The organism is Asaia spathodeae NBRC 105894 (assembly GCF_025994195.1).
GTDB classification, from domain to species: domain Bacteria; phylum Pseudomonadota; class Alphaproteobacteria; order Acetobacterales; family Acetobacteraceae; genus Asaia; species Asaia siamensis.
In genome coordinates this window covers 1-44,015 of sequence record NZ_BAPY01000040.1, presented here as the reverse complement: position 1 = coordinate 44,015, position 44,015 = coordinate 1, and the positions used below count along the sequence as shown (strand labels likewise).

The window sequence follows — 44,015 nt, the reverse complement described above, 5'->3', positions numbered from 1 at the left end:
TCGGCTTTTGCCGTCCCTGCCGTTACGGCCAGATCGAACCAGTAATTGCCGGTGATTTTCGACAAAGCCGCCCTGTCAACCGCAAGGTTGATTTCTGCCGTATCGGCCCGACTATAGCGTGTTCGCGAAAGTGCGAACTGCTCCAGCCGGGTCTCAGGCACGGCGCGACCATTCACCAGGATCTGCGCCCTGATCTTTCGCACAACTCGCCGCCCAGCCGTGACGGTGATGCTCTCAACGACATCGCTCATGAGGTAAGACCCGGTACACCGCTATTCAGCGTCGGATCGACGCTCGGGATCTGCAGGGGAACGGGAGAGGGCAGCCATGTGAGATCGGGGTCCGTCACGCCGTTAAGCTGGGCAATGCGCCACCACTGGCTTGCGTCGTTCAGGCGCGTTGCCGCAACGTGATAGAGCGACACATCAGCCGCCGTGACCTGTATCGTCTGCATGAGAGGGTCCAATCAGCCATGGACGGCAGGTGAGGGCACAGCCGCGTTGGTCGCCGTTGCCGCATTGATGGCAGCCCGGTTTACGGCGGCGCCCGCATCGACCCCGGTGCTGGCAAGCTGGGCATTCTGGGAGAGCGCCGTCAGCGACGACGAGTTATTCAGGGTGATGCCCTCGAGGTTTTGGCCCGTGTTGTCGATCAGCGTCATCAGGCCGCTACCGGCTGATTGTAAACTTCCAATCACCGAAGAGGCGGCGCTCGGCAGGGCCGACAGATTGGTGCCCGCCGTCGCAGCCCCTTGCACAATCTGGAGCTTGTCCGAGACGCTTGCGAGCGCGCTCCCTGCGCCTACAAGGTTTGCTATCGGCGCCACCTGGCCGACAATCGTTTGAGCCTGACCGACAAAATTCGACAGATCCTGCGAGATGTTGCCCACCGCTCCGGTGATCGATGTGAGCGCACTCGTCGCATCGTCTCCAATCAATCCAGCCAGTGCTGAAGTGGAGGTGCTTGACGCATTGAGCGCCTCGCCTGGCAGCTCCAGCACCATGAAATAGCGGCAGATCGCGCCTTTCGCCTCGTATGTGTAGCGATAGGCCTGGACGTAGACGCGAAGGGACAAGCCTGCGACTTCCAACGGCACGATCTGCCCTGCGCGCCGGATCTGATCCAGGGCCTTGGCCCTGGCCTGTGCAGACGGGCCAAGGAAGATGCCTTGCATCTCGATCCGATTTGGATCATTGCCGCCGAGATCGATCACCCTGCCGCCACCAGGTAGGCGATGAATGACGATCTGCTGCTGACCGCCGAAAGTGACGCCGCTGGGCACTTCCATGCCAGTGAGCGTTACAGAACCGATCCTGACCGGGGCAGTCGCCCCAAGGCGCGACAAGGAGCCGAGCATCGTCTCGATGTTCAGGAGCGTGTTCGCCATGGGAAAGCCCAATAAAAAAGCCGCTCGGAAGCGGCTCAATGTGTCACTGAACTATCTGCCAGCGTCTCCCGACAGGCGGTGCGGCGGAACGGTTCGGAATATAAGGGTAGCCGGGTATATTGAGCGCCGGATCTTCAATCATGCGCTGCAACTCCGGGTCGGACCGCAGATCGAGCGGACGATATCGAGCGCCTACGATACCATCCTCTGGGCCGGTTGGCTGAATGCAGTGGCCCGCCGCCATATCGAAGGGCAGAGGGCCGTTATACGAATTGCCATGCGCCATCTGCTGGCGAACGCACTGAACGTCGCTCGTGCCGGGCATACGCCCCAGACTGGCGCAAGCGGAAAGAGAGATCATCACAGCCAGCGCCGGAACGCTTCGCATCAGGAAGCCCCTGATCTTTGCGTTGTTGCAAGAAGAGCGGAACGAAGGCGGAAATCTGTGAAGAACCATATGAATCTATCTCACTTGGCCAAGCGGTACAAGAAAATGCTGCAACACCTCGTCAGAACGCGCTGCGTCCGGCTTCCACGTCCATCAGATGATTATCCCACTCTTCCTCGCTCTTCGGCCTGAAACCGCCCGGCTCGACGCCATAGCGTCCATCCAGATAGGTCGATATCTGCTCATGCGTAGGAACGACCACTGGCCAGTTCTGTGACCGCGCTACCTTGGTGGCATAGCCGTTTTGCCAGACATCAAGCATCCGCTGCCCGCTCGCCGTCACCGGGCCAGACGCGCATTTTGCAGCGACCTCAGAAAAGGGCGTCGATCCGAGCATACGCCCGACGCACGCAGCGTCGCTCTCGCCTGGGCTTTTGCTGTGGAAGTAGCAGCCGCCAAGGAGAGGGAACGTTGACAGGACAATCAGGGCACGAAAAGACTTCATGGCGCGATTCTGGCGGCGAAGCGGCAAGGCTGTCAACGATGCTCGGGTCGATCATATGATAAAGGCCACACAAAATGAAATCTCCTAACGCGATGCTGAGTTTCCTGGCGTCTCCCCTCGCCACCCTTATCGTTGATGGAGTAAAAGCTTCCGTTAAAACCGTTGATGCGGCCGCGCAAAAAGGGATGACCGAGCTGCAAGAAGAGGTTGCAAAGCAGGATCTCAGGCTGAAATTCGACCTCCAGCAAGCCAAAATCGCCCAGGAGTTGGCGATAGCGCAACGGATCGCCGACGCTGAAACAGTTACAATCGAAGAATTTTACGACATCTCCGGCAAGGGAGCTGTTGGCGCATCAAAACTCGGCGGAGATCTGAATCTTGGCGTTACCGCCGAAGGCAGTCGTGTTAGCAAAAGAGTGTATACCTTTTCCGGGCGCAATATCATCGTGCAGAGTGATAATGGAGGTGAGTGAATCGTCCTCGAGCCAAGCGAAGCCATGAACAACACGATGACCATCGGCGGCCATCAGGCCGTCATTCAGTTTGACCCCGAGATCGGCATGTTTCGGGGCGAATTCCTAGGGCTCAATGGCGGGGCTGACTTTTGTTCCGACAGCGTTTCAGGGCTTGCGGTTGAGGGAGAAACGTCTCTTCGCGTGTTTCTTGAAATGTGTGCGGAGAAAGGAATTGAGCCGGCGCGGCACTTCTCTGGCAAGTTTCAAGTGCGCATACGTAATGGGGGCCATGCGTAGGCTGTCAGTGCGGCGGCGGCTCGGTGACATGACGCTGTACTGGCGGACGCTTGATGGTGCCTGCGATCCAAGCCAGGCAGACAGAATGCCAAAAAATTCTTCCCCCCGCCTATAGACCTTCGCCGGGATCATTTTTCTGGTCATAGTCCATTGGTAGCATGGGAGTCATGTCGTGGCGGGGGTAGTGCTCGTTGAGCGTATTGATAAATTGAGGCCAGTCTTTGCTGATCTTCATCAATGCAGTTACCGCCCCGAGATGTTCCTTGAGTTTAGGATAGCCGAGGTTCGTCGTTAGGCTTTGAAAATATTTTGCGGTCGGGCGGCCACCTTCGGTTCGGGGAGTAACGCGCTTCAACTCATCGAGAACGCCCGGCGCCAATCTTTTGTAGACAATATCGTTGGTTAGAAGACCGAAATATTGGGGCCGCTTCACATTGCCGGAGGAGAACTTTAGCCCACGAAGTCTAAACATCTGCTCGTAAAAATCTGCCGAGAAAGTAGTCACCCAAGCAGATAGTTCTTTTGCGATAAACCTTTCCAAAATATCAGCAAGAGCGGTTTTCTCACGGTCACGTTGATAACCGGTAGCCTCGTCTACGAGGGCAATGATGCCTACGCGGGCAAAGCCCCGGACGAGGATTTCGCACTGAAAGGCAATGTCCAGCTGTTGCGTCTGCAAGACTCCGGCTGCACGAGCAGAGAGAACGGCTTCGCAAAGATCATGGAGCGCCTCAGCTTCGAAGCCTAAAGCTTTGTATCCACTTGGCGTTATGAACTCGATTGGATTGGAGAATCTCTCTGCCAAGGCACTGTTAATATAGGGATTTATCTTCTTTCTGGAGACAAAAAGCTCAAGTCGATTCATGCCTGCTACCATCGATCCACCGCGGGCTAATCCGAGCGCATCGGTGAAGCCGCCTTGGGTCAAGACACGGCGTCCGTCCTCGAGAACGAAGCAAGGAATCTGTATGTCGCCAATGACGAGCGGGTGCTCAGTGGATCCGTGCGTCGCCTTTACAAGGCGATTTTTTTCCCATCGCGCCTTGGCTGCTGCGGCAGCTATTTCCTTTCGACGCTCAGCAGGGAGGGCTTGAGAACGGGCTTCTGCGCCCGCAGCGCGGGGGGAGCGAATTTTTTGCATTACTCATGATATGCTCTCTTTTCCCAAATTTGCAAGCATTTCATCTATTGTGCTTGCAATGTCGCTTTTTTGGACGAGCAGCACTTCACCCGGTTTGCATCTTCCCTCAATACCCCACACTCATCCCCGGCACCTGGGCATTTGCCAGCCCGTCGAACGCGCCCGACTGAGCTCGGTTGGCGCGCCGGGCGTCGTCCAGGTTGATCTGCAGCATCGCTCGGCCGAGTTCGCGTTTGTCTAGGGTGAGGGGCACTGTGAGGTGCAGCGTTTGGCTCTGGGTGCGCTGCTCCGTTCCATATCCTAAAGGCGATGCGCCGTTCGATGCCCGATCGCTGCGGCGCGTTGACCCGGCGTTCTCAGGAAAGACCCGCGCCGCATTGAGGCGATCAATGATGGGGACGTTCTCGTTCGAGACTATGCGTGGGCCTGGCTTTGTTGGTGTGTAGCCGCCTATCCCTAGCTGACGGGTGAGTTCATCTCTACCAAATTGAGCGTGATACTCGGGGTCGGCTTCGCGCCATAGCGGCCTTCGCGCGCGGTGGTGCTGCATCCATTTGAATGGATTAAAATCGGAAAGCTCATAAGGGGCGTCGAAATACTTCGGCGTCTGCATCTCCGGATGCGCCTTTAGCTGCGCAGCGTGGTCGGCTTTGAGCTGGTCCTGATTTTTCCAAAGCATGGCTATGCCGACAAGGCCGACTAATGCGGTAGAGACGGCGGTGATACCCGCTGCCGCCGCAATCAAGGTGCCGCCAGCAGCTACGGCCCCTAGCGCCCCCAGCCCGCTCGCAACCATTCCCAAGGATGCGATGCCAACAGCAATAGTGCCCCCGACGACTGCCACGGCTCCTATACCCGCAGCGAGCCTTATGATCATCCGTGTTGCCTCAGGCGATTTTGCTGCCGCTTGAGTGAGCGTATCTAGCCCGTGACTGATGCTTTGCAGGATATGCGCGCCATCTTGCGCTGCGGGCAATCCCAGCGTCTCCATAAGGGATGCCCATGAGTGGCGCATGTTCTCTAGCTGCTGCGTGTAGTTCTGTTGTGCGAGATCGTAGGCACCAAGCCCTGAAGCCTGCTGCCTCAGGGTCGCATCGCGTTCGACGCTTGTAATCTGCTGGACCATCAGCGCTGAGAACCTTCGCGCCGTCTCTGTTGGCAGCGCCTGTAGAATTTCCCGTCTTACGAAAGCATCGTACGTCTCAGCATTGCCCGGGCGAGTGGCAACATTAGTGTCGTAGTCGTGGCGTATGCTAGGCGCGAGAACGTCCCTGATCCACGGGAAAAATCCGCGGCTCGGGTCATTCAACTCGTCTGCGCCTTTGACGCCGTCACGCCGGACAGTGACGACCCCTCCACGGCCTACATGGTAGCCATGCGCTTTGAGGTCGGCCCGCTGTTCCGGGGTCAAATGACCCATTTTCTTGATCGAGCCACCGCTTAAGATACCGAGCCGTTCCAACTCCCGGGCATTGTGATCAGGCATGATGCCGCCATAAAAAACACGCGACATCGCGGTTACGGCTGTGCCTGCTCGATAGCCGCGCATTTCCATTGCGGGCGTCATCATCATATTCCAGAAGGCGTCAGGCGTCATACCACGCGCCGTAACTGCTCCCATCTGCATGACATTTAGCAGGTCTTGCGGCTTGAGGTTTCCGCCCGACGCCTGGAGGGTACGCAACGAAGCGTCGAGATATTGCGCAAAGCGCGCCTCGTCGAAGTTTCCTTTATCATCGTAGCGCGCGCCGCCCTGCATCTCGATCGTACGGAATATCTCTTGCGATCCATGCTCACCATAGAGACTGCGAACGCGCAGGTAGTTTGGAAGGACGGCGTTGACCTCGCGGTAATCGTTGCCGTTTGGACCTGTGCCCACGATGCCACGCAGTTCGCGAATGGCATTCACGCGGTCAACGATGTCCGGGCCACGCACCTGGTTCATCGAATTATAGGCGACCGCCGTTTCCTGTGCGATCTGCTTCTGGGTCATGCCCGCCTGAAGCATGGCAGTCTGGGCGCGCTGTAGCTTGGCTCCTGCCTCGGCCATTGAATTGACGCCGTGCAAAATTGCCGAGCCGCCAAGAACTCCCACTAGCCCAACTGCGGCAAGCTTCGCGCGGTTCAGCCCGCGCTCGAGATCCTTCGCCGCCATGTTGAGGCCAAGCACTTTTGATGCCAGCGTCTGCAGTACTTGCGTGGCATTGTCGGTCATGCCGATCGCGACACCGATGCGATAGACGTCAGTCATGTGCTATACTCCTGTCATGCGCCCATCCCGTGACGAAACAGACGACGAATTCGATGATGGTGGAACGCCTATGTGGCGTCAGATGCAGGCCGACATGGCCGCCGAAATGCCGCAGCTCCCGACCCGCAAGCGGAAGGTGGCGTCTGTCCGAAAGCCAACAGGCCAGGTGAGGCAGGTCATTATTGCTGCGCCGAAGAAGAGGCACATTCCGAGAGGCAGAGACCCGAACGAAGCATTCGCAGGAATATTGCTGCTTATCCTGTTCGGACCGTTTATTTTCCTGTTTATCGCTACGCTCGCGGTGATCGCCTACATCATGATCAACGATGCGATAACCTCGTGGCTCGGGTTCTAGGAGCCTTCAGGGCTCCAAAACGAAAAAAGCCCTACTCACAGCAGTTTCTCCGTGTGACAGATTGACAGTCTATCATCTGTCATCTATAGTTTACACATGGAAGTCAGAACAACCCTTCAGTTTCGCACTTGGCTCGCTGCCCTGAACGACAGCCGCGCTGTGGCAAAGATCAAGGCGCGTCTGGTTCTGATCGAAAGCGGGTCGTTCGGTGACGTAAAGCCATGCGGTGAAGGGGTGTCTGAAAGCCGCATTCATTATGGCCCCGGCTACCGCCTCTATTTCGTCCAGCGAGGCGCAATCGTCGTAGTGATGCTCGCAGGCGGCTCCAAGCGGACGCAGAGCAAAGATATCAAGGCGGCAAAGAAGCTGGCCGGTGAACTGGAGGACTGATCATGAAAGTCTCTGAACTCGAAACCTTCGATAGCGCACGGGCGGCGCTAGACCCCGCCGTTCAGGATGAGCTGCTGAATATGGCGTGGGAGGATGGCAACATCTCCGCCCTGACACATGCGCTATCCGTGATTGCCAAGGCCCGTGGCATGACAGAAACGGCAAGCAAGGCTGGCATCACGCGACCTGCGCTCTACAAGGCTCTCTCTGAAAAGGGTAATCCCAGCCTGTCGAGCCTGCTGGGCATCATGAAGGCGCTGGATATCAAGGCTTCCTTCCAGACTGGGGCGTAAAGCCTGTGACAGCCTGCGCCCCATTATAGAGGCGCAGGCCCCCGGTTACGCGACGGCGGGGCGCTTATCCTGCCGGACAGAGCGCTCAGCCTGCTTCGTTGCCAGCGGAATAAATCGCCCAAGCACTTTCACACACAGGTTTTCCCTCGTCCCGTGAGGGTAGCAACCCGACACATAGGGAATGATCGCGCCCCGGTTCATGCCTTTGCGCCGCATTTCGTCAGGGTGGTCCTTGCCGATCGTAGCAACGTGGATGCGCCCAAGCGCGCCGATCACCACCGCCTGAGCGCCGGGCTCAAGCATGTAGTCCGTTGCGTCGAAGCAGAGCATCTGACCTTCCGACATGACAGCGCCCGTGATGCGAGGGTTCTCGCGCTGGGTCAGCGCGCTCATGACGCTGCCTCCTTCAGGCGGGAGAAAGGGACGGGGGTCTCTTCTTCTTTGATCGATACCGTATAGTCCGGGTCGATCTTTGCCCCAGGCACAACCTTAGCGAGCCACGTTAGCCCCTTCGGAGTAACGCGAATGGTGTTTCCCGCTTGCGGCTCCCCATTTTTGTCTGTGTAGTAAGTCGCCCGGTTCCGAAAATACCCAGCGTCAATCTTGTCCTGATAAGCAAGTTTCACCGCCCCACGCGAATACCGGCAACGATGTGCGTCCAGCCAATCCATGAAGACCTTTGGCTTGACCTGGATGATTTTGGCAGTTTCTTGCAGGCCATACTCCCCTATAGCAACAGAGAAGCGATCATGGGCGGCCGCCTTCGGTGCGAGTTCAGCATTGACGCTCTCGAGCGCGATAACCTTCTCAGTGTAGCCAAGGAGAGCCGCTCGCATCGCTGCCGGGTCATTGAGGAAAGCCATTGGGTCAGCTGGCTTCGCACCCGCTTCCTTGCGAAAATAGCTGTTCACGAGCTGTCGTTGGACCTGCCATGCCAGATCGTCCGAGAAGGACTTTACGAGCATGGGATAGCCTGACTCAGCAATCAGGACCAATCCTTTAGGTGCGGTAAACCCCAGCTCTCGGGCTTCGGACGAATTTCGTACGAAGTAGTCTTCGCCTTCGATCAAGCGACCCTTATTGGCATTGAAGTTGCGGCGGGCCGTCCCTTCAGGGCGTTGATGCACTTCGTCAATCATCGAGAGCGTGACGACACGCTGGCCCTTATGTTCAAGGATGCTCACATCGCGATTGTTGATCGTGACGCTGGAAATCGCAGGCGTGCTTATGATATCAACGGTCATAGCCATTGTTTCCTTATTCGGTGGTTGAGGCGACGGGATTTGCTGCCAGGCGTGTTCCCGTCGCCTTTTCTTTTTCCATTTCCTGCCGAAGCAGAAAGACGATGTATCCGTTCATCGTTCGCTCTTGGCGTTTCGCCGACGCTTTAACGTGGCGGTGAACCTCAAGCGGGAGGCGGATTTTCATTTGGGGGTCTGTATGTTTCATATCTCCGTTTCCCCTTGGTCCTAATGGACCACAAGAATGAACCATATATGGTTTATTGATGCAACTTAGAATGTGGTCCATGGTCCATTTTATGGCTGCCAGCGACCCACAGATGAAAATACGACTCCCCCCTTTTCTCAAGGAGCAGGTTAGTCGGCATGCTCAGACGATGGGAACGTCGATGAATCAAGCGATCATTGACCTTCTAGAAGATGCGCTCGCTCAGCTTCCAACGGGATACAAGCCGTCGCCATTTAATCATGACGAAAGCAAGACAAATCTAGAAAAAGAAATCAATTTTTTATGGCATAGAATAACTTCTTTAAATGATGATATATCGAATTTTTCGAGAGATATTGCCAACTGTGAAGGAAACGAAGATAGAGATACCTATAATTACAGAAAGTTCCTAATAAAAAGAATTCAGGAAACTGACGCAGAAGCAGAAGATTTGCACAAAAAGGTTAAGATTCTAGAGGATAGACTGCGATCATTCAAAGAGTAAGGAACGCTTGCTTGCAACATCCTTCCTCCCCGCCCATTGACTCGAAACCCATCCCGCTGCTGACCTAAACGCATGTCACAGGCTACAGATATCATACAAGCGGTCGGCGCTATGTTGAGTGCTTCGGTGTCCGTAATTACCGCACCATTGGCTTGTATGCAGCTGAGGGATCGGCGCGCGTCCTGGCTGCCGGAAATAGAGGCTTCAATCGAATACGATCTTCAGAAAAATCATACTGGCGCAAAAATAGGACGAATGACCACTGGCTCACTCAAGGTTCGCATATATAACCCCACAACCCGGACCATCGTATTAAGGTCCGTTCGGATAAAACGTCCTGCTAATTTATTCTTCGTCGAAAGAGGTCAAATACAAGATAAAAGAGTAAAAAATATTACCCTTTACAAAGCTCTCGCCGCCGGAGAGACTTTTTGGTCAAACTGGCTTGACCTCCATACCGCCTTAACCGGCTCCGAGAGTACGATTATTTTTACCATATCGCTCCAATCGCAGAAGAGTCGGGAAAAGCGGATTACCATCAATAGTACTATCGATTGACAGGGTCAGGTCCGCTCGAAATCCTTAGTATTCCAGCGATTGAATGAATATCGACAACATATTTTTTTAATTTTCTATAATCAGTGCCGCAATTGAGAAGTTAGATTCTGAAAATTCAGTCCTCTGTCGCCCGCGCATTAGGCATCGGTCTGCCCTCGAGCGCGCGAATGGCCAATTCGCGGACTGCGCCCGCAGCCCTCTCCACGTCGCGTTGGCAAGCCTTGCCCAGCCGCGCGACGGCCTTCTAGGAAGGTCTTAGATGCTGAACTGCCTTGCGGCTAGAGAGCAGCGCACGCCAGAATTTCTCTAATCGCGAACGCCTAGTCAACGGAAAACCGTGCAGCGACGTACATGCCCGCTCCGGTGGCCAGAGTTAGCAATTAAGAAACGCCTAACCACTAAGGTCTTTCACAAACCGTGAGAGGCCTTTCGCATGATTCGCTCATTATTCCTGACAGCTGTTTGTATTTCAGCAATTGGCCTGTCCGCTCCAGCCAACGCATTCGATAAAACAGGCCAACACCAGCCTGCCGCTCAGACCAGCAGGCCAGAGCCCTCTGAGGCGCAGCTGCAAGAGCATGAGCACTATACGAACTCGGATGGAAAGCGGGTCCATTCACCTGCGCATGTGGTGGGGGGAGGCATTCCAGCCGGAGCGTCGGCCAAGTGCGGCGACGGCTCGTATTCTTTTAGCCTCCACCACAGGGGCACATGCTCGCATCATGGTGGTGTCGCGCAGTGGCTGAGTGGGGGATGATCTGCGGCAGGGCGCGCCGCCCAGTTTACGCCGCACGATCAATAGCGGTATATGAACTTACAGGATGTTGCTGTAGCGTTTTGATCAACGGATCATTGAACTATGCTAAGCACCTTCCCACCGGGCATCCCTGCAACTTGTCCTGATGTTATCGATAGGTAGTGCAGCGCGCCCGTAACCGGACTGCCCCCGATGATCTCTTTGCGATCATCACGACTCAACCCCGATATATCAATAACAAGATAGTTGTTTAGTTGCTCCACATCGTAAAGGTAACAGAGGCTTCCGCCCACGCAGGCGAAGCGGCCCGGTCCTACGATGACCTTGGTCCCTTTCTTCAAGTCTTGAAAATCGACAAGATAATCTTGGACTGACTTGGCACCGCTCGGAGCTTCCGCACCGTAGGCGTGCATTCCGGTGAAAGATGGCAGCAATGCAATAGCTGCCAGCACAAGATGTTTTCCAATCGTCATGGCGCTCTCCTCTGATGAGAGAGTGGCACGTCACGGGGGATAAGGGGAAGACGGACGCAACGCCGGATATTGCAGTAAGGGATTTACTATTTCTATTCCCCATCCAGCGGCAAAGCCCCATTCGCCACTCCATCACCAGTCAGGCTGGCAACAAAGCGCCGTCCAAGAGTCTCTACCACCTCGTCGGTCTTCCTGATGAGAGCCCCGGCCAGAACCGTGCGAGGAGGCTGCTTGTCAGTCCCAAGCTCAAAATAGACGAGGTTTTGATCGTCTGAGCCGATATGGGCTTCGGAGCCCTCAACCCGGTGGTTGATACTGTCACGCATCGTGCCGGAGCGCAGGCCAGGGTCATTCTCGGAGTAGCCTTGGCGAACACGATCATCCTTGGTCCCATCCGCCAGTTCGGCCCATGGAACGAATGGGCCTGCCTGTTCCTGGTAATGGCCGATCTCGGCCTTGGCTTCACGCTCGACAATGCGGGCGGCTTCCTCGAGCGCGCTCCGGGTGCGATGTTCTACCGCAAGCGCGGCCTCACCCAGAAAGGCGGCAAAGGCCTCGGGGGTGAAATCACGCATCGTCGCGCCTCTCGAATTGCATCTGGTCCCAATCGAAGCGATTGCCCTCCATTTCAGAGAAGGCAATCGCGTGGGCCATGACCTCGGCGTCGGTCAGTTCTTCAGTTGCCGTGAGGTAAGGCACCCCATTCTTTACGAGCCAGAGCCGGTCTCGGAAGCCTGGGGCGCCGAAGAGTTTTTTGCCTCTTCAACAGCCTTTTCCTGACGGGCCTGCATCCACTCGATCGCAGCCGAAGCCGCCTCCGCATCCACGCTGTCCCACAGGCCGTCGATGTCGTTGAGCGACGAAATGCGCGGCGGCAGGGGAACACCATCAATCGAGACGACGCTCGCTCGGGCAATCGTGGCCGTGGTCCAGAGATTGGCGCCGAATGCCTCGCCACTGAGGCGTGCCAGGCGGGACATGGCGCTCCCGACAACTTCACGCACCTCGATTTCACGCCCCTTGGCGTCTTTGATGGTATCGGTCACGAGATTTTCGTCCTTGTGCTGGCGTTGAATTCGAGGCGCTGGGAGGTCTTATTTTCAGATTGCCAGCGACCGGCATCCGAGAGCCTGACCGTGCAACCCGCGTACTCCCATGTCGTCGTGGAGCCATCCTTTTCGGTGATGTACTGATAGATGGTCCCTTGACCGATCGTGCCAGCGTTCCAGAACGCGGCCTCTTTCGCAGCGATAAGGCTGTCCAGATCGGCAGAACTGCGGTCCACGTCGAACTGACCGCGCCAGCCGTTCTCGATATCCGTGAAGATGGGAGGCGAGTTGAGCGGCGTGCTGTTGACCTGATGGGTCTGTTGCTGGCTCTGGAAGCCAGTAACAATCGGCATATTGATCCTGGTGCCGTTCCAGAGCAGGACGACCTGGCAATCCCGCCCGACATTGAACATGTTGGCCATCAGACGCTCCCGCTAGCCGAGGCGATCTGCACCGAGGCGCCGCCCTGAAGGTTGAGAATGAATTTCTCGTTGATCCCCTGGTACTGCACGGCGATATCGGCCTGAACGTAGCCGAGTGCAGCGCGGGTGACAGGGTTGTTCGTGCGATCACAGATCACGGTGTAGGGCAGGGCGCCATTCACCGTCGCCAACTGACCCTGACCCAACATGCCGGACAAGAGCCCGAGAATGGTCGCGCGGATCTCGGCAAACAGTGTGTCGTTGACGACAGCGCCCACATAAACGCCCATGCCGCCTGCCAGCGTCGTGGCAAGGCAGTTGGTCATGCGCGTGTAGCTGTCGGACTGCACGGTGGCCGTCAGGCTGGTGTTGTGGCCCGATCGGCACGCCCAATAGGCACCGCCCGGCGCGGGGTTGGCAATCACGTCCAGACCGGCACCGATCAGGGCGGAAAGCTCTGCCGTCGAGTAGGTCGTCGTACCGCCCGCGCTGGTCTGCCCCGCCTTCTGACTTCCGGCAATGCCTGCAAGCTGCTTGTTCAGGCTGGCATTCTGCGGACCCAGATTGGCGATCACGCCAGCCGCAAAAGCCTGCGGGGGCGCAAGCATCAGCCCGTTCGTGTCATCGTTCCACCACAGCCAGTCGCCGTGCATGACCTTGAGCGCGTAGGAGGCGCCACCTGAGGCGGCCATAGCCGAGACCGCAGCGGAAACGCTCATGCCGGCTGACATGCTGCCGACCATGTAAACGCCTTCACCGAGGCCGAACGCCGCCTGCGTCGAGAAGGTGCTCGTGTCGGTCAGGCCATGCAGCACGCCCAAGGCGCAGCCCTGACCGCGCAGGGCGTACATGCCCGTCCCGGCGCCGGACACAGACCCATCCGAGCCGACGAAAGCGGTCGTGCCCGGTGCACTGCCATTGGTGCCGCCCGTAAGAGTGGCGGTCGCCGGATAGGTCGGCTCTGCACCGGGCGATGCTACAGCGGAGAGGATGGCCAGCTTGCTCGCTGCATTCACCGCACTGACAATCGACTGCATCGAGGCCAAAACACTGCTCTGGATGGCGACCGAATAGACCTCGGCGGTCTGGGCAAACAGCGCGCTGAGCGTGACCTGATACTGCGTGGCAGTCTTCTGCACCGTCATCGACAGGGCGTTGCCCGATGTGCCGGTGTATCGCGCCGTGAGGTTCAGCAAGCCCGTCAGAGATCCCGTGGCGGCTGTATCCGTTCCATCGGTCACACGCACACAGCGGAAGTCAGAGGCGCCTTGCAGCGACGCGATATTGACCGCCAACCCCAGATCGGTTGCGGCGGCCTGCTTGGGGCCAAATGCTGCGAGATAGTCGCCCATACCGCCGATAATGACAGGCGTGTTGACCGGGCCCCACGAGGCGGTGCCGACAATGCCCACGCGTCCCGATGTCACGCCATTGAGCAGCGTTTGCGGCTGCACGATCGAGACATAGAGATCGGGCACGGTAAGTGCGGTCGTGTTCAACTGACCGCTTTGATAGATCCTCGACATTTATCAGCCTCCAAGGGATGCGGCACTGACCCGCGTGCAGTGATTGACCTGCCCGGTCGCCTCGATTTCAGCGATCGTCGCAGCGTCGGTGATCGGCGCAAAAGCCGGGCAATCCTTGCCGAGCACGGTCAGGGGCTCGCGGGGGATATAGGCGTAGTCAGGCGCCCGACTGACGGCCGCTGCCTTGGTGGCAGTCGCGCCAGAAAGGGTCGGAGTGGTCGCCTGATCGGCAGACGCAGCCCCGCTGCCCCCGCTCGATAGCGTGGTTGTGCCGCTCATGAATTATCCTCGAAGGGTGAGTGAGAAAGAGGCGAGGGGCGTCAGTGCCGTCCCTCAGGAGGCATCATTGCAGGCTGTCAGGGACGACAGACCCGAATGTCTGGATCACAGGGCCAGCAGGCGTCTGGACATGCACCACACCCGCGCCAAAGAGCATCTGCGCTGCGGCCTGGGTCTGCGTGGTGTCGTAAATCACGTTGAAGCGCATATCACGCCGGTAGAGGCTCTGGGCCTGCATCGTGTCGATGTCAGCGGACCCGGCGAATTTGAGCTGGCACTGCGCCCCGTCCGAGGCAGCAAACCACGTAACGCTCGATAGCGCCCCATCGAGGGCCGAGCCGAGCGCATCGCGTCCATCAGGCGAACCCGACCAGAGCGTGACCAGGAAGAGTTGCTGCTGACGGCGGGTGATCCGCGTCGTCGTGCCGGTCCCGCCCGTCGCCGGTGTCAGTCCAATCGCGTGCGGGATGGTGAGTGTCGGCCCTTGCGTCGTTGCGTCTGGGAAGAAGGCGGCCAGAGCAGATGCAATCGTTTCGGGCGTGTCTGGTGGCTGCACCGCGTGGACAGCAGCAAGGCGGTCGGGGAATGGCGCGTTCGCATCGGTGCGAACCTGAACTCCGACATTGCCGCTCGGCACCGAACCCGCAGCGATCGAGACCGTTGCGGTGTTACCCTCGACGATCAGCGACACGGTAGGTGCCGTAATCGGTCCTGTCTCCCACGGCCAGCCCAGAGGCTCTGGAATGGTTCGGTATGCGCCCTGCACCGGCATGACGAGCACATAATCGGTCCCGGTATGCGGCCCGCAAATGCTCGACATGACGGCCTCGGTCAGCCACCCGCGCTGAATGATCGTCCGGCGACCCGATAGGGAGATCGCATTCGTGCCGTTCGGGTAAAGCAGGCTTGAACAAAGTTGAGCCAGCCCAGACGCGACGCTTGAGATATCGGGCATGTCAGACCTGCTGCGTGACCATCAGGCATTCATGCCCATATTGTGAAGAAGCAACGCCGGTGATTGTGTAGGACTGCCCTGCCTGGGTCGCGACCGTCATATAGGCGGTCGGGGAGAAGTCGGGCATGACCGGTAGCCGCATGAGAAGTGCAGAGGCTGGAAGCGCGCCCGGTGTTCCGGTCTGAGGCACGTAGCCGCGCCCAGGCTCGCCGATCCACGCTGGCCAGCCGGTGGCCAACCTCACATTCCCCGCCGTCGCTCCGCCGTATCCCGGCTGATACCCAGCCAGCGGGCAGGAGGTGCCTCCTGAGGATGGCCCTGACCCTGCACCCGGTGCGCCCGATAGAGTGACCGTCGCATTGCTCAGAATGGCCTGTGCTGGCCGGAAAGGCTCGAACCGTGTGATGAAGAACGTGCCCTCGTTCGGCAGCAAGAACACATCGCCCGGCGCGACATCGGTCGTATCGAAAAGGCCATACGCGACCGGCTTGCCCCACTGGACGGGACGCCGGAACGCAAATTCCGGGTCATCGTTGAACGTCGCCATCACGAGCGCATAAGGATCGGGCTCGCAGGGCATCGTCAGACAGGATGGCCGGTATTGCTGCGCCACTGACCCAAGGCGCTTTGCGGCCTGCCCGTATCCGCGCGCTACGTGGCGTTGGATAGCAGACAGGCAGACACCTTGGTTGAGTGGGGGCATGGCGCTTACTCTTCAGGCTTGTCAGGCGGCGGCAGTTCTGTAGGCAGTTGTCCCGGCTCTGCACTGGGTGCCGCCGCTGCAACCGGCTCGGGCCAAGTGTCGTGATAGGCCGCCATGTCGTCACCAAGGGCCGCATCGCGACCGCCAGAGGCCGACACATTGCCGTTGCGATCGACCAGATGGCCGACCATCGCACCCGTCCCTGTCACCTTGAGGGCGCATCGCCCAGTGAGAGGCACCTGACCAGCCATAGCAACCGGCGCACCCTCGAAAGGCCCGGCGTGGTCGTCATAGGTATGAACGACTGCGCGTATTACGCCGTCCTCGACCAGCGCCCAGCCAATGCGAGGCAGGGCGAAGCCATTGGCATTCGTGATGATGGGATCGTCTTTATAGTCCATTCTCGACCTCAAACGATGATGCGCCCCGCCTGCCCGTAAACACCGGGGCCGATAGGGGCACCGAAGAACGCGCAAAGCTGCTGACGCCAGTAATTGTAAAGGGCTATCCGGTCGGAGACCTCGGAACGATTGCGCGTCCAGACGGCGGCCTGATCGGTATCGAGGTTATCCCCGGCGCCGTAGATCGCCTGCTCGAGACTTTCGCAATTGGTCAGATACGATCGGACCTGTGCCAGTTCGGCGGGTGACATGTTCTGGAAGCGCCACTCGTTGAACCCGTAGGCTGCGAAAAAGCGCCACGACTGCTCACCCGAACTGATGCCGCCAAGCGCCGGATAACCCATGAAGCGGCGGCACATGACCAGTTCATCAATGGTGAGCGGCCCGGTCGCAAAAGTCGGCGCCGGAATGGGGGTCAGAGATCCTGACATTCCACAATCTCCCAGGACGCACCGCGCTCGATCAGGAGCGCAACCGTGGCGGGATTGGTGACAACCTCGCCAGCAGGCCAGTGAAAGACGCCCTTGTTATGGACGCTCTCGATAAAGCCGTGTGGCGCGGTCAGGCGAATGGCCTGAGGCTGAGGAAGCACCGTTTCCGACGCCTCCCCATGCTCTGACAGATTGCGCGGACGCCGTGCCATCAGGCAGTCAGGCCATCCGTGCCAAGGCTCTCGATCACCACGCCGCGCTTCAGATAGCTGTTCGTGGCGGTCGGAATGATCGAGGCATTGGCCGTCATGTCGGTCGGCAGGGCGAAGCCGCCGATCCAGTACCACGACTGCGCGATGATCTGGCGCAGACGGTCCAGCGGCTCACGAGTGACCATAGCCACGCCGTCGATCATCTCGAGCAGGGCCGTATCGACGCCGGGGATGTCAGAGTAGCCGGTGCCTGCGAAGTTGCCCTCGACCAGCGCACCCTGGCCCAGCACGATCGCACGGTGAATCGGACCTGCCGCAGCGTTGATTGCCGCCTGCTGGGGAGCCTCTGTCGTCGGAATGAAGCGCACGCCGAGCAGTTCGATCACCTGACCCGACCGATACTCTTCCGATCCATATGCGCCACGATAGAGGTATTTGAAGTCGGCATCGCGGAAGAGGCCGAGCAACTGAAGATCGTCCAGATAGCAGTTGTATGCGCCATTGATGGCCGGGACGTTATTGCGGCGCAGGGCTGCGACAGCGGCCAGTACGTTCTGGATGCCCAACGTATCGCCAGCAGCGAGAGCTGCGGTCGTGGGGCGCCCATTCGGGCGGATTACGTTCGGGGCGACGGACGAGACAACAGCATTGCCTGCCGTGCCATCAGCAACGGCGATGTTGTTGCCAGATACGGTCAGAGTGCCAGAAATGCCGCCCGGAGCGGTCGAGGTATTGGTTGCGTCGGCGGAGACGCTCACGAGCGTGTAAGCATTGGCGCCGATCGTGATCGTCATGCCGGAGCCGCTGCCGATCGGTGTCACCTGACCATTGTAGATGATGCGCTGGAATCCACGGATGTCGTCCACGCTGATCGTGGTTCCGGCAGCGCCGAGTGTCGTGGAAACGCGGGTGTTACCACCCAGGTATCCGCCGACACCGTTCATCGCACCACCGAACAGGGCATTGCGAGCGAGACGATCAAGCGACTGCATCGCCTGAATGCCGTTGGTGTGGGCGTTGGCGAGGAACTGGCTTGCGATACCGGCAAGCGACGTGACCATGTTCAGATCGGTCGTGTCGCCGTACTGGTTCAGCGTGAGCGTGTACTGCTCGACACCCCATCCGGTCGCTGTCAGGCCGTTATCGAAATTCGTGTTCGAGGCCGGGTTCAGCGGTTCCGTAACCGGCGTCTTCAGGCTCTTGCGCGTCTTGGTGATCGTTTCACCGATGCCAGCCGAGACGTTTTCGCGGTCTGCGATCTGACGAAAGCCGAGCTTGGAAGTCAGGCCGTCCTGGAATTCGCGGGCAAGGTAGCCCTGCTGGATGGCTGCCTGAAGCTGCAGCGGAAAATTCGTGATGCTCATTGCACTCTCATGATGCTGGGGAGGGGAATTGCGCCATCAGGCACGGTCGCGCCCAGCATCAGCCAGGCGGGGAAAGGGATTGTCAGGACGCGAGGAACTGGCGCTTATTCGCCTCGTAATCCTGCGTCGCCATTGTGCGGGCGTTGACCGGCTCAGGCTTGCCCGGCTGCGGCGCAGGAGCGGTACGGGTCGTGCCTTGCTCGGCGCCGGTCTTGGGCGGCTCACCGAACAGATAGGCCTTGCTCTCCTTGGCGGCTTCGAGGGCGTCGGACAGCCCTTCGAACGTGCCGTCCTCGCCGCGCTTGACGGCAGAGAGATCGAGCAGGCGCACCACATCAGCCGGATCATGCGCACCCAGACGGGTCGCGATTGCCTCGGCCTTCGCGTGCATCAGGGCCTTGTCGCCTGCCGAGCGCAGTTCGGTCATCGCCGTTTCGTTTTCGGCGCGGAGAGCGTCATTTGCAGAGGTTGCTTCCGCCAGCTTGGCGTCATGCTCTGCGCGCTGCTTCTCCATCTGGCCCTTGAAGCCATCACGCTCCTTGCGGGCGCGGTCGGCGTCTTCCTGCACGCCCTTGAGTTCGGCACGCAGCGTCTTGAGATCAGCACGTGCGCGCTCAAGCTCCCGAACGGTGTTCGGGTCGATTTCGGTCGGTTCAGACATCTGTCTCTCTTTCGGGGTGCGGCATCAGCCGCGTTTACGCCTCGACCTGATGCGAGAGCGTCTTGCCTGTGGTGGCATCCTTGCGAACCGTGTCGGCGGGCTTGGCCACGCGCTCACCATTCGCAATTTCTTCCTTAATTTTCGCCCATTCCTCGGATGCGTCGGCGACGCCAATCCGGGCAGCGTAGATCATGCAAGCGGTCTGGTTTGCGATCAGCCCGCCATCCACTGCCGTCACGAGCCCTTGGGCCAGCGCCAGCAATTCAGGTTCGGTCGGATCGAACCAGGGCGGCCAATGCAGGCAGAGACCAGCAGGATCGAGATCCTTGAATCGCTCGCCATTGATCAACACGCCATCAGCCAGAGCGGCGGAAAACTGACAGACCATACGAAGCAGACAAAGCAGCCCGCCCTCACCGTAGGACTGCCTGAGCCGATCTGTCAGCCAGATGAGCGGCAGACACATCATCTCCATGGCTCGTCCGGACTGCGCTGCGGATATCTTGTCCGCATGCGCTCGGTTGCCGTGCAGCTGCTCGAGCACAAGCGCCCGCAACTCCCGGTAATGGGTCAGGACCGCATCAGCCGCCGCACCGTTGATCTCGAGCAGCTTGGCGTCGCCGTCAGGCGGCAGGGTTAAAGCCGAGGCAGCACCACCCTGTCGCGCCGGGGCTCCTGAGTGGTCAGAGCCCGCCTTGAGCACGAGCGTCGGATCGGACGCGTATCGCAGGCCGCGACCACCCTGAGAGAGCAGGTAATCGGCCTCGATGACGGTATCGATTGCACGCTCGAATGTGCAGGCGCCGTCTATGTCGCCAGACGCGCCGCCAAGATTCTTGATCCAGACGATCGGCACGAAGCCGAGTCCGTGCCTGCTTGATCGCTTCTCATCGACGGCAGGCGCCTTGGTATCAGCGACCGGATGAGGTTGCATGATCTCGCAATCCTGCGTCGTCCATGACCGTTGCCACCAATATTGCGTACCCTGCATGTCATCCGGGATCGCATACCCCGACGCAGCAAGATCCTTGCCCGAGACAATGTACCGCTCCCGAACCGAGACAAGGCGCCCCAGAGCGTCCCATTGCGGCGTGAGATAGGCCGCCTCGAGCAGCGTCGGCGCCAACTGACCTTCAACCGCTTCGATCAGGATAGCGGCCGATCCGACCGAACCGCGTGTTGCAGCCTCGACCATCAGCGGGCGAAGACTGACGCAGCGCGCGAAAGCGTTGAGCGCCTCGCTCGTCTTCTGGGCTGTGACCTTGAAACTCGGCCAGTGAGTATCGCCGAAAAGCAGAGACACGCTGTCGTCAACTACCGTCCGGCAGAGGTTGGTACGCACCGAGGGGCGGCGGCGGGAAAGGGGGATATATTCCCCGGCCCCCGAATACTCTTCGCAAAAATCATGTGGCAGCACGTCATAGAGTGTACCGTCCAGAACGCGGCCAAAGCCCAGCAGGCGAGCCGCTCGCGCAGGCAAGCCCAGCTGCGTATCATAGCGCGCCCTGAGAGACTGCCAGTCCATGCGATTGCCTTATCGTCCAAAGATAGGTGGAGCAGGCGCCCATGCAGCCGGGGCGCTTTGTTTTTCGAGCATCAGTTCCGTCAGTGCCCAGACCAGCGCGTCCGCCCGGTCAGGCGAGCGAGCGCCTTGGAAACCAGAGGCCGAGAACTGGCACATCTGATCCTCGAGATCGGGAAAGCGCCCGTGATGCGTGACCTTGCCTTGCTCGTAGAGTGCGGCAATCGGTTCAGCGCGGGCGTATTTGCCGCGAGAAGCCGTCACCATCTTGATCGGTGCGGTTGCCCTGAGTGATCGTATTGTCTGCTCGACCATCGCGCCGCCAAAATTGCGTTCGGCGATGATCCGGTCGGCTTTCCAGAGGTCGAGCGCATCGAGCGCAACCTTTGCCCAGCCTGCAGGCCCAGCGCGGCAGGTCAAGTCAGCCAGCACATGGCCGCAGCCTTCGCGATCAATGCCGCAGACCGAAATGCCAATCTCGTCGGATCGGTAGTCTTCTTGACCCGAACAGCCAGAGGGATCGACCGCGACGACGATACGACGCATATCCGAGAGGATGGTGGCGCGATCCGCGTCAGTGACCATAGAGGCCCGCTTGATCCGATCCAGCGTCCAGAGTGCGCCGTCAATCGCCGTCTGATAATTCCCGAACAGAAAGCGTTGACGCTCTTTTTCAGGCAATGCCTCCAGCTGGGCGAGATACTCAGGCGAGAGATTGTCCCGGTTCGCGTCCGGGTTGATCTGCATTGTCGCATAAGACGCCGGATCGGGCAGGGGCTCTCCGCCCTTTGGCTCGATCCTGCGTTCAAACAGGCTGTAGAGCCAATGTGAGGTCGTCGGCGGATTAGCGTCGATATATTCCTTGGCGACCAGCTTCGTTTTCTGCGCTAGGCGCGTCAGGAGCATGTTGCGAGCGCCATAGCTGATCTGGCTCGCTTCGTTCAGATAGACCGTCGCAAATTCGAGCCCGAGGATTTTTTCGGTTCGGTCGGAGCTATCAAGCCCGTGAAATAGGATCTCGGAGCCGTTGGGCAGGCTCACAAACCAGTCCGTCCGATTGAGTGTGTAGGGTAGCTCAGGAAAGCAAAGCCGCATCACCTTCGGAAAAGTGTCGCCGATGATCGTGTGCTTCAGCGCGTTGAACCTGTGCCTAAAAATACCGTGCCGTGATCCTGGCGCCATGACGGCGCGGATAACGATTGCCCGCACGAGCAGAAACGTCTTGCCAGACCGCGACCCACCGCGCAGCAGGATATGCGTCGCAGGCGAGCCCAGAAGCCGGTTTGCCTCGGCCTGAGCGGGATTGAGCGTTGCGACCATGCTTCAAAGCGCGCTGTCATCCGGTGTGATGGTGATGGCGATCTCGCCAGTTGTTTCGATCTTGTCTTTGAACATGCCGAGGTGTCGCCCGATCTGGGTGAGCGCACCGAGCTTGTCCCACGCCTTTATTTTGGCGACATGCTCGACCTCTTGGCCCTGAGTGCCTGGAACTGGCCGGACGACAACTTCGATCGAGGAAATGCGCGCCGCAGCATCGGCGTCCATGCTGTTTGGATGCTTAAGCGAACCGTCTTCTGCGAAGATATCGCGAATATCCCCAAACCCGAGTTTTGCCAGTTCCTGGAGTACGCGGTCCTGAGTGATCTCTGTCCGCTTGGAGCGCCTGGCCTGCGCTGCTGAAATCGCCGCTGCTACCTTAACATTCACCAAGAGGCGCGAAGCCTGCTGCTCAGCGGTCTTCGCGCTATATCCGGCTCGGGTCGCGGCCTGTGTCGCGTTGAGATCAACGAGGTACTCTTCAACGAACCGCGCCTGTTTTGGCGTAAGGTCCGCCATGAAGAAACCCTCCTGTTGATTGATATGACCGGCCCGCGCTCAGCCACAAAGACGCCGAGCAAAAAGCCATGCGTCCTCTAACCTTTGCGTTTCGATCTCAGCCAAAGCCCGCGCTCGGACGCGTCTCGCCAGATCGTCAATCGCAGCGCCGGTTTTGCGCAGCCGATGGGAATGACGAAAAAGACGCGGCGAGCATCGGACGATGCTCTGCGTCGGCACACCCATTAAAAGGGTCTCGGGCCAATTCAGGTGAATATCAGCGCGATGCCGATCTGAAGCTGGGCCAATAATTTCGCAGATCACCGCACTGCTGTCAGATGCGCCGATAACGACAAACCGAGCGCCGCCAAATTGCACGATATCGCCAACCAACAATCGAGCCGATTGAGGAGGCATTGTAAACCGCGCAAATTTGTGGATTTAGCAAATAGTATCCCGCAGCATGGCCAATGTACAGCGTTATTTGCCAACCCGCTCCTTGCGTTCCCACTGCACCCTGCGCGCTGCCTTGTAGGCGTTCGGGAGTATCTGCAGCAGAATAACCGCCCGCTGCCGCACCGCTTTGTCGGCATTGGTCTTGTTGAGCGTCGGGAACATCCTTCGGGCTATTTCGGCGAATGACAGGTCGTCAGATAGAAGCTGCACGAGGAAATTGTGAGCATCAACCCCGAGGCTGTCGCGAACCAGGCCGACACGCTCGCTCGCATATCCGCGAGATGTCGCAAAGGTAATAGGGTCGCCCTTGATGTAATCATCGGGCAGGGGGCCGCCCATGAAATCAGCATAGCCGTAGGCGCCGAATTCGTAGTCGTTGCGCCACCGTATGGCTTGCGTTTCCGCCTCGGAGTCCAGCTCGCCCGCTTTCCTCAGGTTAAGCAGATGGTCGCATTTTTTCCTGCTCCCCACCGCCCCGCAATAATCCGCTTTCGCCATCCGCTCTATGGTCGCGGTGAGCCCCGTTTCGTACCTCGGAGCCGATGGGCGTCTGCCCGCTTTCGGCCTCGCCATTTGAGCAACAGTTTCGTGGATTTTCGGGGCTGTCGTCATACCCCGATTATCGCAAAAACCACCCCCGATGTACACAACATATCCGCATTTAGGGTGGCCTAATATCAGCGGTCAGACGGACGTACGTGTTTTCCGGGGTAGAACCAGCTTCGCGAGAAGCGCCAAAATACAGGCGACAAGTAGCAGGTCAGCTATGAAAAGCACTCTGTCCTGCAACTGACACGTTCCCTCGAGATCGAGGAACTGCAAGATGCAGGAGGTTGCCCAGGCGAAGGCAGTCACGCAGTAGAGGAGGACAGATTTCGTCATGGCCGGGCGCTTACGCCCTTTTGTAACGGACGCAAAGTTAATTATTGCGATTCGACAATATTTTAAAAATAGCAAAAAGGTCGGCGGTAATCCCATGCGAGGATCTTAGCCCTACAGCTATCACCCGATAACCTTCCAGGAAACCCGAACGATTTTGCAAATATGCCTGCTAATTTTTTCTTCTTGGTCAGCTGTTAGCACCACATCGCACGGAAGGTTCGATCCGCATTCACTCAAAAACTGATCTCGATACTCCTCGGGGATCTCTGCAATTTCGAAGCTGCCAATGCCGTCTTTTTCGGCGCAAAGACTAGATTTATCGGAGGAGTAACAATTAACGCTTTTCAGGCTCAGGTCCGCAGTGTGTTCGGGCTTCTTGTGACAAGAGCACAAACAAAGGGTGAGTATTATCGCGGTGGCAAAATGGTGTGCGCGCATTAGAAGCCTCTTCGACATGGAAGAGGCAGTGCGCTTGTTGCTGATTAACGAAACGTTACAATCTAACGTTTTTTGGTGATATTATTGCGATTTTAACACGAAAACCGCTTTGCCCTCAATTATGGACGCACCGTAGGATGAGAACGGCAATCGAGGTTGTTGCGGTCAACAAGCGAGGGGAGATTTACCGATGAGCGAGATTACCATCCTGAGCCAGACGCCGGATAACAGTGACGGTGAGCCGTGGCGATTGGGAAAGCCTGCTCGACCGGCTCGATGATCAGCAGGACCGCAAGGCGATTGCGGCGTCAGAGCGAGGCCTTTCCGAGCGAGTCACCTTTACGGCGGATGAGACGCGCCGGATGGTTCTGGATGATGTGCCTGCACTGACGATCCTACGTGAACGAAAAGGCCTGACGCAGGCCGCTCTTGCGACGTTGGCGGGCATCAGCAAGACCTATCTGAACGAGATCGAGAAGGGGAAAAAGCCTGGCAGCGTCGATGCGATCAGGAAACTGGCAGTTGCGCTTGGCGTGTCGATGGATGTGCTTTCGGTTTGATCGCCCTCCCTCGTCGGGTTTTATCGCTATCGGGCTGAGAGTTTCATTGACGCCCTCGCATGAATCGGGCGCAGGTTGGCACAAGGAGCACCACTACTGCGACGATAAGCTCAATCAAACCCTCTTCCCACCAGAACCAAGCCTGCGCACAACCACTGGCGGCCATAGATACCACGATATCGCAGCGCTGATCGTCACGGATATGACTGCGCACAGCGGTCCTTCTTTGCGATCGATCCACAACGCAACGAAGACCATCGGGGCGAAAGCCAAGACTAAGGCCGCGCATTTGACTGCCAGAAGAGCCCATTTCCAGAAAATAGCCTTGTTATCCTGCGTCATCGCTTCACTCCCCCACCAGAAGCGCGTGGCCGCCCCATGATCCACAATCTGCCGATCAGGAACCCTAAGGAGGCGCATGTAGCGTATGCCAGCAAGCCGAATATCAGGCCCAAATCGAAGACCAAGAGGAGCGCACCAGCAAAATGAGTTACCCAAAGGAACCATCGCGCTAGGACGCTTTTCCGCCCCGTACAGCCCCCTCCGATTTCCGCCGGTGAGTTTGTCGTCTCACGCTCTGCACCGCCCTCAGCGCCAAACGTCGATGCTCTCATAGCCTGCTGATCCACGGGTCGCGCTGCGAGGTGCGCCGGGTCTATGCGCTTGGCCCATGGCACGCTGAGATCGATCATGTCCGCGCCGAGGGTGCGTTTCGTAGTTTCGCTCATGCCCGATCCTACCACACCCCGAGTCCCGTTGGTACCGGAAACGCCCGGTTTTGCTGGGTTTTTCATGCTTTCCTCGCTCACCATGCCGGGTCACTCTGGCGCTCGTCGTCGCCTCGGAACCAGGTCGAGGGCCCGTCGAATTGCATCCCGACGATGCCGGTCCGGCCGCCTCGGTTTTTGAGCACGATCACTTCGGCCGTACCCGCCGATTTCGCCAGTCGCTCGGTCACTTCGGCGGCGCGTTTCTCGTAGGCTGCATCGCTCTCGCCGCTGTTCCGGCTGACTTGCCCGTCTGCCCCCACGCGCAACCGCAGCGCCATTTCCTCGCGATAGAGCGCCATCACACACCGGGCGTCCTGTTCGATCGCGCCACTGTCGCGGATATCGGCAAGGGAGGGGCGGCGGTCTTCGCGGTTCTCGGATTGCCGGTTGAGCTGGGAGAGAGCGATCACCGGAACGTTCAGTTCGCGAGCCATGCGGGCCACGTCGCGGCTGATCTCGGTCACTTCGGCCGTGCGGTTGCCCGATCGCTTCACGGCTGCGCTCGCCTCCATGAGTTGCAGGTAGTCGAGCGCGATGAACGCCAGCCCCTGCTTCTGGCGCTTCATGCGCCGTGCCCGAGTGAGGATCTGCTGCACGGTCGCGCCTCCCCGGTCGTCGACCATCATCGGGATATCACGGGCTGCCATTCCGGCCGAGACGATCCGATCCATTTCTTCACGCGATACCGGCCGCCGCTCGCCGTTCGCAAATTTCCAGTGCCCCGTCATGACCACATCGACCGGAAGACCGGTCTTGCCCGCCACTGCCTTGCTCATCAGCTCCTCGGCCGACATTTCGCCGGACCAGATCAGGCCCCGGCCGGAGGTTTGGGCGGCACGCATGGCCAGCCCGAGCATGAGCGACGATTTACCGACGCCCGGCCGAGCCGCGACGACATACACGCCACCCGGTCTCAGGCCGCTCAGGAGGTCGTTCAAACCCTCGTAGCCGGTATCGATACCCGAAAGGGCGCTCCCTGCCTTCCACGCGGCTTCTGTGGCCTCTAGCATGGCATCGATTGCCGACGCCGAGGTCTTCATCTGCCGTTCCGTGTCTCCGGTCAGTGCGAGGCGCTCAAGACGCTCCTGCAATTCCTCGACCAACACGGCCCCGGTTTTGTCGCCAGCATGGGTCACGTCGAGGATCAGCGTCTCGGCTTCGTCCTTAAGCGACCGGAGAAGGGCAGCGTCAGCGATTGCTCTGGCATACCCGCGCATCACGGGCTTGCCCACGAATGCGGTCAGGATGGAAGCAGCGGACGCTTTCCAGAATTCGGCAGTCTTGGGGTTTGTCTCGGCCTCGCTGCGGATCGTGATCGGATCGCATGGCCTGCCCGAACGCACCCTGTCACGCGCTATCCGGTAAAGCTCTCCCACTGCCTCGCTGGTGAAGGCCTCGGGGGTGAGGATGTCGTCGACCAGTTCGAACATGGTGCTGTTGAGCAGAACTCCCGCCAGGACCGAGCACTCGGCCTCGAAGGTATCAAGCGACCGCTTGGGCGGAAGGAAAATCGATTCACTCACGGTCATTCCTCCCGAATTGCAGATCCGCGATCAGGCGCAGGGCGCTGGCTGTTGCCTGGATCTCGTCCTCGATCTCGTCCCGGCTCAGGGCCCCTTGCACGATCGCGTCGGCGAAGGTGCTGTTCATGCGCTGACGGTTGATGAAAAATGGCTCGGCTATGTGCTGGTTCATGGCTTGGACACTCCAAGAAAATCATCACGCATCGGCGGCTTTCCCTCGCAGCCGGTTCGGGCCCATTCCCTGCGGGCAGCGACGAATGCCGCTTCCACTTCGGGTGGGTATTGCGAGGCCGTTGGCTTGGCTGCGACCACGGCGGTCACGCTCTCGTCGTTCCATCGCTCGCCGTTGAGCCAGGAGGCCGGGTGAGGACGGTAGTCCTGGCCGTTTCGCAGGTTGTCGCCAAAGGGCCACGCCGAGACGGCCCGCATGATCGCTTCGTGTCCGATCTTGCGCCGGGCCTTGTCGTAGGCTTTCCGAGCGGATGCCTTGCCGTCCTTTCGGGGGTATGCCGCCCAGAAGGCTTCGAAGTCCCTAGCCGGGCCCTCTGTCTCGCTTCCTGAGTTGCCGTTGTCGTCCTGCGTGTCGGCGTCCCCCGTGGGGACTATAGGGGTATTCTTGCTTCTAGCTTCTTGGAGTTTATGGGTGTGGTTATCCGAGGGGGTTAACCCCCACCTTATCCTGTCGTCAGAGTTTTCTGCTGTATTCTGGATAAGGGTGGGGTTGCCACCTTTGGACCCGTTTTCGATCGCAGCAAGCATAACCTCTTGGTCCCGCTTCATGCGGCGGCTGTAGATCAGGCCCGTCTCATCTTCGCTGAAAACGCCATTTTCTCTAAGCTCATCAATGAGTTTGACGACTTCGCGCTCGGAACCATTTGTGAGACCGGCAAGTTTTTTCGGCGTCACAGCGCGCCCCGCAATCATGAAAAACCCGCGCTTTTCGCACGTTGACATGATCGCCAGCATCTCCATCCAGAGACCCCGAGCAGCATAAGAACACGACTTCAGAGCAAGGTCATTTTGCCAGTCTTTCCACCAGAATTTTGACCAGTCGAGGCGACTTTTCTTCGGTTTTTTCATCCCACCACCTCGCGAATGGTCACAACCGTGCGCTGTTCGGCGCGCTTGCACTTGATGCCGATCACCTCGATTTCGGCGTACTGCGGCGCGTCATCGACAATGAAGCCCAGACCGCGCTTGTTCCGAACAACCCGCTTGGCATCGGCCTTTTTCTGGTTGAGAAGGCGCGGCGTCGTCAGGCTGTCGATCAGGAACTTTGCACCGCCTTGGAGGCCGTCATTATCCGGTGACCCCACGGAGTATCGTTCGATCAGCACGTGCGCCTTGCTGAACGGCTCAGGAGGACGCAGACCAGCCGACGCCATGGCGACAGACCGGGCCATCTTCCGGCGCATTCCAGTAAGCGCAAACCGGCTCTGCCCGATGCTGTGATTGAGCAGCGGGAAAGGCGCAGTGAGGGTGAAGGTTATTTCTCGCATGGGACATTCCTCCACGTGCGGCCTGCCTTCAGATGATATAATGCCTGCTTTGGGATCCCTGTTTTTCGCGACAAGGATGCGATGTTTACGGGATATTCAAATATAGCTTTGAGCTTTGCGGCCATGGCTTCGTTTAAGATCGACCTTGCGATCTTGCTTCCCGTTGCCTGCCTGTTCCTAGACACGCAGTCGTTCCGGTTGTCTAAGTGGGTTCCGAGCGACAAGTGGTCTGGATTTACGCAGAGCCGGTTGTCGCATCGATGCCGCACGATAAGCCCATCTTCTGTAGGGCCGCAAAACAAGCGATATGAGACGACGTGAGCGCCTTTGCTGCCAATCCGCCCATATCCTCTGAGGAAGGTCGCGCCGTCCATCCATAGCCAGCATCCAGAGTTCGGCTCAGGAATAACGCGATTGAAGATACTTTCTTTTGTTTCTATCCGCTTCCGAGATTTTGCGTGACACTTTAAGGAACAAAAACTAGGCGCGCGTCTCCCGTTACGCCGCTGGTGATTTTCGTAATGAGGCGCGACCTCAAAATCGGACCCGCAAGTCAGGCATTGCTTTAGCATCCTAATGCCCTCCGATAGATCGAAAGAAGCGTTTCCTGCTCTTCGATCTCGTTTGGCTCTTTCTTGCGGAGCTTGATGATGTTCTTGATGGTTGCGACATCGAAACCGGCGCTTTTCGCTTCCGAGAAAATATCCTTGATGTCCGCCGCGAGGGCCTTGCGCTCCTCCTCCAGTCTCTCAACTCTTTCGATCACGGAACGGAGGCGATCCACGGCAATGCCGCCCACGTTGGACTCAGGATCGGCAGCCTGTCTCGCGCGGTTCGCAGCAGCAGCGTCAGGATCGAAAAACATGCCGCTGTTGTGGCCTGTCATGTCGGTTGCGTTGGTCATGGGGTCAGCCCTTCGTCTTGCATGTCGGCGATTGCGCCGAGGAATTCCGTGATGAATTGCGCCGCGACCTGGGGCACGATTGCATTGCCGTAACCGCGCAGGCGTCCCACTCGGGCGGATAGCCCATGAGCCAGCGGCTGTGTGCCGGGTTCAACTGGCCGGAACTTGCCGTCGCGGCATCCGAGCCAGTCAGCGCCTGACCAGAAGCCGTGATGCGGATCGGCTGGTCCGCCTTCCACACGTCCCGGCCAAGCAGGCTGTTCGGCGGCACATTCGGGCATTCCTGCCCGTCCTTGTGGTCGCGTGTTTCCGGGGTCGGCCAGCCCGCCAACATCGCGAAGTCCATCAGGTCGTTCGACCGATCCGGGTTCATCGCTCGCTTGGCTTGTCCGCCGCCCGATCCGCCCGAGGCTTGGGGCGTCGGCCACCCAGCACGTTGCGCCGCCATGTTCAGCGTCATGTTCGGAGCGAACGGATCGTATTTCTCGCCGCGCTCTGAATCGGTTTTCGTCGGCGTCGGCCAGCCTATCAGATTGAGCCCGTGGCCCTTCACATCCTTTCCGCACAGGGCTTCGACCCTGCGGGAATAATCCGTGTTCCCGGCCTGATTGTACGTCGCCGTTGCTGGAGCTCCAGCCATAGGCGTCGGCCAGCCTGACCGCTCCGAAGAACAGTCGCTTGCGGATATGCGGCGCGCCGACGCTACAAGCTGGCAATACTGCCGCCCCGCAGGCGTAGCCGCATCCTTCCAACGCATCGAATAGATCATCGAGCCATCCGACCCGAATTGCCGCTTCAACCTGCTCCCCAAAAATGAGGACAGGCTTTTGCTCGCGGATGAGGTCGAGCCAGACGGGGGCAAGGTGCCGCTCATCAGCCTGTCCAAGCCCTTTTCCAGCGACGGAGAAGGGCTGGCAGGGTGGTGATCCGGTCCAGACGCCTGATGTTCCTTCGAGTCCTGCCCAGCGCAAGGCGAGGGGCCACCCGCCGATGCCGGCGAAGAAGTGGCACTGGTCGAAGTCTCGCAGATCGTCCGCCCGAACATCTCCAATTGACCGGGTATCGACCGACCCGGAGGGCAGATGACGTCCATCGATGAGTTCGCGCAGCCATGCTGCCGTGGGTTCGTCCCACTCATTGTAGAGGACATGCACGTCATTCCGCCCCCTCGATAAACTCGTAGTGCACAGTCACAACGCGGCGCAGGCCAGCGGCCCGGAGAACTTCAGGAGTAAAGTTCCGATCATCGCGGGAATGGATTTGGCTATTCAGCGTCTGCTTGCTGACACCGGCTTTTTCCGCAAACCTGACTTGGCTTCCGGCGCGGTAAACAGCGTCTTTTACTATTCGCAGCACGTCGATTTCGTCGATCTGGTTGGAGCGGGTCATTTACGCTGCTCCTCCCGCTTCACCTGGAGCGCGATTTCGTAGCTCGCAAAGCGCGCGACGATGCCGTCCGGGAAAAGCATTACCGATAGAAAACCCAGTCTGAATGTTCTTGGGGGGCCGGAATGGTGGCCAAATCCACACCATCCGAAGTCGATGCCGACGCCTTTGGGCATTGGCCTTCCTCCACAATTCGGAAGATCTCGTCGCGGAGATCGTCACATTGTTGCATGAGCCGGATCAGTTCAGCCCCTCGGGGCGCATTGATTCCGGCAAACCAGTTTTCGACCGTGCGCGGCGAGGTGCCGACGCTGCGGGCGAGTTGTTTCGCTGCGTGCCTGAGATGGCCGTAATTACGGCGCAGTATCTCGGACACGGTGTCTGCGTAGGTGGCGGCATCCATCATGTTGCCTGTCCTCCACCGAAAAACTCGGTGGTGATTCCCTCGCGATTTTCGCATCGGCTTTCTCCATGGTTCGTCTGGTCAGGGACGAATTGGAGCAGCCAAAGAATGGACGACGAGACCACCACCCACGAGCACGACAGGCCACTGGTCGAGGCTGATGAGAGAAGGTTCACGCAGCGGTTGGATACGCCCGTGATCGCTCTCGACATCATGCGCGCCGCCCGGCTCTGGTCGGTGCTGCACCCGCACGCTACGGGCCAGACGCGCCAACGTCTGGTCGAGCAGTTTGCGGCTGCGGTGGGGGTCATGGTCGTCATTTGATGAGGTCAGTGTGGGCGCAGATGGGCGGTCATCTCGCGTGCCCGCTTCCAGTCGATATCCATGCCGAGTGCTGACCAGGAGAGGTTACTACCCGCTTCGAGCGGATTGACGTCTTCGCGCAGAGAAACCTTAACCGGCTTTCCAACCGCTATTTCACACGGCTTGGTCGGGCTCGCTGGCACCGACGCCTTGGCTTTCGCCTTACTGATCTTTTCTGAGACGGTGGTGGGGTGGAGCCCTACTTTCGTCGCGATATCCGCGGTCGCCATTCCTGACTTGTGCATTGCCAGGATCTCTTCAGGGGCGACCTTGCACAGGTCATTACGGCACGGCAGGCGCTCAGAAATGACGCCTAGGCGCCTGGCTGCGTCCATCATGCCAGTTTGCGACCTGCCGAGCTTTTCCGCTGCCTTGGTCTGCGAAATCCCTGACTTGACGAGCGCGATGAACTGCTCGGCTTCACGTCTGCTGATTGCTGACTTCACTTCTTGCCTCCCTTGCGCTCAAGTCGCCCGGCGATGCTCTGCAAATCGAGCGCGGAGACGGTGCCGGTCAGAGAAAACGGGGGTTTGGGGGCTGGGGCGCTCATGGGCGTTCCTCCGAGCTTGTGGCCCGCGTCACGCCGGACGCCCAGACGAGCAGGCGGACGGCAGCGCAGTCGGGGATGATGATTTCGAGGAATTGTGGGAGGGTCATGGGCGGGCCTCCGTGGGGGTGCGGCGGGCGGACAGCAATGTGCGCACCGGGCAATCCAGAATGTCGGCCACGATAGCCGCGTGGCGCGCCGGAACGCTTTTCCACTGGCTGACGGCTTGGGAGGTGACGCCCAATTTCTTAGCCAAGGCGGATGGACCCCCTGCCTTTGCTATCACCTGTTCGAGTGCTTCGTTGTCCATGCCCCGAATGTAAGCGGCTCTTACATATAATGCAAGCGCAACTTACATAGATTGTAAGAGGGGTCGGATATAGAAAGAAAGGATGCCTTCCATCGACTCCCTTCCCGAAGCAATCCGACGCTCAGGCGTGAAAAATAAAGACCTAGCCGAGAGGTTTGGCGTGACCAGTCAGGCCGTAAGCCAATGGAAAGCGGGGTCTTCGCTCCCTTCGCCGGACAAAGTCCAAGATGTGATTTCATACCTGCAATCGCACATCGCCGCCTCAGAAGGTGGGCAGCAGATCGCTGCCGATCTCCCATCCCTTACCAAATCGTCTGCCCCTGGATATGTGCCGGTACGCTCACTCAATGTTAGCGCGGGGGCCGGTGGTGGCGGCTTAATGGAGGACGGTCTCCTCGGATATCCTCAGTTCTTCGAAGAAGGGTTCGTGACGCGAGACCTGCGTGCGCGCCCAGAAGATCTATGCGTGGTGGAGATCGAGGGGCAGTCGATGGAACCCCTACTGCGCAGCGGTGATACCGTCCTCGTTGATATGCGCAAGAAAAACGTCGCCATGGAGGGCATCTTCGTTGTGTTCGATGGTGACGGCGTTGTCTGCAAATGGGTTGAGATGGTGCGAGGCCTTGACGCACCTACTTTACGCATCAAGTCAGAGAACAACCGCTTCCCGCCTTATGACGTTGAGGCGGAGAGGTGCCAAATTCTCGGGCGCGTGGTTTGGTTCTCTCGCCGCCTGTAAAGTAAGTGTCTCTTACAAAAATATCTGACATGCTTACTTTTTGCGTTGACATGTAAGTAAGTGGCGCTTACGTTCACCCCATCACCACCGATGGGGACGCCAGATGGCAACCGAACCAACAATCTTTGTTTTTGCAAATGCTGAGATCCGGGTCGTCATGCTGGACGACGCGCCGCACTTCGTCGGCAAGGATGTGGCTGAGCGTTTGGGATATTCGAACGCAGCGGATGCGATTTCCAAGCATTGCAAGGGGGTCGCGAAACGCTACCCCCTTTCCACCGAAGGCGGGATGCAGGAAGTTCGCGTTCTCTCCGAGCCTGACGTTCTCCGCCTGATCGTTCGCAGCAAGCTGCCCGAGGCGCAGCAGTTCGAGCAGTGGGTTTTCGAGGAAGTCCTGCCCGCGATCCGTAAGAGCGGCGGCTACATGGTCGCAGCGCCGGACGAGACGCCGGAAGAAATTATGCTGCGCGCACTGACCATCGCCAAGGAAACGGTAGACCGTCAGAAGGCGCAACTCGCGGTCGCACAACCCAAAGCCGATGCCATGGATCTGATGGAGGCCGCAACGAGCAAGCCCATGGGCGTGCGTGATGCTGGTCGCCATTTGCAGATCGGCCAGACCGAGGTGGTCAGGCTTGCCCTCGAGTGGGGATGGGCTTGCAGAGAGAGCCGCAAGCTCAAGTCGACACACTACGGACGAGAGCACGAATACACCGTCATGACGCCACGCACATACGTCAGGGAAGGCGAGGACTTCGTTGACCTCGAATTCAAGCTTACCCGCAAGGGCGTCGACCGCATGGCCATCAAGATCGCGAAGGCGAAGGCCAAGAAGCCGCGTCTGGAAACAGGAATGTCCGACACGATCGGTCTCGTTCGCCACTGACCCCGCTTGACGCGACCCCGGTACGCCGGGGCCGAACAAGCCGGGTTTCCGGCCAGTGTTTCCAGTGATGGAGAGAGAAGATGGCATATCCAGACGGAATGCAGTTTCAGAGCAACGATACGCGCAGCCCTTATTATAAGGCCGGAACGCTTCGGAATTTCCGTGGCGCGGTCGATCAGGATGCAGAGATCGCCGACGAAATTCGCGATCTGATTGAGAACACAGAACGTCAGGTCAACGCGAAGCTGTCGCGTGTGAGCGACCGTGCGGCTTTCGATATGGACGAACTCGGATGCCTGTTTCAGGGCCTCGCCGACGCCCTGCCGAACCGCGCCGTCCTTGAGCAGAGGGCTGGGTGATGAGCCGAGGAATCTATGCGCCGTTCCTCATGGGTGTGCATGACCGCCTTTTGGCATCCGCCGAACTGCACATCAAAGCTGCAGAAGCACTGCAGGAGACCGACAAGGCAACCGCCGACACCCTGATACGACAAGCGTACGGAGACCGATCCGCCGCTAGGTCGTTGCGCTGGTCGGTGGAGAGCTTCGGGGTAACGGCAAGTGTGCCGGTTGTGCAGGAGGCCGCACAATGACGCCCCAACTCACGCCGCAAGAGCGAATCAAGCAGAGCGCCAAAGCGATCGTGTTCCTAACGAACCCTGCGTTTGGTCTCGACCAGGCACCGGGGCGCGCGGAACTGATCAAGGATCACGAACGCCAGATGGCTCGGGATATCGGGCTGGTCATCCCAGCAATGAAGGGAGAGGGGGCGTGATCATCACGAAACCTGGCATCTACGAGATGGATGCAGCCGAGTATCACGCCGATCCTTGCCCGGATGGCAGCTTGTCGAGCACTGGCGCCCGGGCGCTGGTGACAGATTGCCCGGCGATGTTCCGGTATAAGCAGTTCAATAGCCCCCGCTCGCGTGCGTTTGATATCGGCACGGCCGGTCATCTTATGGTGCTTGAGCCGCATCTGTTTGACGAGCGCGTAGTCGTGGTTCGTGGCAAGACCGCAGACGGGAAGGCTTCGCCCGGATACCAGACGGCAGACGCCAAGAAGCAACGCGATACGGCTTATGAGATGGGCAAGGTGCCGTTGCTGGAAGTCGAGGCCGAGAAGGTCAGGCTGATGCGTGAGGCTCTTTGGTCCGACCCGGTGGCGAAGCTTGCGTTCAAAGACGGCCGGGCTGAGCAATCGATGTTCTGGCAGGACGATGAATCCGGCGTCTGGTGCAGAACGCGGCCGGATTTCGTGCCTGCGAGCGGTAACTACTTGGTCGATTACAAGACGGCCGCATCTGCGAACCCGGACGACTTCGCCCGGGCGATGCTGAACTGCGGCTATCATCAGCAGGCAGCTTGGTATCTAGACGGATATCACGCAGTCACGGGCAAGATGCCGGACGCTTTCTGGTTCATCGTCCAGATGAAAGAGCCGCCGTTTCTGGTCTCGGTCTGTAAGATTGATCAGGCGTCCATCGAGGTCGGCCGCACGCTCAACCGATATGCACGCGGCGTTTTCGCGTGGTGCAACGGCCGGGACGAGTGGCCCGGGTATCAACCCCGCGTCGATGAGCCTGCCCGGGTCTGCTCGGTCAGCCTGCCGCCATACGCATTCAAACAATACGCCGATGGGATGGAAGTCGGCGCTTTCGAGCCGCCTGTCACCGTCAAGGAGCACGCATAATGAACGATATGGTTCCGACCCATTGGGATGAGACGCCGGGGTCGCAGGTCGACGTAATTTCACCGCCCAAGACAACGCGGCCGGTAACGCACAACCCTTTCGAGGCAGCCACACCTGAGCATGTGAATGCTGGCACCGTAACAATCGAAGGCAAGCGCGCTGCGGCCGAGATCCAGGGCCGTATGATCGTCGCCAAGCAATGGCCGCGAGACACGGCCGTGGCCTATGCGAAAGCTATGCAGGCATGTCAGCGCCCCGGCTTGGCAGAGGCGGCAATCTACCGATACAGCCGAGGCCAGACGGTCGAGGGTCCTTCCATTCGCCTCGCAGAAGAGCTTGCACGGTGCTGGGGCAATATCGAATACGGGCTGCGCGAACTGTCCCGCCGTGACGGTGAGAGCGAGATGGAAGCGTTCGCGTGGGATCTGGAGACAAACACGCGCTCAACGCAGAATTTCACCGTCAAGCATATCCGGGACAAGCGCGGCGGCGGCCAGGCTCTCAAGGAAGAGCGTGATATCTATGAGATTACGGCGAATATGGGTGCTCGCCGTTTGCGCTCTCGTATCTTGGCCATCCTGCCGCCTGAACTGATTGATGGCGCAGTGAAGCAATGCCGTGAGACGATCAAGAGCGGCGGCCGGGTGCCCTTGGCTGACCGTATCGCGGCAATGACAGGCGCATTTGGACAGATCGGCGTCACTGTTGAGATGATCGCAGGGAAGGTCGGACATGCGGTTGATCAGATCAACCCTGACGAATTGGTCGATCTTCGTTCTGTCCTCCAGTCCATCAAGGACGGGCAGTCGAGCATTTCAGACTGGTTCGGCGCCAAGAAGGCCGAGATCGCGAAGGAAACGGACGCCTTTGAAAAGGCTGCGGCCGGTCAATCTGACCCGGTGGCCGCATGACCGCCGCAGCCTTCCACAAGATCAAGCGTGGCCTGCTCGAAGCGTTGGATATCGCACAGGCGGGCGACGAGGAAATAGCGGACCGCCTGACGAGAGAGCAGGCGGCACAGGATGCAATTCGCGACCGGATAGCGGCGCAGACACAACGAGCGCAGGAGGCTGCAAAGCCCCGATGCTTGAGGGAGAGACGGAGATGACCCACGAACAGAAGCCGGAGAGCAAGACATATGCTCCCGAAATAATGGGCCTTGCCGTGCGAATTCATGGCCTGTTTCAGGATGGATATGACCGAGGGGATGTAAGCGATTTCGAGAAGCTGGTTGATGCGGGGCTGATGACGGAAGGCGTTCATAGCAAGAACTGCCCATCTGATAGCCTTGCGCCCGGAGAAACGATCTGGAAATTCACGCCAGAGGGTCTGGATGCAATTCGCCTATTCGTGGAAAGCGCAAGACAATGACCCAGCACGAACAGAAGCCGGAGAGCAATTTCACCACGATGCGCGTTCCGTCGTGGCCCGACCTCAATCCCGATCCATTTGTTTTCGTGATCGTAGGCCGGGGGAGGATGTCCTTCTACAAGGACGGCCGCGTAGTTGCGGATTTCGTGGAACCTGACGAGGCAGCGAAAGACTTCGTTAAATCCATCGAGGACCACTACCGGGGTTACATTCTTGAAGCCGAGGCCCGCGGCGCGGCAGAGCAGGAGGAGCAGGGCATTGAAGCGGCAAAGGACGAGGGCGCAAACTACGTCCTGACCTCCCTTGCGCTGCTTTTCGGCAGGGATGGATTTGAAATCCGGGATGGGTCCGAAACGTGGGAGGGTGACGTTAACGCGACCCTCGAAGGTATCTTGAAGGCTGGCGGCCTGATTGATGACGAAGGCGATCTCCTTGATCTAGCCACGTTGAAAGATCGCTTTGCAGAGCAGCGACGGAAGGATGCGGAGGGGGCGGAGCCGGTCGCGTACCGTTGGGCTTATGATGTACCCAAGGGACGGGACAGCCTTTGGCATTTTGGCGGTGACTTGCCCGAGCCCCGACCCGAACGTCCCGAACCCAAACACGTAACCCCCCTCTACACCCGCCCCGCCAACGTCGCCGCGCTTGAGGCTCGGGTGGTGGAGTTGGAGGGGGAACGTGTCAGGGCGGTCTCGCGCCTGAGAAGCCAAATCGTCGGGTATAGAAAGACGCAACACAGCCGCATTGCGAAGTCATTAGCTCGCACGCTCCATGTCGTTTACGGCGAGACCTATCGTGACTCCGATTTCGAGCATGTGGCCGTCGTCGAGGATATGCTTAGAGCGCGCGCAGAGACCGCAGAAAGCCGGATAGCCGAGGCCGTGATGACGGAGCGGGAGCGGTGTGCGAGCAAGCTGGATGAGGTGGCGAAACATCTCGCACATCCTTGGGGATCTCATCTTACGGAGGAAGGCATCGCCGTCAAAGAAGCGTGTACTGCCCGCGTCGAGCAAGAGGCCGCAGCCATTCGCGAGGGAGGCGAGCATGGGTGACGCTGTGCCGATTGGATCGGCTCTGTCGTTTGCCCGTGGGGCCGTTGTCCGGCTTAATGGTCGGGGCGCAAACATGCTTGTTGTGCGAGACTTTGGCGACACGGTAGCGGTGGTTTGCATAGAGGGCGATCAAGCTGGCGCTGTACGACTTCGCGAGGTCAGTAAAGAGGGCCTGTCTGTTGCCCTCGATCTGGATCAGGAGGCGCCCCATGACTGACCCCACCCCCTTCAACCGCCTCCTGGGCGAGCGGGTGCGGCGTATGATCGTCGCGCAAGGCCGGTCTCAGGAGAGCGTGGCCGTCGAGGCCGGGATTTCCACGAGCACGCTGGGCTGTCTGATCAAGGGGCAGAACAGCACCATCAACACGGTCCTGAGCGTCTTGGCCGCGATCAAGGCCCCGCCCGAGGTCATGGCCGAGATCTATGCCGACTTTAGTGAGCATTGGAAGGAGAGGGCGGATGGGTGAGGGAATGCCACGGCTGCTTACCGTCAAGAAAGCAGCCTCTGAAATAGACGTTTGTCCTGAGACGGTGCGCCGGGCCATCAGGGCTGGGAAGCTCGCAGCATATCGCAGGCCGGGCGGGTACCGCGTCTCAACAACTGACCTTCAAGCCTACATGGACACCTACCATTGCCCCGCATCAGAAATGATAAGCCCCACCTGGAATTACGTCGCGGCAAATGGGCGATCGTCTGGTGGGAAGAAGGACAGAGAAAACGACTTTCGACTGGCACAGAGGACGAGAAACGCGCTCGCCAAGCGCTAGCGGACTTCGAGGGAGCGCTGGAAAAGGCGCCCCTCAAGATGGCTGTGTCTGAGTGTTTGTCTCGATATGTCGAAAGCCGAAGGGGGAAGGTATCGGCGCTGAAGCGTCTTGAAGAAGCCACCGTGCCGCTCGATGAGGCATTGGGCCATCTCCGCATCGATCAGATCGACCAGAAGCGTTGGGACACGTTCGCCTCAGGTCGTTTCAAGAAACGTGGAGAGGCAAATGTCCCGATCTCACCGGGAACACTGCGCCGTGAGTTCAACGTTTTGCGGGCTGCGCTGCGCCGGGCGTGGAAAGACGGTTATCTCGTCAGGCCGCCCGAGATCGAGCCGCCACGTGATAGCGCCCCGCGTGACCGATTCCTGACCAAGGAAGAAGCTCGACGACTGATCGACGCTGCGCAGACCCCGCATGTTCGGCTGTTCATGGCTCTGGCAATCTACACCGGCGCCCGTAAGGGCTCGATTCTGGCGCTCACCTGGGACCGGGTCCATTGGACCACGAACATGATCGACTTTCAGGAACCGGGCCGTGCCCTGACGCGCAAGCGCCGCGCAACCGTGCCAATGACCAAGGCGCTGCGCGAGGAAATGGAGGCGGCGTTTGACGAAAGGAATGGCGACTATGTCGTGAACTGGCACGGCAAGCAGATCCCGACCGGGCTGCGTTGGTCTTTCAACAAAGCTTGCGAGCGGGCAGGGCTGACATGGAAGCCAACGCCCCATCACCTGAAGCACTCTCTGGCGTCATGGTTCGCGATGGACGGCGTGCCGATTGATCAGACTTCAGACTGGCTTGCTACCGATCCGCAGACATTGCGGCGCGTCTATCGGAAGTTCGACCCGTCATACCTGAAGAATATTGCGGAGGGCTTTAAGCTGTAGTGGTCCATGTGGACCGCTACCATGCCTGTGGATAACAGAGAAACCTCAATGTTATCAATGGCGTCCCATAGGGGATTCGAACCCCTGTTGCCGCCGTGAGAGGGCAGTAATCGCCCTTATGGTTCCTGAGGTTAAGAAGACAAAACCCTGATTTACATGTATTTTCTATCACCACCGGTCACTGCTTGTCACCCCTGATCTTCCTCCGTTTGGCTCACAAATGGCTCATGGCTCAGCCACATTCGGTTGACGTGTCTATTATCTGACGGCTTAATAGGAGGATTCGTTTTCGAACGCTGGACTTATGGCCGATACACCTGAACCTCTCCGACCGGCCGTACTGAACTATGAGGATGCTGCGCGTTATCTGGGCATTTCCCCTGGGCGCTTACGCAATCTCAAGTGGATGGGTATCGCCCCGAAATCCATCAGCTATGGCAGACGCGACGTGCGCTTTCGCGTGACTGATCTGGACGCATGGCTCGATGAAAAAGCAGGCGTGGCACCACCACCCGAGCCAGCACGTAAGCGCCCCAAGAGACCGCGCAGAGGTGTCTCCGTCTGGCTCGTTCCAGCCCTGCTAGGTCTTGTTGGTCTTATCATCTGGGTGATCAGTCTGGTCCTGTGAGGTGTCCGGGCTTGTCTGATCCTCAGGGTTCAAAGGCGGGAGATACTCTCACTGGTGAAGGACCCTTAAGCTCAGCGACCGGCGCAGCTTTTTCGCTCTTCATCTCGTTTGCCAGTCGTTCCGCCTCAGCCTCGTCCAACCTCCTCAAAGCGATGCGTGTCACGTATTTGGCCTTTTCAAGATTGCCGGTCAGCTTGCATTTCATGATCTCTGCCTGCGTCTCAGGAGGCAGTTTTGCTGGTGGCATCCAGATGGCCTTCAGCAGGTCCAGATCTCTCCTGGCCCTATCGCACTGGACGACATGGCGTGCTTTCCATGCGGTGATCTCCTCCTGCCTTCGCCTGTCGGCCTCGCGGCAGAGCGTGACGAGCCACTCCCTGCATGTGTCCCGTCTGACGATCTGCTGAAGCAGCTCACTATTCTCTCTCCGCAGCTGCGCATTGGCTTCTTCGCGTTCCATCGGCACAGGCAGGCAAAGCGGTTCAGGCGGCGTGGCACGCAGGCCCAGAAGCCAGAAGACGGTCTCCAGAAGATAGCGCAGGATCTCGGCCAGCGTTTTTGTGAGCCGCTCTATTTCTTCGTCGAGATGAGAGAGGCGTTTCTTCTTCGAAAGGACGAATACCCTCTCACGCAAGGCGTCACGCTCCCGTCGTGTTTCCTGCAGCTGTTTTCCGATCTGCCAGAGCTGTTTGCGCGTGTCCTCAATCTGCGCAAGCAGAGCAGCGCCTTGTTCATCGACAGAGCGCCGTGGACCATACTCCATAGGCGGTTTTGCATTCAGTACCGTGCGGCACGCCCTGGCTTCACATTTCCACTGCCGGATGTAGTGAGCAAAGTTCGGTGGCAGTGCATCGATACGATCCAGCGAGACGATCCTCGGCTTTTTGGGCGAGGAATGTGACGGCCTTACTCTCGCAGCCGCTCTCGCAAATGCTTCAGGGTCACGCCTGAGTTGCTCGCATGGCGGCAGAAGCAGACCGCTCTGCTCTCCATGACGTTCCATCGCAGCCGTCGCCAGAGCAGCACGCTCCAGGAGCGGTTCGACTGCTGTCCGGATATCTCCGCATTTCGGTCTGATTGCCTCATCCATCAGCAACTGGCGGAAATCCTTCATGCGTGTCTTCGTAAGGCGCGTGAAAGACCCGATAAGAACGCCGTCTGACGTCTCAATGATATGCGCGTCCTTACGGGTATCCTGCCGGTCTCCGGCACGCATAACCCAGCCCCTTGTTTTCAGCAGGGCGCGAAAACGATGCAGCTGATTATCCGACTGCGCCCAGAGAGAGGCGATGGTCTTCTTTGCTTCCACAAGATCCAGCCCCTGTCGCTCGGCCATACGACGTGATTGCGAGGAGTAAGCTGCACGTGGAAGGGGTCGTGACGCGGGTTCTGAATTGGAAGGAGCAGATGGTGTGTCAGGAGATGGAGGAGTAGAAACTTGGAGGTTTGCAGTGTCAGCCGGTGGTCCCTGCAGGACCGCCTCAACGCGCTTCGCTTCTGCCGTCTTCCCCTCCTGACGCAGGGCTTTGACAATGGCCCGGTCATGCCGACCCGGCACCAGCTGATGCCCGAGACGGATTTCCTCGAGACGGGCGCATTTCTCCAGACGCTGCCAGGAAAAGCGCGAGCTCAGCACATGGTCGTCCTGCCATTCGGGCAGGAGCAGGTGACCATGGGTGCTGCCATCCTTCTGATGCACGACCAGCGTCATGCGTTCCCTGTTCGCCTGCAGCTCATCGCAGAGCCTGGCGGCAAAAGACGCAAGGGCTTCGTCATTCATGGGCTCGGCAGGGTTGAAGGCTATGTGACGCAGGCCATAGCGTATGCCCTCGCGCCTTGCTTCCTTCATCCAGTCCGCAAGGCACCAGTCACTGCCACACAAGACACGTATAGCTTCGTTCCTCGCGCCTTGAAGCACATGACGTGAAACGGTCTGATGGCCGCTGGTCGTCCGGATACGGGTTTCCTGCACAATCATGCGTCCCCCTCCGGAGTTCGCGGGGGCTTAGTGCAGCGTTGTGGGCGAGGTCGCTATCGATTGGGATACTTCCGCCTCTGTCCCTGTCTCTGGTTCGACCATCTCCCGCTGTCGGGACGTCCTCCTTGTCCTCGTCACCCGCAGGGATTTGAGCAGGACATCGACACGGTCTTTTGTCGCCTCGAGCGCATCCAGAACATTCCCAGCCCGGACAGCGTCCCCACAATTTGCAGAGTGGGCCAGCTGATTGAGGTTGTTGCCGATACGTCCGAGCTCGCCGCGCAACTTGCGCAACGAGGCACCCACCGCCATCCCGTCATGACCGGTCAGGTCGGCCTCTTTCAGCAGGGATCGCACCCAGAGGGCTGTGGTCTCATGACCCAGAAGACGCGCTGCGCCGGCCCAGTCAGCCAGCTCCTCAGGTGAGGCACGAACCGACAGGCGGGAGGAGCGGGCAGGGCGGGACAGGCTGGGGACGGGAGGCGTCACCGGGACGGGAACACGGGGTGAGGCAGACATGGGATGCGCTTTCCATCAAGGGGGTCAACGGGGGCGACAGCCCCCTTGCCAGCTGCTTCGTGCACCCAACGGGTAGCCACGAAGCACTGCTGGCTCAGGGGAGCCAACCCATGTCCTCATGATAGAACAGGACAAGAACAGATGCCGGACAGAACAGGCGGCCTCTGCCAAATCCCATGCATAATGAGAGGAAATTTCTACCTTCCGTCTGAGAAGAAACCGCTCTCTTGCGGGCTGTCCCCTCCGGTCTCCCAGAGGGCTTTCCTTCAGCTTGGCTCGGTCTTCTGTGACGCAGTCTCAGCGGTATCAGCAGTCTCAGCCTCGGCGGCAGTCTTAGTCTCCCCAACGGCCTTTAGTCTCACACCAGGGCCGAACTGCTCATCCGCCGGGATGAACACTGCCCCGCAGGCTTCCAGCGTTTCGCGCATGGCCCGCAGGGTGCGGATATGGGGTGTGCGGGCATCGGTCTCGAAATCGGCCACCGTGCGATGCGCCATCTCGGCCATCCTGGCCAGGTCACGCTGCGAGAGACCCAGCATGGCACGGGCGGCACGGCATTGCGAGGCAACAAGCGTCATGGAGGGCTCCGTAGAGGTAAGGGCAGGAGATGGAAGAGGAAGAGAGACAGGCGATAGGGGACTGGGACAGAAAGCAGGGCAGGAAGATAGATGCCGATACTGCCTCATATGCGTCGCTTTCGGAAGACGCTCGGACGGTTTTCTGACAAAAGGCAGGGGGTTTTCGCGTGGTTTAGTGTGCTTAGTATGAAATAAGGAGTCCATATAAGTCTGTTGGGAGTCCATATATGGTTTGGAGTCCAAATACGTTGACTATGGTGTGGGAACGCCGCTATCTGTCGTCTCAAGAAGGAGAACGCAGTCATGGCGCGCTATGGATATGCCCGGGTGTCG

Annotated in this window: 65 protein-coding genes, 1 tRNA gene and 3 pseudogenes; 25 read left to right on the top strand and 44 right to left on the bottom strand. The window is 58.9% G+C overall.

What is annotated here, in order from left to right:
* The 5 genes and pseudogenes from AA105894_RS12335 to AA105894_RS12315 all read right to left on the bottom strand — a co-directional run.
* Positions 1-251: pseudogene (locus AA105894_RS12335) on the bottom strand (hypothetical protein); the annotation flags it as partial.
* Positions 248-454, bottom strand: a complete 207-nt coding sequence (locus AA105894_RS12330) for a hypothetical protein (RefSeq protein ID WP_267311999.1) — start codon at positions 452-454, stop codon at positions 248-250. The pseudogene AA105894_RS12335 and the gene AA105894_RS12330, both read right to left, overlap by 4 nt.
* A gap of 12 nt (positions 455-466) precedes the next feature.
* Entirely contained in the window at positions 467-1,387 is a 921-nt protein-coding gene (locus tag AA105894_RS12325; RefSeq protein ID WP_267311998.1) for a hypothetical protein, read from the bottom strand.
* A gap of 43 nt (positions 1,388-1,430) precedes the next feature.
* On the bottom strand, positions 1,431-1,775 hold the full coding sequence (locus AA105894_RS12320; protein ID WP_267311997.1) for a hypothetical protein: 345 nt from the start codon (positions 1,773-1,775) through the stop codon (positions 1,431-1,433).
* Positions 1,776-1,896: 121 nt separating this feature from the next.
* Positions 1,897-2,280: a hypothetical protein gene (locus AA105894_RS12315; RefSeq protein ID WP_267311996.1), complete on the bottom strand. Its 384-nt coding sequence runs from the start codon at positions 2,278-2,280 to the stop codon at positions 1,897-1,899.
* A gap of 74 nt (positions 2,281-2,354) precedes the next feature.
* On the opposite strand from AA105894_RS12315, the gene AA105894_RS12310 reads away from it, so the two are divergent.
* Both AA105894_RS12310 and AA105894_RS12305 read left to right on the top strand, forming a co-directional pair.
* The gene (locus AA105894_RS12310; protein ID WP_267311995.1) at positions 2,355-2,753 is read left to right on the top strand and encodes a hypothetical protein; all 399 of its coding nucleotides are present in this window, start codon (positions 2,355-2,357) and stop codon (positions 2,751-2,753) included.
* A 24-nt stretch (positions 2,754-2,777) separates the two neighbouring features.
* Positions 2,778-3,029: pseudogene (locus AA105894_RS12305) on the top strand (type II toxin-antitoxin system HicB family antitoxin); the annotation flags it as partial.
* Positions 3,030-3,141: 112 nt separating this feature from the next.
* Here the strand turns inward: AA105894_RS12305 and AA105894_RS12300 are convergent.
* A complete protein-coding gene (locus AA105894_RS12300) occupies positions 3,142-4,173 on the bottom strand; it encodes a P63C domain-containing protein (RefSeq protein WP_267311993.1) in 1,032 nt (343 codons plus the stop codon).
* 106 nt (positions 4,174-4,279) lie between these two features.
* Positions 4,280-6,424, bottom strand: coding sequence for a hypothetical protein (locus tag AA105894_RS12295; RefSeq protein ID WP_267311992.1), 2,145 nt, complete (start codon positions 6,422-6,424; stop codon positions 4,280-4,282).
* 70 nt (positions 6,425-6,494) lie between these two features.
* Here AA105894_RS12295 and AA105894_RS12290 point away from each other — a divergent pair, with 70 nt between their 5' ends.
* The 3 genes from AA105894_RS12290 to AA105894_RS12280 all read left to right on the top strand — a co-directional run bounded on the left by AA105894_RS12290 (position 6,495) and on the right by AA105894_RS12280 (position 7,462).
* On the top strand, positions 6,495-6,779 hold the full coding sequence (locus AA105894_RS12290; protein WP_267311991.1) for a hypothetical protein: 285 nt from the start codon (positions 6,495-6,497) through the stop codon (positions 6,777-6,779).
* A 96-nt stretch (positions 6,780-6,875) separates the two neighbouring features.
* On the top strand, positions 6,876-7,169 hold the full coding sequence (locus AA105894_RS12285) for a type II toxin-antitoxin system RelE/ParE family toxin (RefSeq protein ID WP_267311990.1): 294 nt from the start codon (positions 6,876-6,878) through the stop codon (positions 7,167-7,169).
* A gap of 2 nt (positions 7,170-7,171) precedes the next feature.
* A complete protein-coding gene (locus AA105894_RS12280) occupies positions 7,172-7,462 on the top strand; it encodes an addiction module antidote protein (RefSeq protein WP_267311989.1) in 291 nt (96 codons plus the stop codon).
* A 45-nt stretch (positions 7,463-7,507) separates the two neighbouring features.
* Here AA105894_RS12280 and AA105894_RS12275 read toward each other — a convergent pair whose 3' ends face one another.
* From AA105894_RS12275 to AA105894_RS12265, 3 genes are read right to left on the bottom strand one after another with little or no spacing between them, the layout of a single operon-like run.
* Positions 7,508-7,855, bottom strand: coding sequence for a hypothetical protein (locus AA105894_RS12275; RefSeq protein ID WP_267311988.1), 348 nt, complete (start codon positions 7,853-7,855; stop codon positions 7,508-7,510).
* A complete protein-coding gene (locus tag AA105894_RS12270; RefSeq protein WP_267311987.1) occupies positions 7,852-8,706 on the bottom strand; it encodes a phage antirepressor KilAC domain-containing protein in 855 nt (284 codons plus the stop codon). The genes AA105894_RS12275 and AA105894_RS12270 overlap by 4 nt, the downstream gene beginning before the upstream one ends.
* A gap of 13 nt (positions 8,707-8,719) precedes the next feature.
* Complete coding sequence (locus AA105894_RS12265) at positions 8,720-8,911, bottom strand: Arc family DNA-binding protein (RefSeq protein WP_267311986.1); 192 nt, start codon at positions 8,909-8,911, stop codon at positions 8,720-8,722.
* A 91-nt stretch (positions 8,912-9,002) separates the two neighbouring features.
* Between AA105894_RS12265 and AA105894_RS12260 the strand changes: the two genes are divergently transcribed.
* The 3 genes from AA105894_RS12260 to AA105894_RS16000 all read left to right on the top strand — a co-directional run bounded on the left by AA105894_RS12260 (position 9,003) and on the right by AA105894_RS16000 (position 10,731).
* Entirely contained in the window at positions 9,003-9,416 is a 414-nt protein-coding gene (locus tag AA105894_RS12260; protein ID WP_267311985.1) for an Arc family DNA-binding protein, read from the top strand.
* A gap of 72 nt (positions 9,417-9,488) precedes the next feature.
* Entirely contained in the window at positions 9,489-9,974 is a 486-nt protein-coding gene (locus AA105894_RS12255; RefSeq protein ID WP_267311984.1) for a hypothetical protein, read from the top strand.
* A 433-nt stretch (positions 9,975-10,407) separates the two neighbouring features.
* On the top strand, positions 10,408-10,731 hold the full coding sequence (locus AA105894_RS16000; RefSeq protein WP_373316777.1) for a DUF3761 domain-containing protein: 324 nt from the start codon (positions 10,408-10,410) through the stop codon (positions 10,729-10,731).
* Between the two features lie 92 nt (positions 10,732-10,823).
* Here the strand turns inward: AA105894_RS16000 and AA105894_RS12250 are convergent, their stop codons facing one another.
* The 18 genes from AA105894_RS12250 to AA105894_RS12165 all read right to left on the bottom strand — a co-directional run bounded on the left by AA105894_RS12250 (position 10,824) and on the right by AA105894_RS12165 (position 23,498).
* Positions 10,824-11,204, bottom strand: a complete 381-nt coding sequence (locus AA105894_RS12250) for a hypothetical protein (RefSeq protein ID WP_267311983.1) — start codon at positions 11,202-11,204, stop codon at positions 10,824-10,826.
* Between the two features lie 92 nt (positions 11,205-11,296).
* Positions 11,297-11,779, bottom strand: a complete 483-nt coding sequence (locus AA105894_RS12245; RefSeq protein WP_267311982.1) for a phage virion morphogenesis protein — start codon at positions 11,777-11,779, stop codon at positions 11,297-11,299.
* Positions 11,772-11,903: a hypothetical protein gene (locus tag AA105894_RS12240; RefSeq protein ID WP_261763194.1), complete on the bottom strand. Its 132-nt coding sequence runs from the start codon at positions 11,901-11,903 to the stop codon at positions 11,772-11,774. The genes AA105894_RS12245 and AA105894_RS12240 overlap by 8 nt, the downstream gene beginning before the upstream one ends.
* A gap of 8 nt (positions 11,904-11,911) precedes the next feature.
* A complete protein-coding gene (locus AA105894_RS12235) occupies positions 11,912-12,250 on the bottom strand; it encodes a hypothetical protein (protein WP_267311981.1) in 339 nt (112 codons plus the stop codon).
* On the bottom strand, positions 12,247-12,675 hold the full coding sequence (locus AA105894_RS12230) for a hypothetical protein (protein ID WP_267311980.1): 429 nt from the start codon (positions 12,673-12,675) through the stop codon (positions 12,247-12,249). Before AA105894_RS12230 ends, AA105894_RS12235 begins: the two co-directional genes overlap by 4 nt.
* On the bottom strand, positions 12,675-14,201 hold the full coding sequence (locus tag AA105894_RS12225; protein ID WP_267311979.1) for a phage tail protein: 1,527 nt from the start codon (positions 14,199-14,201) through the stop codon (positions 12,675-12,677). Before AA105894_RS12225 ends, AA105894_RS12230 begins: the two co-directional genes overlap by 1 nt.
* A 3-nt stretch (positions 14,202-14,204) precedes the next feature.
* The gene (locus AA105894_RS12220) at positions 14,205-14,480 is read right to left on the bottom strand and encodes a hypothetical protein (RefSeq protein WP_267311978.1); all 276 of its coding nucleotides are present in this window, start codon (positions 14,478-14,480) and stop codon (positions 14,205-14,207) included.
* A gap of 64 nt (positions 14,481-14,544) precedes the next feature.
* Complete coding sequence (locus tag AA105894_RS12215; RefSeq protein WP_267311977.1) at positions 14,545-15,435, bottom strand: hypothetical protein; 891 nt, start codon at positions 15,433-15,435, stop codon at positions 14,545-14,547.
* Between the two features lies 1 nt (position 15,436).
* Entirely contained in the window at positions 15,437-16,138 is a 702-nt protein-coding gene (locus tag AA105894_RS12210) for a hypothetical protein (RefSeq protein WP_267311976.1), read from the bottom strand.
* A 5-nt stretch (positions 16,139-16,143) separates the two neighbouring features.
* The gene (locus AA105894_RS12205) at positions 16,144-16,539 is read right to left on the bottom strand and encodes a hypothetical protein (RefSeq protein ID WP_267311975.1); all 396 of its coding nucleotides are present in this window, start codon (positions 16,537-16,539) and stop codon (positions 16,144-16,146) included.
* Between the two features lie 8 nt (positions 16,540-16,547).
* Positions 16,548-16,970, bottom strand: coding sequence for a hypothetical protein (locus AA105894_RS12200; RefSeq protein WP_267311974.1), 423 nt, complete (start codon positions 16,968-16,970; stop codon positions 16,548-16,550).
* On the bottom strand, positions 16,955-17,182 hold the full coding sequence (locus AA105894_RS12195; protein ID WP_267311973.1) for a hypothetical protein: 228 nt from the start codon (positions 17,180-17,182) through the stop codon (positions 16,955-16,957). The genes AA105894_RS12200 and AA105894_RS12195 overlap by 16 nt, the downstream gene beginning before the upstream one ends.
* Positions 17,182-18,546 carry a DUF4043 domain-containing protein gene (locus AA105894_RS12190; protein WP_267311972.1) on the bottom strand — a complete coding sequence of 455 codons (1,365 nt, stop codon included), beginning with the start codon at positions 18,544-18,546 and terminating at the stop codon, positions 17,182-17,184. The genes AA105894_RS12195 and AA105894_RS12190 overlap by 1 nt, the downstream gene beginning before the upstream one ends.
* 82 nt (positions 18,547-18,628) lie before the next feature.
* Positions 18,629-19,207 carry a phage scaffolding protein gene (locus AA105894_RS12185; RefSeq protein ID WP_267311971.1) on the bottom strand — a complete coding sequence of 193 codons (579 nt, stop codon included), beginning with the start codon at positions 19,205-19,207 and terminating at the stop codon, positions 18,629-18,631.
* Between the two features lie 34 nt (positions 19,208-19,241).
* Positions 19,242-20,732 carry a phage portal protein gene (locus AA105894_RS12180; protein ID WP_267311970.1) on the bottom strand — a complete coding sequence of 497 codons (1,491 nt, stop codon included), beginning with the start codon at positions 20,730-20,732 and terminating at the stop codon, positions 19,242-19,244.
* Positions 20,733-20,741: 9 nt separating this feature from the next.
* Positions 20,742-22,049, bottom strand: coding sequence for a phage terminase large subunit (locus AA105894_RS12175; protein ID WP_267311969.1), 1,308 nt, complete (start codon positions 22,047-22,049; stop codon positions 20,742-20,744).
* A 3-nt stretch (positions 22,050-22,052) separates the two neighbouring features.
* The gene (locus AA105894_RS12170; RefSeq protein ID WP_267311968.1) at positions 22,053-22,565 is read right to left on the bottom strand and encodes a terminase small subunit; all 513 of its coding nucleotides are present in this window, start codon (positions 22,563-22,565) and stop codon (positions 22,053-22,055) included.
* A 459-nt stretch (positions 22,566-23,024) separates the two neighbouring features.
* Positions 23,025-23,498, bottom strand: a complete 474-nt coding sequence (locus AA105894_RS12165) for a hypothetical protein (protein ID WP_267311967.1) — start codon at positions 23,496-23,498, stop codon at positions 23,025-23,027.
* A gap of 1,058 nt (positions 23,499-24,556) precedes the next feature.
* On the opposite strand from AA105894_RS12165, the gene AA105894_RS12160 reads away from it, so the two are divergent.
* Complete coding sequence (locus tag AA105894_RS12160) at positions 24,557-24,880, top strand: helix-turn-helix domain-containing protein (protein WP_267311966.1); 324 nt, start codon at positions 24,557-24,559, stop codon at positions 24,878-24,880.
* Positions 24,881-25,685: 805 nt separating this feature from the next.
* Here AA105894_RS12160 and AA105894_RS12155 read toward each other — a convergent pair.
* The 10 genes and pseudogenes from AA105894_RS12155 to AA105894_RS12120 all read right to left on the bottom strand — a co-directional run bounded on the left by AA105894_RS12155 (position 25,686) and on the right by AA105894_RS12120 (position 31,368).
* Positions 25,686-27,173, bottom strand: coding sequence for a replicative DNA helicase (locus AA105894_RS12155; RefSeq protein WP_267311965.1), 1,488 nt, complete (start codon positions 27,171-27,173; stop codon positions 25,686-25,688).
* Entirely contained in the window at positions 27,166-27,345 is a 180-nt protein-coding gene (locus tag AA105894_RS12150; RefSeq protein ID WP_267311964.1) for a hypothetical protein, read from the bottom strand. The genes AA105894_RS12155 and AA105894_RS12150 overlap by 8 nt, the downstream gene beginning before the upstream one ends.
* The gene (locus AA105894_RS12145; RefSeq protein ID WP_267311963.1) at positions 27,342-28,253 is read right to left on the bottom strand and encodes a hypothetical protein; all 912 of its coding nucleotides are present in this window, start codon (positions 28,251-28,253) and stop codon (positions 27,342-27,344) included. Before AA105894_RS12145 ends, AA105894_RS12150 begins: the two co-directional genes overlap by 4 nt.
* Complete coding sequence (locus AA105894_RS12140; RefSeq protein ID WP_267311962.1) at positions 28,250-28,672, bottom strand: hypothetical protein; 423 nt, start codon at positions 28,670-28,672, stop codon at positions 28,250-28,252. Before AA105894_RS12140 ends, AA105894_RS12145 begins: the two co-directional genes overlap by 4 nt.
* Positions 28,660-29,046 carry an HNH endonuclease signature motif containing protein gene (locus AA105894_RS15995; protein WP_373316776.1) on the bottom strand — a complete coding sequence of 129 codons (387 nt, stop codon included), beginning with the start codon at positions 29,044-29,046 and terminating at the stop codon, positions 28,660-28,662. The genes AA105894_RS12140 and AA105894_RS15995 overlap by 13 nt, the downstream gene beginning before the upstream one ends.
* Positions 29,047-29,237: 191 nt before the next feature.
* Entirely contained in the window at positions 29,238-29,537 is a 300-nt protein-coding gene (locus AA105894_RS12135; RefSeq protein ID WP_267312000.1) for a DUF2312 domain-containing protein, read from the bottom strand.
* Between the two features lie 43 nt (positions 29,538-29,580).
* Positions 29,581-30,216, bottom strand: a complete 636-nt coding sequence (locus tag AA105894_RS12130) for a hypothetical protein (protein WP_267311961.1) — start codon at positions 30,214-30,216, stop codon at positions 29,581-29,583.
* Positions 30,217-30,241: 25 nt separating this feature from the next.
* Positions 30,242-30,730 (bottom strand): annotated as a pseudogene (locus tag AA105894_RS15990) (DNA cytosine methyltransferase); the annotation flags it as partial.
* Position 30,731: 1 nt separating this feature from the next.
* Positions 30,732-30,965, bottom strand: coding sequence for a helix-turn-helix domain-containing protein (locus AA105894_RS12125; protein ID WP_267311960.1), 234 nt, complete (start codon positions 30,963-30,965; stop codon positions 30,732-30,734).
* 79 nt (positions 30,966-31,044) lie between these two features.
* Entirely contained in the window at positions 31,045-31,368 is a 324-nt protein-coding gene (locus tag AA105894_RS12120; RefSeq protein WP_267311959.1) for a hypothetical protein, read from the bottom strand.
* A 105-nt stretch (positions 31,369-31,473) separates the two neighbouring features.
* Between AA105894_RS12120 and AA105894_RS12115 the strand changes: the two genes are divergently transcribed.
* Positions 31,474-31,689, top strand: coding sequence for a hypothetical protein (locus AA105894_RS12115; protein ID WP_267311958.1), 216 nt, complete (start codon positions 31,474-31,476; stop codon positions 31,687-31,689).
* Positions 31,690-31,694: 5 nt separating this feature from the next.
* Here AA105894_RS12115 and AA105894_RS12110 read toward each other — a convergent pair whose 3' ends face one another.
* Entirely contained in the window at positions 31,695-32,174 is a 480-nt protein-coding gene (locus AA105894_RS12110) for a hypothetical protein (protein ID WP_267311957.1), read from the bottom strand.
* Between the two features lie 207 nt (positions 32,175-32,381).
* On the bottom strand, positions 32,382-32,585 hold the full coding sequence (locus AA105894_RS12105) for a helix-turn-helix domain-containing protein (protein ID WP_264815564.1): 204 nt from the start codon (positions 32,583-32,585) through the stop codon (positions 32,382-32,384).
* 82 nt (positions 32,586-32,667) lie between these two features.
* Here AA105894_RS12105 and AA105894_RS12100 point away from each other — a divergent pair, with 82 nt between their 5' ends.
* The 14 genes from AA105894_RS12100 (at position 32,668) to AA105894_RS12040 (ending at position 39,979) form a co-directional block, all read left to right on the top strand.
* Complete coding sequence (locus AA105894_RS12100; RefSeq protein ID WP_267311956.1) at positions 32,668-33,324, top strand: LexA family transcriptional regulator; 657 nt, start codon at positions 32,668-32,670, stop codon at positions 33,322-33,324.
* A gap of 103 nt (positions 33,325-33,427) precedes the next feature.
* On the top strand, positions 33,428-34,210 hold the full coding sequence (locus AA105894_RS12095; protein ID WP_267311955.1) for a BRO family protein: 783 nt from the start codon (positions 33,428-33,430) through the stop codon (positions 34,208-34,210).
* 80 nt (positions 34,211-34,290) lie between these two features.
* Entirely contained in the window at positions 34,291-34,569 is a 279-nt protein-coding gene (locus AA105894_RS12090; protein WP_267311954.1) for a hypothetical protein, read from the top strand.
* A complete protein-coding gene (locus tag AA105894_RS12085) occupies positions 34,569-34,802 on the top strand; it encodes a hypothetical protein (protein WP_267311953.1) in 234 nt (77 codons plus the stop codon). The genes AA105894_RS12090 and AA105894_RS12085 overlap by 1 nt, the downstream gene beginning before the upstream one ends.
* Positions 34,799-34,984 (top strand): hypothetical protein, encoded by a 186-nt coding sequence (locus AA105894_RS12080; protein ID WP_267311952.1) that lies wholly within the window; start codon positions 34,799-34,801, stop codon positions 34,982-34,984. The genes AA105894_RS12085 and AA105894_RS12080 overlap by 4 nt, the downstream gene beginning before the upstream one ends.
* On the top strand, positions 34,981-35,901 hold the full coding sequence (locus AA105894_RS12075) for a PD-(D/E)XK nuclease-like domain-containing protein (RefSeq protein ID WP_267311951.1): 921 nt from the start codon (positions 34,981-34,983) through the stop codon (positions 35,899-35,901). Before AA105894_RS12080 ends, AA105894_RS12075 begins: the two co-directional genes overlap by 4 nt.
* A complete protein-coding gene (locus AA105894_RS12070) occupies positions 35,901-36,812 on the top strand; it encodes a hypothetical protein (protein WP_267311950.1) in 912 nt (303 codons plus the stop codon). Before AA105894_RS12075 ends, AA105894_RS12070 begins: the two co-directional genes overlap by 1 nt.
* Entirely contained in the window at positions 36,809-37,009 is a 201-nt protein-coding gene (locus AA105894_RS12065) for a hypothetical protein (protein WP_267311949.1), read from the top strand. Before AA105894_RS12070 ends, AA105894_RS12065 begins: the two co-directional genes overlap by 4 nt.
* Complete coding sequence (locus AA105894_RS12060; protein WP_267311948.1) at positions 37,006-37,272, top strand: hypothetical protein; 267 nt, start codon at positions 37,006-37,008, stop codon at positions 37,270-37,272. The genes AA105894_RS12065 and AA105894_RS12060 overlap by 4 nt, the downstream gene beginning before the upstream one ends.
* Entirely contained in the window at positions 37,269-38,324 is a 1,056-nt protein-coding gene (locus tag AA105894_RS12055) for a hypothetical protein (protein WP_267311947.1), read from the top strand. The genes AA105894_RS12060 and AA105894_RS12055 overlap by 4 nt, the downstream gene beginning before the upstream one ends.
* Positions 38,317-38,541: a hypothetical protein gene (locus tag AA105894_RS12050; RefSeq protein WP_267311946.1), complete on the top strand. Its 225-nt coding sequence runs from the start codon at positions 38,317-38,319 to the stop codon at positions 38,539-38,541. Before AA105894_RS12055 ends, AA105894_RS12050 begins: the two co-directional genes overlap by 8 nt.
* Positions 38,534-38,791: a helix-turn-helix domain-containing protein gene (locus AA105894_RS12045; RefSeq protein WP_267311945.1), complete on the top strand. Its 258-nt coding sequence runs from the start codon at positions 38,534-38,536 to the stop codon at positions 38,789-38,791. Before AA105894_RS12050 ends, AA105894_RS12045 begins: the two co-directional genes overlap by 8 nt.
* Positions 38,748-39,092: a helix-turn-helix domain-containing protein gene (locus tag AA105894_RS15985; RefSeq protein WP_373316775.1), complete on the top strand. Its 345-nt coding sequence runs from the start codon at positions 38,748-38,750 to the stop codon at positions 39,090-39,092. The genes AA105894_RS12045 and AA105894_RS15985 overlap by 44 nt, the downstream gene beginning before the upstream one ends.
* A 38-nt stretch (positions 39,093-39,130) precedes the next feature.
* Positions 39,131-39,979, top strand: a complete 849-nt coding sequence (locus AA105894_RS12040; RefSeq protein WP_267311944.1) for a tyrosine-type recombinase/integrase — start codon at positions 39,131-39,133, stop codon at positions 39,977-39,979.
* Positions 39,980-40,037: 58 nt separating this feature from the next.
* Here AA105894_RS12040 and AA105894_RS12035 read toward each other — a convergent pair.
* Positions 40,038-40,104: transfer RNA gene (locus AA105894_RS12035), tRNA-Ser, on the bottom strand.
* A 179-nt stretch (positions 40,105-40,283) separates the two neighbouring features.
* Here AA105894_RS12035 and AA105894_RS12030 point away from each other — a divergent pair.
* Entirely contained in the window at positions 40,284-40,607 is a 324-nt protein-coding gene (locus AA105894_RS12030) for a helix-turn-helix transcriptional regulator (protein ID WP_267311943.1), read from the top strand.
* Positions 40,608-40,629: 22 nt separating this feature from the next.
* On the opposite strand, the gene AA105894_RS12025 is transcribed toward AA105894_RS12030, so the two are convergent.
* The 3 genes from AA105894_RS12025 to AA105894_RS12015 form a co-directional block, all read right to left on the bottom strand.
* Positions 40,630-42,585 carry a coiled-coil domain-containing protein gene (locus tag AA105894_RS12025; protein WP_267311942.1) on the bottom strand — a complete coding sequence of 652 codons (1,956 nt, stop codon included), beginning with the start codon at positions 42,583-42,585 and terminating at the stop codon, positions 40,630-40,632.
* A 27-nt stretch (positions 42,586-42,612) separates the two neighbouring features.
* On the bottom strand, positions 42,613-43,104 hold the full coding sequence (locus AA105894_RS12020) for a MobC family plasmid mobilization relaxosome protein (protein ID WP_267311941.1): 492 nt from the start codon (positions 43,102-43,104) through the stop codon (positions 42,613-42,615).
* A 266-nt stretch (positions 43,105-43,370) separates the two neighbouring features.
* Positions 43,371-43,682, bottom strand: a complete 312-nt coding sequence (locus AA105894_RS12015; RefSeq protein WP_267311940.1) for a helix-turn-helix domain-containing protein — start codon at positions 43,680-43,682, stop codon at positions 43,371-43,373.
* Positions 43,683-44,015: the final 333 nt, after the last annotated feature.

Coding starts and splice junctions, on each gene's coding strand:
- AA105894_RS12015 (WP_267311940.1), bottom strand. CDS start 43,682: ATGACGCTTGTTGCCTCGCAATGCCGTGCCGCCCGTGCCATGCTGGGT.
- AA105894_RS12285 (WP_267311990.1), top strand. CDS start 6,876: ATGGAAGTCAGAACAACCCTTCAGTTTCGCACTTGGCTCGCTGCCCTG.
- AA105894_RS12265 (WP_267311986.1), bottom strand. CDS start 8,911: ATGAAACATACAGACCCCCAAATGAAAATCCGCCTCCCGCTTGAGGTT.
- AA105894_RS12060 (WP_267311948.1), top strand. CDS start 37,006: ATGACCCACGAACAGAAGCCGGAGAGCAAGACATATGCTCCCGAAATA.
- AA105894_RS12325 (WP_267311998.1), bottom strand. CDS start 1,387: ATGGCGAACACGCTCCTGAACATCGAGACGATGCTCGGCTCCTTGTCG.
- AA105894_RS12255 (WP_267311984.1), top strand. CDS start 9,489: ATGTCACAGGCTACAGATATCATACAAGCGGTCGGCGCTATGTTGAGT.
- AA105894_RS12195 (WP_267311973.1), bottom strand. CDS start 17,182: ATGGCACGGCGTCCGCGCAATCTGTCAGAGCATGGGGAGGCGTCGGAA.
- AA105894_RS12250 (WP_267311983.1), bottom strand. CDS start 11,204: ATGACGATTGGAAAACATCTTGTGCTGGCAGCTATTGCATTGCTGCCA.
- AA105894_RS12295 (WP_267311992.1), bottom strand. CDS start 6,424: ATGACTGACGTCTATCGCATCGGTGTCGCGATCGGCATGACCGACAAT.
- AA105894_RS12030 (WP_267311943.1), top strand. CDS start 40,284: ATGGCCGATACACCTGAACCTCTCCGACCGGCCGTACTGAACTATGAG.
- AA105894_RS12300 (WP_267311993.1), bottom strand. CDS start 4,173: ATGCAAAAAATTCGCTCCCCCCGCGCTGCGGGCGCAGAAGCCCGTTCT.
- AA105894_RS12320 (WP_267311997.1), bottom strand. CDS start 1,775: ATGCGAAGCGTTCCGGCGCTGGCTGTGATGATCTCTCTTTCCGCTTGC.
- AA105894_RS12310 (WP_267311995.1), top strand. CDS start 2,355: ATGAAATCTCCTAACGCGATGCTGAGTTTCCTGGCGTCTCCCCTCGCC.
- AA105894_RS12205 (WP_267311975.1), bottom strand. CDS start 16,539: ATGGACTATAAAGACGATCCCATCATCACGAATGCCAATGGCTTCGCC.
- AA105894_RS12145 (WP_267311963.1), bottom strand. CDS start 28,253: ATGAAAAAACCGAAGAAAAGTCGCCTCGACTGGTCAAAATTCTGGTGG.
- AA105894_RS12200 (WP_267311974.1), bottom strand. CDS start 16,970: ATGTCAGGATCTCTGACCCCCATTCCGGCGCCGACTTTTGCGACCGGG.
- AA105894_RS12125 (WP_267311960.1), bottom strand. CDS start 30,965: ATGACCCGCTCCAACCAGATCGACGAAATCGACGTGCTGCGAATAGTA.
- AA105894_RS12170 (WP_267311968.1), bottom strand. CDS start 22,565: ATGGCGGACCTTACGCCAAAACAGGCGCGGTTCGTTGAAGAGTACCTC.
- AA105894_RS15985 (WP_373316775.1), top strand. CDS start 38,748: ATGCCGACTTTAGTGAGCATTGGAAGGAGAGGGCGGATGGGTGAGGGA.
- AA105894_RS12165 (WP_267311967.1), bottom strand. CDS start 23,498: ATGGCGAAAGCGGATTATTGCGGGGCGGTGGGGAGCAGGAAAAAATGC.
- AA105894_RS12140 (WP_267311962.1), bottom strand. CDS start 28,672: ATGCGAGAAATAACCTTCACCCTCACTGCGCCTTTCCCGCTGCTCAAT.
- AA105894_RS12215 (WP_267311977.1), bottom strand. CDS start 15,435: ATGCCCGATATCTCAAGCGTCGCGTCTGGGCTGGCTCAACTTTGTTCA.
- AA105894_RS15995 (WP_373316776.1), bottom strand. CDS start 29,046: ATGGACGGCGCGACCTTCCTCAGAGGATATGGGCGGATTGGCAGCAAA.
- AA105894_RS12290 (WP_267311991.1), top strand. CDS start 6,495: ATGTGGCGTCAGATGCAGGCCGACATGGCCGCCGAAATGCCGCAGCTC.
- AA105894_RS12175 (WP_267311969.1), bottom strand. CDS start 22,049: ATGGTCGCAACGCTCAATCCCGCTCAGGCCGAGGCAAACCGGCTTCTG.
- AA105894_RS12245 (WP_267311982.1), bottom strand. CDS start 11,779: ATGCGTGATTTCACCCCCGAGGCCTTTGCCGCCTTTCTGGGTGAGGCC.
- AA105894_RS12055 (WP_267311947.1), top strand. CDS start 37,269: ATGACCCAGCACGAACAGAAGCCGGAGAGCAATTTCACCACGATGCGC.
- AA105894_RS12025 (WP_267311942.1), bottom strand. CDS start 42,585: ATGATTGTGCAGGAAACCCGTATCCGGACGACCAGCGGCCATCAGACC.
- AA105894_RS12270 (WP_267311987.1), bottom strand. CDS start 8,706: ATGACCGTTGATATCATAAGCACGCCTGCGATTTCCAGCGTCACGATC.
- AA105894_RS12080 (WP_267311952.1), top strand. CDS start 34,799: ATGACGCCCCAACTCACGCCGCAAGAGCGAATCAAGCAGAGCGCCAAA.
- AA105894_RS12315 (WP_267311996.1), bottom strand. CDS start 2,280: ATGAAGTCTTTTCGTGCCCTGATTGTCCTGTCAACGTTCCCTCTCCTT.
- AA105894_RS12070 (WP_267311950.1), top strand. CDS start 35,901: ATGAACGATATGGTTCCGACCCATTGGGATGAGACGCCGGGGTCGCAG.
- AA105894_RS12190 (WP_267311972.1), bottom strand. CDS start 18,546: ATGAGCATCACGAATTTTCCGCTGCAGCTTCAGGCAGCCATCCAGCAG.
- AA105894_RS12260 (WP_267311985.1), top strand. CDS start 9,003: ATGGCTGCCAGCGACCCACAGATGAAAATACGACTCCCCCCTTTTCTC.
- AA105894_RS12230 (WP_267311980.1), bottom strand. CDS start 12,675: ATGGCCAACATGTTCAATGTCGGGCGGGATTGCCAGGTCGTCCTGCTC.
- AA105894_RS12275 (WP_267311988.1), bottom strand. CDS start 7,855: ATGAGCGCGCTGACCCAGCGCGAGAACCCTCGCATCACGGGCGCTGTC.
- AA105894_RS12120 (WP_267311959.1), bottom strand. CDS start 31,368: ATGATGGATGCCGCCACCTACGCAGACACCGTGTCCGAGATACTGCGC.
- AA105894_RS12330 (WP_267311999.1), bottom strand. CDS start 454: ATGCAGACGATACAGGTCACGGCGGCTGATGTGTCGCTCTATCACGTT.
- AA105894_RS12280 (WP_267311989.1), top strand. CDS start 7,172: ATGAAAGTCTCTGAACTCGAAACCTTCGATAGCGCACGGGCGGCGCTA.
- AA105894_RS12065 (WP_267311949.1), top strand. CDS start 36,809: ATGACCGCCGCAGCCTTCCACAAGATCAAGCGTGGCCTGCTCGAAGCG.
- AA105894_RS12115 (WP_267311958.1), top strand. CDS start 31,474: ATGGACGACGAGACCACCACCCACGAGCACGACAGGCCACTGGTCGAG.
- AA105894_RS12020 (WP_267311941.1), bottom strand. CDS start 43,104: ATGTCTGCCTCACCCCGTGTTCCCGTCCCGGTGACGCCTCCCGTCCCC.
- AA105894_RS12225 (WP_267311979.1), bottom strand. CDS start 14,201: ATGTCGAGGATCTATCAAAGCGGTCAGTTGAACACGACCGCACTTACC.
- AA105894_RS12085 (WP_267311953.1), top strand. CDS start 34,569: ATGAGCCGAGGAATCTATGCGCCGTTCCTCATGGGTGTGCATGACCGC.
- AA105894_RS12150 (WP_267311964.1), bottom strand. CDS start 27,345: ATGAACCAGCACATAGCCGAGCCATTTTTCATCAACCGTCAGCGCATG.
- AA105894_RS12040 (WP_267311944.1), top strand. CDS start 39,131: ATGGCTGTGTCTGAGTGTTTGTCTCGATATGTCGAAAGCCGAAGGGGG.
- AA105894_RS12185 (WP_267311971.1), bottom strand. CDS start 19,207: ATGTCTGAACCGACCGAAATCGACCCGAACACCGTTCGGGAGCTTGAG.
- AA105894_RS12105 (WP_264815564.1), bottom strand. CDS start 32,585: ATGGACAACGAAGCACTCGAACAGGTGATAGCAAAGGCAGGGGGTCCA.
- AA105894_RS12220 (WP_267311978.1), bottom strand. CDS start 14,480: ATGAGCGGCACAACCACGCTATCGAGCGGGGGCAGCGGGGCTGCGTCT.
- AA105894_RS12045 (WP_267311945.1), top strand. CDS start 38,534: ATGACTGACCCCACCCCCTTCAACCGCCTCCTGGGCGAGCGGGTGCGG.
- AA105894_RS12180 (WP_267311970.1), bottom strand. CDS start 20,732: ATGGACTGGCAGTCTCTCAGGGCGCGCTATGATACGCAGCTGGGCTTG.
- AA105894_RS12210 (WP_267311976.1), bottom strand. CDS start 16,138: ATGCCCCCACTCAACCAAGGTGTCTGCCTGTCTGCTATCCAACGCCAC.
- AA105894_RS12135 (WP_267312000.1), bottom strand. CDS start 29,537: ATGTTTTTCGATCCTGACGCTGCTGCTGCGAACCGCGCGAGACAGGCT.
- AA105894_RS12050 (WP_267311946.1), top strand. CDS start 38,317: ATGGGTGACGCTGTGCCGATTGGATCGGCTCTGTCGTTTGCCCGTGGG.
- AA105894_RS12100 (WP_267311956.1), top strand. CDS start 32,668: ATGCCTTCCATCGACTCCCTTCCCGAAGCAATCCGACGCTCAGGCGTG.
- AA105894_RS12095 (WP_267311955.1), top strand. CDS start 33,428: ATGGCAACCGAACCAACAATCTTTGTTTTTGCAAATGCTGAGATCCGG.
- AA105894_RS12130 (WP_267311961.1), bottom strand. CDS start 30,216: ATGGCTGGAGCTCCAGCAACGGCGACGTACAATCAGGCCGGGAACACG.
- AA105894_RS16000 (WP_373316777.1), top strand. CDS start 10,408: ATGATTCGCTCATTATTCCTGACAGCTGTTTGTATTTCAGCAATTGGC.
- AA105894_RS12090 (WP_267311954.1), top strand. CDS start 34,291: ATGGCATATCCAGACGGAATGCAGTTTCAGAGCAACGATACGCGCAGC.